This window comes from Pseudobacillus wudalianchiensis, assembly GCF_001685015.1.
Lineage (GTDB): Bacteria > Bacillota > Bacilli > Bacillales > Domibacillaceae > Pseudobacillus > Pseudobacillus wudalianchiensis.
The window spans coordinates 519,043-566,360 of the sequence record NZ_MAYT01000012.1; the positions used below are offsets into that span (position 1 = coordinate 519,043).

At 42.8% G+C, this 47,318-nt stretch carries 46 protein-coding genes, 1 tRNA gene, 1 other RNA gene, 2 riboswitches and 1 other annotated feature (1 of these 51 running past the window's edge); of the genes, 44 read left to right on the forward strand and 4 right to left on the reverse strand.

Annotated elements, in window-relative coordinates:
* From ppaX to A8F95_RS10325, 17 genes are all read left to right on the forward strand, one after another.
* On the forward strand, positions 1 to 286 hold the end of the coding sequence (ppaX, locus tag A8F95_RS10245) for a pyrophosphatase PpaX (RefSeq protein ID WP_065410409.1). The gene continues 371 nt to the left of window position 1, outside the view; the window shows 286 of its 657 coding nt (coding positions 372–657); the start codon falls outside the window, past its left edge; the stop codon is at positions 284 to 286.
* Positions 283 to 780: an acyltransferase gene (locus A8F95_RS10250; RefSeq protein WP_065410410.1), complete on the forward strand. Its 498-nt coding sequence runs from the start codon at positions 283 to 285 to the stop codon at positions 778 to 780. Before ppaX ends, A8F95_RS10250 begins: the two co-directional genes overlap by 4 nt.
* 292 nt (positions 781 to 1,072) lie before the next feature.
* Positions 1,073 to 2,257, forward strand: coding sequence for an ATP phosphoribosyltransferase regulatory subunit (locus A8F95_RS10255; RefSeq protein ID WP_065410411.1), 1,185 nt, complete (start codon positions 1,073 to 1,075; stop codon positions 2,255 to 2,257).
* A gap of 5 nt (positions 2,258 to 2,262) precedes the next feature.
* The gene (gene hisG, locus A8F95_RS10260; RefSeq protein ID WP_065410412.1) at positions 2,263 to 2,892 is read left to right on the forward strand and encodes an ATP phosphoribosyltransferase; all 630 of its coding nucleotides are present in this window, start codon (positions 2,263 to 2,265) and stop codon (positions 2,890 to 2,892) included.
* A 5-nt stretch (positions 2,893 to 2,897) separates the two neighbouring features.
* Complete coding sequence (gene hisD / locus A8F95_RS10265; protein ID WP_065410478.1) at positions 2,898 to 4,166, forward strand: histidinol dehydrogenase; 1,269 nt, start codon at positions 2,898 to 2,900, stop codon at positions 4,164 to 4,166.
* Between the two features lie 55 nt (positions 4,167 to 4,221).
* On the forward strand, positions 4,222 to 4,800 hold the full coding sequence (hisB, locus tag A8F95_RS10270) for an imidazoleglycerol-phosphate dehydratase HisB (protein ID WP_065410479.1): 579 nt from the start codon (positions 4,222 to 4,224) through the stop codon (positions 4,798 to 4,800).
* Positions 4,801 to 5,433, forward strand: a complete 633-nt coding sequence (gene hisH / locus A8F95_RS10275) for an imidazole glycerol phosphate synthase subunit HisH (RefSeq protein ID WP_065410413.1) — start codon at positions 4,801 to 4,803, stop codon at positions 5,431 to 5,433.
* The gene (gene hisA, locus A8F95_RS10280) at positions 5,430 to 6,164 is read left to right on the forward strand and encodes a 1-(5-phosphoribosyl)-5-[(5-phosphoribosylamino)methylideneamino]imidazole-4-carboxamide isomerase (protein WP_065410414.1); all 735 of its coding nucleotides are present in this window, start codon (positions 5,430 to 5,432) and stop codon (positions 6,162 to 6,164) included. The genes hisH and hisA overlap by 4 nt, the downstream gene beginning before the upstream one ends.
* On the forward strand, positions 6,161 to 6,919 hold the full coding sequence (hisF, locus tag A8F95_RS10285) for an imidazole glycerol phosphate synthase subunit HisF (RefSeq protein WP_065410415.1): 759 nt from the start codon (positions 6,161 to 6,163) through the stop codon (positions 6,917 to 6,919). Before hisA ends, hisF begins: the two co-directional genes overlap by 4 nt.
* Positions 6,916 to 7,551 carry a bifunctional phosphoribosyl-AMP cyclohydrolase/phosphoribosyl-ATP diphosphatase HisIE gene (gene hisIE / locus A8F95_RS10290; RefSeq protein ID WP_231603541.1) on the forward strand — a complete coding sequence of 212 codons (636 nt, stop codon included), beginning with the start codon at positions 6,916 to 6,918 and terminating at the stop codon, positions 7,549 to 7,551. The genes hisF and hisIE overlap by 4 nt, the downstream gene beginning before the upstream one ends.
* 234 nt (positions 7,552 to 7,785) lie before the next feature.
* Positions 7,786 to 9,297: a tetratricopeptide repeat protein gene (locus A8F95_RS10295; RefSeq protein WP_065410416.1), complete on the forward strand. Its 1,512-nt coding sequence runs from the start codon at positions 7,786 to 7,788 to the stop codon at positions 9,295 to 9,297.
* Between the two features lie 108 nt (positions 9,298 to 9,405).
* Complete coding sequence (gene trxB, locus A8F95_RS10300; protein ID WP_281181763.1) at positions 9,406 to 10,359, forward strand: thioredoxin-disulfide reductase; 954 nt, start codon at positions 9,406 to 9,408, stop codon at positions 10,357 to 10,359.
* 390 nt (positions 10,360 to 10,749) lie between these two features.
* On the forward strand, positions 10,750 to 11,208 hold the full coding sequence (locus A8F95_RS10305; RefSeq protein WP_049664749.1) for an NUDIX domain-containing protein: 459 nt from the start codon (positions 10,750 to 10,752) through the stop codon (positions 11,206 to 11,208).
* Between the two features lie 61 nt (positions 11,209 to 11,269).
* Positions 11,270 to 12,163 carry an RNase adapter RapZ gene (gene rapZ / locus A8F95_RS10310; protein WP_065410417.1) on the forward strand — a complete coding sequence of 298 codons (894 nt, stop codon included), beginning with the start codon at positions 11,270 to 11,272 and terminating at the stop codon, positions 12,161 to 12,163.
* The gene (locus tag A8F95_RS10315; protein WP_065410418.1) at positions 12,160 to 13,125 is read left to right on the forward strand and encodes a gluconeogenesis factor YvcK family protein; all 966 of its coding nucleotides are present in this window, start codon (positions 12,160 to 12,162) and stop codon (positions 13,123 to 13,125) included. Before rapZ ends, A8F95_RS10315 begins: the two co-directional genes overlap by 4 nt.
* A 19-nt stretch (positions 13,126 to 13,144) precedes the next feature.
* Positions 13,145 to 14,092, forward strand: a complete 948-nt coding sequence (gene whiA, locus A8F95_RS10320) for a DNA-binding protein WhiA (RefSeq protein WP_065410419.1) — start codon at positions 13,145 to 13,147, stop codon at positions 14,090 to 14,092.
* A 17-nt stretch (positions 14,093 to 14,109) separates the two neighbouring features.
* Positions 14,110 to 14,373: an HPr family phosphocarrier protein gene (locus A8F95_RS10325; protein WP_049664744.1), complete on the forward strand. Its 264-nt coding sequence runs from the start codon at positions 14,110 to 14,112 to the stop codon at positions 14,371 to 14,373.
* Between the two features lie 134 nt (positions 14,374 to 14,507).
* On the opposite strand, the gene clpP is transcribed toward A8F95_RS10325, so the two are convergent.
* On the reverse strand, positions 14,508 to 15,104 hold the full coding sequence (gene clpP / locus A8F95_RS10330) for an ATP-dependent Clp endopeptidase proteolytic subunit ClpP (RefSeq protein ID WP_049664742.1): 597 nt from the start codon (positions 15,102 to 15,104) through the stop codon (positions 14,508 to 14,510).
* 249 nt (positions 15,105 to 15,353) lie between these two features.
* Here clpP and A8F95_RS10335 point away from each other — a divergent pair.
* The 10 genes from A8F95_RS10335 to secG all read left to right on the forward strand — a co-directional run bounded on the left by A8F95_RS10335 (position 15,354) and on the right by secG (position 25,131).
* Positions 15,354 to 15,425, forward strand: a tRNA-Arg gene (locus A8F95_RS10335).
* 480 nt (positions 15,426 to 15,905) lie between these two features.
* Positions 15,906 to 17,240, forward strand: a complete 1,335-nt coding sequence (rpoN, locus tag A8F95_RS10340; protein WP_065410481.1) for an RNA polymerase factor sigma-54 — start codon at positions 15,906 to 15,908, stop codon at positions 17,238 to 17,240.
* 18 nt (positions 17,241 to 17,258) lie between these two features.
* On the forward strand, positions 17,259 to 17,495 hold the full coding sequence (locus A8F95_RS10345; RefSeq protein ID WP_065410420.1) for a glutaredoxin family protein: 237 nt from the start codon (positions 17,259 to 17,261) through the stop codon (positions 17,493 to 17,495).
* Between the two features lie 162 nt (positions 17,496 to 17,657).
* Positions 17,658 to 18,689, forward strand: coding sequence for a sugar-binding transcriptional regulator (locus tag A8F95_RS10350; protein ID WP_065410421.1), 1,032 nt, complete (start codon positions 17,658 to 17,660; stop codon positions 18,687 to 18,689).
* Positions 18,690 to 18,754: 65 nt separating this feature from the next.
* Positions 18,755 to 19,762, forward strand: coding sequence for a type I glyceraldehyde-3-phosphate dehydrogenase (gene gap / locus A8F95_RS10355; protein ID WP_065410422.1), 1,008 nt, complete (start codon positions 18,755 to 18,757; stop codon positions 19,760 to 19,762).
* A 165-nt stretch (positions 19,763 to 19,927) separates the two neighbouring features.
* Entirely contained in the window at positions 19,928 to 21,112 is a 1,185-nt protein-coding gene (locus tag A8F95_RS10360; protein ID WP_065410423.1) for a phosphoglycerate kinase, read from the forward strand.
* A 31-nt stretch (positions 21,113 to 21,143) separates the two neighbouring features.
* Positions 21,144 to 21,905, forward strand: coding sequence for a triose-phosphate isomerase (tpiA, locus tag A8F95_RS10365; RefSeq protein ID WP_065410424.1), 762 nt, complete (start codon positions 21,144 to 21,146; stop codon positions 21,903 to 21,905).
* Positions 21,898 to 23,433, forward strand: a complete 1,536-nt coding sequence (gpmI, locus tag A8F95_RS10370; protein ID WP_065410425.1) for a 2,3-bisphosphoglycerate-independent phosphoglycerate mutase — start codon at positions 21,898 to 21,900, stop codon at positions 23,431 to 23,433. The genes tpiA and gpmI overlap by 8 nt, the downstream gene beginning before the upstream one ends.
* Before the next feature lie 27 nt (positions 23,434 to 23,460).
* Positions 23,461 to 24,756: a phosphopyruvate hydratase gene (eno, locus tag A8F95_RS10375; RefSeq protein ID WP_065410426.1), complete on the forward strand. Its 1,296-nt coding sequence runs from the start codon at positions 23,461 to 23,463 to the stop codon at positions 24,754 to 24,756.
* A gap of 141 nt (positions 24,757 to 24,897) precedes the next feature.
* Positions 24,898 to 25,131 carry a preprotein translocase subunit SecG gene (secG, locus tag A8F95_RS10380; protein WP_065410427.1) on the forward strand — a complete coding sequence of 78 codons (234 nt, stop codon included), beginning with the start codon at positions 24,898 to 24,900 and terminating at the stop codon, positions 25,129 to 25,131.
* Positions 25,132 to 25,204: 73 nt separating this feature from the next.
* Here the strand turns inward: secG and A8F95_RS10385 are convergent, their stop codons facing one another.
* A complete protein-coding gene (locus A8F95_RS10385) occupies positions 25,205 to 26,590 on the reverse strand; it encodes an APC family permease (RefSeq protein WP_065410428.1) in 1,386 nt (461 codons plus the stop codon).
* Positions 26,591 to 26,917: 327 nt separating this feature from the next.
* Positions 26,918 to 27,135, forward strand: a binding site (T-box leader).
* Between the two features lie 47 nt (positions 27,136 to 27,182).
* Between A8F95_RS10385 and argS the strand changes: the two genes are divergently transcribed.
* The 9 genes from argS (at position 27,183) to ssrA (ending at position 38,205) form a co-directional block, all read left to right on the forward strand.
* Positions 27,183 to 28,874, forward strand: a complete 1,692-nt coding sequence (argS, locus tag A8F95_RS10390) for an arginine--tRNA ligase (protein WP_065410429.1) — start codon at positions 27,183 to 27,185, stop codon at positions 28,872 to 28,874.
* A gap of 193 nt (positions 28,875 to 29,067) precedes the next feature.
* Positions 29,068 to 30,024 carry an agmatinase gene (gene speB, locus A8F95_RS10395; RefSeq protein ID WP_049664717.1) on the forward strand — a complete coding sequence of 319 codons (957 nt, stop codon included), beginning with the start codon at positions 29,068 to 29,070 and terminating at the stop codon, positions 30,022 to 30,024.
* Positions 30,025 to 30,097: 73 nt separating this feature from the next.
* Positions 30,098 to 31,447 carry an APC family permease gene (locus A8F95_RS10400; RefSeq protein WP_065410430.1) on the forward strand — a complete coding sequence of 450 codons (1,350 nt, stop codon included), beginning with the start codon at positions 30,098 to 30,100 and terminating at the stop codon, positions 31,445 to 31,447.
* Between the two features lie 53 nt (positions 31,448 to 31,500).
* Complete coding sequence (locus A8F95_RS10405; RefSeq protein WP_065410431.1) at positions 31,501 to 33,138, forward strand: amidohydrolase; 1,638 nt, start codon at positions 31,501 to 31,503, stop codon at positions 33,136 to 33,138.
* 133 nt (positions 33,139 to 33,271) lie between these two features.
* Positions 33,272 to 33,850 carry a TetR/AcrR family transcriptional regulator gene (locus A8F95_RS10410; RefSeq protein WP_049664712.1) on the forward strand — a complete coding sequence of 193 codons (579 nt, stop codon included), beginning with the start codon at positions 33,272 to 33,274 and terminating at the stop codon, positions 33,848 to 33,850.
* Positions 33,851 to 34,120: 270 nt separating this feature from the next.
* Entirely contained in the window at positions 34,121 to 34,867 is a 747-nt protein-coding gene (locus A8F95_RS10415; RefSeq protein WP_065410432.1) for an alpha/beta hydrolase, read from the forward strand.
* A 24-nt stretch (positions 34,868 to 34,891) separates the two neighbouring features.
* Entirely contained in the window at positions 34,892 to 37,234 is a 2,343-nt protein-coding gene (gene rnr, locus A8F95_RS10420; RefSeq protein WP_065410433.1) for a ribonuclease R, read from the forward strand.
* A gap of 60 nt (positions 37,235 to 37,294) precedes the next feature.
* Positions 37,295 to 37,762: an SsrA-binding protein SmpB gene (gene smpB / locus A8F95_RS10425; protein WP_049664704.1), complete on the forward strand. Its 468-nt coding sequence runs from the start codon at positions 37,295 to 37,297 to the stop codon at positions 37,760 to 37,762.
* 101 nt (positions 37,763 to 37,863) lie between these two features.
* Positions 37,864 to 38,205, forward strand: a transfer-messenger RNA (tmRNA) gene (gene ssrA / locus A8F95_RS10430).
* A gap of 436 nt (positions 38,206 to 38,641) precedes the next feature.
* Here the strand turns inward: ssrA and A8F95_RS10435 are convergent.
* A complete protein-coding gene (locus A8F95_RS10435) occupies positions 38,642 to 38,929 on the reverse strand; it encodes a hypothetical protein (RefSeq protein ID WP_245671239.1) in 288 nt (95 codons plus the stop codon).
* 268 nt (positions 38,930 to 39,197) lie between these two features.
* The gene (locus A8F95_RS10440) at positions 39,198 to 39,557 is read right to left on the reverse strand and encodes a winged helix-turn-helix transcriptional regulator (RefSeq protein WP_245671241.1); all 360 of its coding nucleotides are present in this window, start codon (positions 39,555 to 39,557) and stop codon (positions 39,198 to 39,200) included.
* Positions 39,558 to 39,674: 117 nt separating this feature from the next.
* On the opposite strand from A8F95_RS10440, the gene A8F95_RS10445 reads away from it, so the two are divergent.
* The 8 genes from A8F95_RS10445 to A8F95_RS10480 form a co-directional block, all read left to right on the forward strand.
* Positions 39,675 to 40,301, forward strand: coding sequence for a nitroreductase family protein (locus A8F95_RS10445; protein WP_065410435.1), 627 nt, complete (start codon positions 39,675 to 39,677; stop codon positions 40,299 to 40,301).
* A 158-nt stretch (positions 40,302 to 40,459) separates the two neighbouring features.
* Positions 40,460 to 40,561, forward strand: a riboswitch (glycine riboswitch).
* 3 nt (positions 40,562 to 40,564) lie between these two features.
* A riboswitch (glycine riboswitch) is annotated at positions 40,565 to 40,653 on the forward strand.
* A gap of 140 nt (positions 40,654 to 40,793) precedes the next feature.
* Entirely contained in the window at positions 40,794 to 42,044 is a 1,251-nt protein-coding gene (gene glyA / locus A8F95_RS10450; RefSeq protein WP_065410436.1) for a serine hydroxymethyltransferase, read from the forward strand.
* A gap of 15 nt (positions 42,045 to 42,059) precedes the next feature.
* Positions 42,060 to 42,578, forward strand: coding sequence for a serine dehydratase beta chain (locus A8F95_RS10455; RefSeq protein ID WP_065410437.1), 519 nt, complete (start codon positions 42,060 to 42,062; stop codon positions 42,576 to 42,578).
* Positions 42,578 to 43,459 carry an L-serine ammonia-lyase, iron-sulfur-dependent, subunit alpha gene (sdaAA, locus tag A8F95_RS10460; protein ID WP_049664691.1) on the forward strand — a complete coding sequence of 294 codons (882 nt, stop codon included), beginning with the start codon at positions 42,578 to 42,580 and terminating at the stop codon, positions 43,457 to 43,459. Before A8F95_RS10455 ends, sdaAA begins: the two co-directional genes overlap by 1 nt.
* A 267-nt stretch (positions 43,460 to 43,726) precedes the next feature.
* Positions 43,727 to 44,119 carry a glycine cleavage system protein GcvH gene (gene gcvH, locus A8F95_RS10465; protein WP_065410438.1) on the forward strand — a complete coding sequence of 131 codons (393 nt, stop codon included), beginning with the start codon at positions 43,727 to 43,729 and terminating at the stop codon, positions 44,117 to 44,119.
* Positions 44,120 to 44,414: 295 nt separating this feature from the next.
* Positions 44,415 to 45,293, forward strand: a complete 879-nt coding sequence (gene lipA, locus A8F95_RS10470; protein ID WP_065410439.1) for a lipoyl synthase — start codon at positions 44,415 to 44,417, stop codon at positions 45,291 to 45,293.
* A gap of 28 nt (positions 45,294 to 45,321) precedes the next feature.
* The gene (gene lpdA, locus A8F95_RS10475; RefSeq protein ID WP_065410440.1) at positions 45,322 to 46,719 is read left to right on the forward strand and encodes a dihydrolipoyl dehydrogenase; all 1,398 of its coding nucleotides are present in this window, start codon (positions 45,322 to 45,324) and stop codon (positions 46,717 to 46,719) included.
* Between the two features lie 183 nt (positions 46,720 to 46,902).
* A partial coding sequence (locus A8F95_RS10480; RefSeq protein WP_281181765.1) for a biotin carboxylase N-terminal domain-containing protein occupies positions 46,903 to 47,318 on the forward strand: 416 nt, incomplete at its 3' end.

Below are 47,318 nucleotides of genomic sequence, written 5' to 3' on the forward strand. Positions count from 1 at the left end.
GTTTTTCGATACAATTGTCGCTCTCGATGACGTGACTCATCCAAAGCCGCACCCTGAACCGTTATTAAAGGCATTACAGGAGGTCGGCTCCAAGCCGGAGGAAGCGATGATGATCGGCGATAACTTCCATGACATCGAAGGCGGGAAAAATGCCGGTACGTTAACCGCTGGTGTAGCTTGGTCTGTGAAAGGAAAAGGTTTCTTGCAATCATTCGATCCAGATTACATGCTTGAGGCGATGCCGGATCTTTTAGACATCCTCAAGATTGGGGTATCCGAAAAGTGAGAAAGACGAAACGGTATAAAACAGAAGGAGCTAATTCGCTCTGGAACATTTATAAAACCGTCTCGTTTTGGAAAACATTTAAAAATACAGCCATTATTGAAATTGGCCGGTTTGTCCCGTTCATGAAAGTAAAAAACAGCTTGTATCGCACATTTCTTGGGATGAAAATTGGTGAGCAAACAGCGCTCGCTTATAAAGTGGTGCCAGACATTATGTTTCCGGAACTGATTTCAATCGGCCGCAATACGATTATTGGCTACAATACGGTAATTCTTGCTCATGAGTATTTAATTGAAGAGTACCGTCTTGGAGAAGTTATAATCGGTGATAACGTAATGATTGGCGCTAACAGTCTGATTCTTCCTGGAGTGACAATTGGCGATGGCGCGGTTATTTCTGCCGCAACGCTCGTTCATCGCGATGTGCCTCCCGGAGCATTCGCCGGCGGCAATCCGATGCAAATCAAAGAAAAAAGAGAACCTGTTAAAATTTAATAATAAACATAAGCTAAAAAACGTTTCGGCAGCCGGAACGTTTTTCTTTCTTTAGGAAACGATAAAACAAACGTTGTCCATTATTCTTGCATAGATGAAAAGGGAATGTACGCTGTTTCAGTGTCCCTTTCTTTTTAAGAAAAGACAGTAGTTTGCCGCAGCGTTCACCCTCTTATTTTTCTTGACTAGAATTGTCAGAAACGTTACACTACTTGTAAATACTTCATCATGTTAGCATATTAGCGAACTAAAGCATGCTGCGTGAAATACACAGATAATCGGGTGATAGATCATGTCGAAGCTGTTAATGTTTGAAAAACCTGTCGGGATGCGGGACACCCTCCCTCACATATATGAAACGAAACGGAAGTTAAAAGAAGCAGCAGAAAGGGAAATGAGAAGCTGGGGATACCGTTTTATTGAAACGCCTGCATTAGAGTACCATGAAACAATTGGAGAAGCCTCGGCTATTCTTGATCGCCAGCTGTTTAAATTGCTTGACCAGCAGGGAAACACACTTGTGCTTCGGCCGGATATGACAACGCCGATTGCACGGGTAGCAGCGTCGAAGTTATTAAAGGAACGTGTTCCGCTGCGTCTGGCTTATTCAGCGAACGTTTATCGGGCGCAACAGCGTGAAGGCGGAAGAGCCGCCGAGTTTGAACAAATTGGAATAGAAATGATCGGTGACCAGACCGTTAGTGCTGATGCAGAGATTATTGCTTTGCTTGCATCGATTTTAAAGAAAACAGGCATCGAACGTTTTCGGATCTCTCTCGGACATATTCGTTTTACAGATGAATTGTTCCGGCAAATTCTCGGCACTGAAGAACGGGCTGAGCATTTACGCCGCTTTTTATATGAAAAAAATTATGTCGGCTATCGTGAACATGTGAAAAGTCTTGCCCTTTCTTCTATCGATCAGCAACGGCTTCTTCGTTTTCTTGATTTATCGGGCGAGCTAAGTTGTCTAGAAGGAGCCGCTAATTTAATTGAAGGTGGAGCAGGCAGCGAAGCGATTGCTGAATTACGTAACTTATATGAAAGACTTCAGGAGTATGGGGTCGCGGAGTATATTAAATTTGATTTACCGCTCGTCAGCCATATGAGCTACTATACAGGACTAGTATTTGAAGTATACGTGGATGGAGCCGGTACACCGGTTGGCAATGGAGGTCGTTATGATCAGCTGCTTGAAAAGTTCGGCCGTCCGGCAAGTGCTACAGGCTTTGGGCTTCGAGTGGACGTGCTGCTTAGCGCTCTCGAACAATTAGCAGAAGAAGAAAAAGTGCATTGCATATTGTTTAGCAACGAAAGGCGGTTAGAAGCTATTCAAGAGGCTAAGAAGCGCCGAGAAGCTGGAGAGGCGGTTCTTCTGCAGGATGTAGCGGGTGTAGAAGATGTGGACCGATTTACGGAATCATGTAAAAGTGTTTCGTTTTTCGTAGGAAAAGCAGCAAGCGGAAGGGAGTTTTAAGAGCGATGTTAACGATTGCGATGCCAAAAGGACGGATCTTTGAAGAAGCAGCTGACCTGCTTCGTAAAGCTGGTTATCAGCTGCCGCCGGATCTTGATGATTCGCGTAGGCTCATTATTGAAGTGCCGGAAGAAAATCTACGCTTTTTTCTAGCCAAACCAATGGACGTTGCTACCTACGTAGAATATGGGGTTGCAGATTTGGGGATTGCAGGGAAAGACGTGCTTCTTGAAGAAGAAAGAGATGTGTATGAACTGATTGATTTGAAAATCAGCCCATGTTACTTGGCGGTTGCCGGATTGCCGAATACGTCTGTGGATGAAGTAGCACCGAAAGTGGCAACGAAATACCCTAACGTCGCTTCCTCGTATTTTCGGGAAAAAGGAGAGCAGGTTGAGATTATTAAGCTGAACGGTTCTATCGAGCTTGCCCCGATGATTGGCCTTGCCGACCGCATCGTCGATATTGTCTCAACAGGCCGGACATTAAAGGAAAATGGCCTTGTTGAATATGAAACAATTGTAGATATTACCTCTCGATTAATTGTCAATCAGGCTAGCTATCGCTTAAAGGATAAGGAAATCGGACAACTTGTCAGCCGGCTGTCAGAGATTATTGCAGAAAAGGCAGTGTGAAAGAGATGAAAATTCAAAGCGTGACACCAGAATTATCATTAAAGCGTTCTGTCGATAGCGGTACAGATGAACAGCGTGCCGCTGTTCAAAAGATTATACAGGCAGTTCGGTCAGACGGCGACGCTGCCCTCTTTACTTATACGAAGCTGTTTGATCAAGCGGAATTAGATAGCATGCGGGTAACACAGGCGGAAATTGAGGAAGCTTATAGCGAGTTTCCAGAGCATATAACCCAGGTGATCAAAGAAGCAGCTGAAAATATTTTTACTTTTCATCAAAAGCAGCTGCGGGAAACATGGACGTACACAGATCAAAATGGGACGATGCTCGGCCAGAAAATGACGCCGCTTGACTCAGCGGGTGTCTATGTGCCAGGGGGGACAGCAGCCTATCCATCGTCTGTCCTGATGAATGTTCTGCCAGCAAAGGTTGCGGGAGTGAAGCGAATCGTGATGGTTTCACCACCGGGTCCTGATGGCCGTCTGCCTGCCGGCGTTCTCGTCGCTGCCGATATTGCCGGGGTAGAAGAAATCTATAAAGTCGGCGGTGCTCAGGCAATAGCAGCCCTTGCTTATGGAACAGAGACGATTCGGCCGGTTGATAAAATTACTGGACCTGGCAATATTTATGTCGCGTTGGCTAAACGAGAAGTGTTTGGAGATGTGGACATTGATATGATTGCCGGTCCAAGTGAGATTGCGGTTCTTGCAGATGAGAGTGCCCGGCCGGTAGAGATTGCCGCCGATTTACTATCACAGGCAGAGCATGATACACGGGCAAGCAGTGTGCTAGTGACTCCTTCGCAAAGATTAGCAGAGGAAACGGCCGCAGAAGTTGAAAGACAGCTTGCCGGTCTTCCGCGGGAAGCGATTGCCCGAAAAGCGATCGAACACTATGGAGCAATTTATGTTACAAGAGATATACAGGAAGCGATTGATGTTGTGAATCAGCTGGCGCCGGAGCATTTAGAAGTCATGACAGAAAATGCGATGAATGTCGTAGAAAGAATTCGCCATGCAGGAGCTATTTTCATCGGCCGCTTTAGTTCCGAACCGATTGGTGATTATTTTGCCGGACCTAACCATGTGTTGCCAACGAATGGAACAGCTCGCTTTTCATCACCGTTAAACGTGGACGATTTTATGAAGAAATCAAGTTTAATCATGTATAGCGAGCAGGCTTTTAATGAGAATGTCGATAAAATTGCCGCATTTGCCCGGCTGGAGGGGCTAGAAGCCCATGCACGGGCGGTAGAAGCAAGAAAAATAAAATAGCATGAAAGAATGTCAAAAATGAGCAGAAGAAGGAGTGGCCCAATTGAGTAACCGGATGACAGAACTAAACCGCAACACGAACGAAACAAAAATCCAGCTTGCTTTTTCTATAGATGGTGAGGGCCAGGCAAATATCCAAACTGGTGTGCCATTTATGGATCATATGCTAGATTTATTCACAAAGCATGGCCAGTTTGATTTAACGGTTAAAGCAGACGGAGATGTAGAGATAGATGATCATCACACGACAGAGGATATTGGGATTTGTCTTGGGCTTGCCTTGAAAGAAGCTCTTGGTGATAAAAAGGGGATCAAGCGTTACGGAAATGCCTTTGTTCCTATGGATGAGACACTTGCCCAAGTCGTAGTCGACTTAAGTAATCGTCCGCATTTTGAGATGCGCGGGGAGTTTCCAGCACAGAAGGTTGGCACGTTTGATACAGAGCTTGTTCATGAGTTTCTGTGGAAGCTTGCTTTGGAAGCAAGAATGAATCTTCATGTCATCATTCACTATGGCAGCAATACACACCATATGATCGAAGCCGTTTTTAAAGCACTTGCTCGAGCGTTAGATGAAGCAACTTTCATTGACCCGCGTGTTAAAGGCGTGCCGTCGACGAAAGGAATGTTGTAAATGATCGGCATCGTTGATTATGGAATGGGCAATTTATTTAGCGTCAGCAAGGCGCTCGAGCGCATAGGCGTTCCTTATATTATTAGCGATTCTGCTGAAGAGCTGAACGAAACGAGAGGTTTGATTTTACCGGGAGTGGGATCGTTCAGAGATGCGATGACATTATTGAAAGAGAAAAAGCTGGATGAATTTCTCCATGCCTATGTAGAGAGCGGCCGTCCGCTTTTAGGTATTTGTCTTGGCATGCAGCTGTTGTTTCAAGAAAGTGAAGAAAATGGACGGACACAAGGACTTGGCTTGTTAAAAGGACGAGTTGTGCGTATTCCTATTGATCAGGATGATAGAGTGAAAGTGCCGCATATGGGTTGGAATCAACTGACTTTCCATCAGGAATCACCTGTGCTTCACGCTGTAGAAGAGGGTTTTGTCTATTTTGTTCATTCTTATTATGTAGATAGGATGGATAAAGAAGCACTGCTTGCTAGTACGGTTTATAGTGTGGAGATTCCGGCTGTTGTCGGAAGGGATAATGTATTCGGCATGCAGTTTCATCCTGAGAAGAGCAGCCGGGTCGGCATGCAGCTATTAACGAATTTTGTAAAAGCAATGGAACAATCGGAGGCGATTTTATGAGTTTTACGATCTACCCGGCCATTGATATGCGCGGCGGCAAATGTGTTCGCTTAAAGCAAGGAGACTACAATCAGGAAACAGTATACGGTGATTCTCCTTTTGACATGGCAAAGTCATTTGTAGAAGAAGGAGCAGAATGGATTCATATGGTTGATCTGGACGGCGCAAAAGACGGCCGGCGGATTAACGATCGGTTCGTCATTGAGGCAGCACAAAAGCTTCAGACAAAAGTGCAAATTGGAGGCGGCATTCGCACCGAGGAAGATATTCGCCACTATTTGGACAATGGGATAGACCGAGTTATTATCGGCAGTCTTGCTGTTTCAGAAACAGAACTCGTTAAGCAGTGGCTTAAGAAGTTTGGCAGCCAAATCGCCATTGGCCTTGATGCGAAAGATGGTTTTGTTGCGACACATGGCTGGATTGAAACGTCTTCTTTAAAAGCGGCAGACTTAGGCAAGGAACTTGCGGAAGCAGGGGCAGAAACCTTTATTTTTACCGATATTGCTACTGATGGAATGCTTGCGGGGCCTAACATCGAAGCAGTAGCCGAGCTAGCCCGCGTAACTGGAAAACGTGTCATCGCTTCTGGCGGCGTCAGCTCGCTTGAAGATTTAAGAAAAATCAAACGTTATGAGCAGGAGGGTGTCAGTGGCGCCATTGTGGGTAAAGCTATTTATACGGGCCAGTTCACTGTTCGTGAGGCGCTGAAGGAGGCGGAAACCGTATGATTACAAAACGGATTGTGCCCTGTCTTGATGTGAAGGATGGCCGCGTTGTAAAAGGTATTCAGTTTGTTGAATTGCGGGATGCCGGAGATCCAGTTGAACTTGCTAAAGTATATGACGAACAAGGAGCAGACGAATTAGTATTTCTTGATATTTCTGCTTCCCATGAAGGACGGAAAACGATGGTGGAAGTAGTTCAAGATGTGGCTTCGCAGCTTGCTATTCCTTTTACCGTTGGAGGCGGTATTAACTCACTTGAGGACATGAAACGTATTTTGCGTGCAGGTGCTGATAAAGTATCCTTAAATACAGCCGCTGTTCTTAATCCGGAGTTAATCACAATTGGTGCCGATTATTTCGGTACGCAGTGTATTGTCATTGCGATCGATGCAAAGTGGGATGAAGCACTTGGTTCATGGCGGGTTTATACACATGGTGGACGCCAGAAAACAGATCGGGAAGTGATCAGCTGGGCACAGGAAGCTGTCGAGCGGGGAGCCGGTGAAATTTTATTGACAAGCATGGATAGGGATGGTGAAAAAAGAGGTTTTGATCTTGCCCTGACAAAGGCAATCAGTGAAGCAGTCTCCGTTCCAGTCATTGCTTCTGGCGGAGCTGGTGAAGCGCAGCACTTTTTCGAGGTATTCACAGAAGGATTGGCAGATGCGGCATTGGCTGCTTCTATTTTCCACTATAAGGAGACCAGTGTCAGTGAAGTGAAGAACTTTTTAAAAGCTCGGGGAGTGAATATGAGATGAGTATAACCGTAGAAGAAATTCGATTTGATGAAAAAGGGCTAGTGCCTGCCGTCGTTCAAGACGCAACTACATATGAAGTACTGACACTTGCTTATATGAACAAAGATTCGCTTCAACGCACGATAGACAGCGGAGAAACTTGGTTTTTCAGCCGTTCACGTCAAGAGCTTTGGCATAAAGGAGAAACGAGCGGAAATACACAGAAGGTCGTGAACATCAAGTATGACTGCGACCAAGATGCGCTCGTCGTACTCGTTAAACCACAGGGGCCTGCTTGTCATCTCGGAACGACAAGCTGCTTTGAGAATTCTTTGTATGGCGAACAAACAGGGATGCTGCCGTACACGATTTTGCATAAATTAGAGGAAGTTATCGCTGACAGAGAGCAGACTCGTCCTGAAGGAGCTTATACGACATACTTGTTTGAAAAAGGGGTCGATAAAATCCTAAAAAAAGTCGGCGAGGAAGCAGCAGAAGTCATTATTGCGGCTAAAAACCGCGACAAAGACGAGCTGCAGTGGGAAGCAGCTGATTTGTTGTATCACTTGCTCGTTCTCCTTCGTGAACAGGAAGTGGAGCTCGCGGACGTTCTTGGTGTGTTAGCCAAGCGCCATGAAGAAAAAGGGAAATAATGAGATAAGCTGTCTTGAAGTTGAGAAAAGAAGACTTTAAGGCGGCTTTTTTCGTGGAAACCGAGCTTGAGTAACGACCAAAGAGCCGATATCGTGGACAACTAGACTGGAGCGACGAACAAAGTCTAGAGTATCTCTGCTGCCCGTGGTTTAAAAAGATCGCTTTTATATTAACGAGCCTTCGATATCTATGATATACTCAATAGGTTAATTAACAATGCTCGGAGGACTTTCATGACAAAACACTCAAAGTTACGGAAGGAAAAGGGAAAGGTTATCTCTTTTTTGCCGACAGGTGAGTATTACTATACAAAAGGGTTAAAAGCGCTGCGAAAGAGAGAATTGCCAAAAGCGAAAAAGTATTTGTCACGGGCTATGGATTTGGAGCCGATGGAGCCCATGATTGCCTGTCAATTAGCAGTGGTAGAGACAGAACTTGGAAATTTTGAACAATCAAATGGCTTGCTGCATTTTGTGTTGGATGATTTAGATCCGCTCATTAGCGAATGCCATTATTTTTTAGCTAATAATTATGCTCATCTCGGTTTATTTAAAGAAGCATTTAAGCATGCAAAAGCCTATTTAGAGCAGGACGAAACAGGTGAGTTCTCTGAAGATGCCGAGGAGCTGTTAGATTTAATCGAACTCGATAGTGAGGAAGATTTCGCTGAATTAGAGGAGCAGGATGAGCTAATCGTTTTGCAGGAAGAGGCCCGCTATTTACTTGAAGGAGGCAGTTTCGAAAAGGCGATTGATCGTCTAGAAGGATTAATTGCCAAGCATCCGGATTTTTGGCCTGCTCATAACAACCTGGCTCTTGCTCATTTTTATCTTGGTGAGATCGAAAAAGCGCATCAAGTGTTGGAGAACGTGCTAGAAAAGAATCCCGGAAATTTGCATGCTTTATGCAACTTAGCCGTGTTTTTCTTTTATGAAAAACAATATGGTCTGCTGAGACAGTTGGTAGATCTACTGCGGAAGACGTATCCGCTGTTGCCAGAACAGCAATTTAAGCTCGGTGTTACATTTGCTTTAATCGGCCAGTATGAAGATGCTTATCGCTGGTTGAAGAAGCTCCATAAAAGTGGTTTTGAAGGCGAGCCGGCTTTTTATTATTGGCTTTCGCATTCAGCTTATTTTTCTGGCCGGCAGGAAGCGGCAGAGAAGGCTTGGAAGCAAATGTTGCGAATAAGCCCGGAGAAAGCAGGTCAAGAGCCGTGGGCGACTAAAAAAACAGAGCATCTGGGCCATGAACATCAGCCATCTTCTATAGTAAAGAGAATGAATAGTGAATATGAAGAAGAGCGTCTTTTCGGTATCTTCTTGCTTTCTGTCACGGATGATCACAAGAAGGTAATGGGACATTCTGATTTTTGTGATATTGAAACACTCGCTTTTCGTGAAAAAATCTATTTAGCTGATGTGCTCGGCATGCCAGTAGATACAAAACTGAAGGAAGAGGCCCGCATCCGGTTAGGCCACGAAACAGCCCTAGCTCTCTACAAAAGATTTCAGCCAATTGGCACGGAGGAAGCCGGCTTATTGATGCTGTGGTTTACAGTTTTTGGTGAATTGGCTGAGGAACAGACGCGTTTAAAAAACAGTGAGGCCTTTGCCGCGGCTACAGAATATATGTGGCATAAGCTCCGCGGTGAAAAGAAATCACAGACAAGCCTGGCGGAAAAATATAACCTTTCTCTTTCAACATTGCAAAAGTACATCAAGTATGTACGTGAACGATTATAGTGAGCAGAAAAATAGACGAAAAGCCCTTAATTGATTAGGATAAAGAGGAGAATAATTGATACGTTTTAGGGTATCTATATAGTACCGAAGGAAAAGGAGTGGCTAGTTTTGACGGCAGAAGATAAAATTTATGATGTCATCATTATCGGCGCAGGACCGGCGGGAATGACAGCCGCTGTTTATACATCACGTGCGAATCTTTCTACGTTAATGATTGAGCGCGGCGTGCCGGGAGGACAAATGGCAAACACAGAGGAAGTGGAGAATTATCCTGGATATGATCACATTCTTGGTCCGGATTTGTCCACGAAAATGTTTGAACATGCGAAAAAGTTCGGCGCTGAATATGCCTATGGCGATATTAAAGAAATTGTGGATGGTAAAGAATACAAAACTATCAAAGCAGGTGCCAAAGACTTTAAAGGCCGTTCGGTTATCATTACAACAGGGGCAGAATGGAAAAAACTTGGCGTTCCTGGTGAAAAAGAACTAACTGGCCGCGGTGTTTCTTATTGTGCGGTTTGTGACGGTGCGTTCTTTAAAGAAAAAGATCTTGTTGTTGTCGGCGGTGGTGATTCAGCTGTTGAAGAAGGAACGTATTTAACGCGCTTTGCCAAAAATGTGACGATTGTTCACCGTCGTGATGAGCTTCGTGCTCAAAAGATTTTGCAAGACCGGGCATTTAAAAACGAAAAAGTTGATTTTATCTGGAATCACACAGTAAAAGAAGTCAATGAGAAGGATGGAAAAGTTGGCAGTGTTACACTTGTCTCTACTGAAAACGGTGAGGAACGGGAATTTCCTGCTGATGGTGTGTTCATCTATGTAGGCATGCTGCCGCTTTCTAAACCGTTCTTAAACCTTGGTATTACGAATGAAGCCGGCTACATTGTGACAAATGAGCAAATGGAAACAAGTATTCCAGGCATCTTTGCAGCAGGTGACGTACGTGAAAAAACACTTCGTCAAATTGTGACGGCAACCGGGGATGGAAGTATTGCAGCTCAAGCTGCTCAACATTTTGTCGAAGAATTAAAAGAAGAATTAGGGGTAGAGGCATAAGTTTAACAGACTGTTAATCGACTCGTAATGAAGCTGAAATAAAAATATGGTACATTAATTCAGTAATCTGATACACCCCCTATATTTAATCATATCCCTTTTGACGAGGTTGTTCCGATGATCGGCACTGACTTCTGCGGCTTACATAGCCGTCTGAATCGCCGCTATGGAATAGCCTCTTTTTTTAGTGTTTCAGTGAGCAGAAAGGTTACGGTATCAATCGTATCCTCGTTTTGTTAGATTATCCTTTATTTTCAGAGATGAAATGCTTTCTTGAAGGAACACAGCATTGAGATCAATGGAGTGAACATAGTATAATAATAAGAATGAAAGAAGAGACGAATAATCTGGTTTCTTTTGAAGTTCAAGCTTACCCGGAGGTGAAAGAATGTGCAACGTGTAACGAACTGTTTGTTGTTGAAAGACGATAAGGTCCTGCTTCTACAAAAGCCTCGCCGCAACTGGTGGGTCGCTCCGGGTGGGAAAATGGAGCCAGGAGAATCGATCCGCGATGCTGTTATCCGTGAATATAGAGAAGAGACGGGCATTTACTTGCGCCGACCGGCTGTAAAAGGTATTTTTACATTTATTATTAAAGACGGCGATGACATTGTTTCTGAGTGGATGATGTTTACATTTTTTGCTCAGGAAAGTGATGGTGTATCGATCAAGGAATGTGAAGAAGGCCAGCTGGAATGGCATCCGGTTGAAAAAATAAAAGAACTGCCAATGGCGGAAGGCGACCGGCACATTTTAGAATACATGGTACATGGCACCGGGGTCATTTATGGAGCTTTTACATATACGCCTGATTTTAAGCTGCTTTCCTACCGGCTTGATCCGAACTAATAGAAGAATGTATGCCAAGAAAGAGCAGACATAACCGCTAGAAGAGAGAGGAGAAATGTGAATGAGCAATAAAGCGGGAAATGAAATGCGACTAGTTATCATTACGGGAATGTCCGGGGCGGGGAAAACAGTAGCTATTCAAAGCTTTGAAGATCTCGGATTTTACTGTGTTGATAATTTGCCGCCAACGCTGCTTCCTAAATTTTTAGAGCTAATGAAAGACTCCGGCAACCAAATGAACAAAGTAGCGGTCGTTATGGATATGCGCGGACGGGAATTTTTTGACCATCTTTTCCAAGCGCTAGATGAAGCCGCTGAGATGTCCTGGGTTGTCCCTAAGTTGTTATTTTTGGATGCTGAGGATTCTGTATTGGTGCGTCGTTACAAAGAAACGCGGCGCTCTCATCCACTGTCACCGACGGGACTTCCGCTAGATGGCATCCAGCAGGAGCGCGCTCTTTTAGAAGACTTAAAAGGCCGGGCTCACATTACTTATAATACCTCTTCCATGAAACCAAAGGAATTACGTGAGAAAATCTTAAGTGAGTTTTCTCTTAATAAGAAATCTGTTTTTACTGTAAATGTGATGTCCTTCGGCTTTAAATATGGTCTGCCGATTGATGCCGATCTTGTTTTTGATGTTCGTTTTTTGCCTAACCCGCACTACATCGATCATTTGCGTCCACATACCGGACTTGAAGAAGATGTATCCAGCTACGTGCTGAAATGGAACGATACTCAAAAGTTCCTTGAAAAAGTCATTGATTTGCTTTCCTTTATGCTGCCCCATTACAAGATGGAAGGCAAGTCGCAGCTTGTCATAGCCATTGGATGCACAGGCGGCCAGCATCGTTCTGTCGCTTTAGCTGAGTATCTTGGTCATTATTTTGCTAATGATTATCAAACTCGGATTACTCATCGGGATATTAATAAAAGAACGGTTCAAAAAATATGAGAACGAAACAAGAAAAGAGAGTCGTCATTATTGGCGGTGGAACCGGGCTGTCCGTTCTTTTACGCGGTTTGAAAAAGCATCCCGTCGATTTAACGGCTATCGTTACGGTAGCGGATGATGGCGGCAGCTCTGGACGGCTGCGTGATGAGTTGAATATTCCTCCTCCAGGAGACATACGCAATGTGCTGGCGGCTCTGTCAGATGTCGAGCCGCTTGTGGAAACGTTATTTCAGCATCGTTTCAGTACGAAGAATGAATTATCAGGGCATTCACTCGGAAACTTGATGATTGCGGCGTTAACATCCATTACCGGGGATTTCGTTCATGCTGTACAGGAAATGAGCAAAGTATTGAATGTACGCGGCAAAGTCTTGCCAGCAGCGAATCAAAGCGTTGTGCTCCACGCAGAAATGGAAGATGGTACGATTGTGTCAGGTGAATCGAAAATTCCGTATTCCGGCAAGCGGATTAAGCGGGTATTTTTAACGCCTGAGAATATTCAGCCTTTGCCTGAAACCATTCGGGCCATTAGAGAGGCCGACTTAATTGTCGTCGGTCCTGGCAGCTTATACACAAGCATTTTACCTAATTTGCTCGTTCCGCAAATTGGAGAAGAAGTTTGCCGTTCAGCTGCAAAGAAAGTCTATATTTGCAATTTAATGACACAGGCTGGTGAAACGCTTGATTTTACAGCGAGTGATCATGTAAAAGCCATTTATGATCATATGTCCTGTGCTTTTATTGATACGATCTTAGTTAACAATGAGCCGATCCCGGAGCACATTCAGGAGAAATACAAAGAAGAAATGGCTAAGCCAGTCTTTTATGATGTGGATTTATTAAAATCGCTCGGATTGAACGTAATTTTCGATGAAATTGCGATTCGAGAAGGCGGTGTCATTCGTCATAACACAAACAAAGTCTCTGAGATACTTTATCAGCTTATTCGGGATAAAAAATAAATGGAAGAAGGTGGCGTAGGTGTCATTTGCTTCTGAAACAAAGAAAGAACTAACGATGCTTGAGGTGAAAGATTGCTGTGCCAAAGCCGAGCTTTCGGCACTCATTCGTATGAATGGCTCTCTTTCTTTCTCCAATCGTCTCCTTGTTGTCAATATTCAGACAGAAAACGCAGCGATTGCCAGGAGAATTTATGTACTATTAAAGAAAAACTATGAGGTAGAAGTAGAATTACTGGTGCGCAAGAAAATGAGATTGAAAAAAAATAATATCTATATCGTGCGTTTGAAAGAAAGGGCACGCGAGATTCTTGAGGATTTAGCGATTATTGAAAATTCATTTTCTTTCGTTCATAATATATCTTCTTCTTTAATTGAAAAAAAATGCTGTCGGCGTTCTTATCTTCGCGGAGCATTTTTAGCAGGTGGATCCGTTAATAATCCAGAAACATCTTCCTACCATTTGGAGATTTTTTCGCTTTATAAAGAGCATAATGATGCCTTGTGCGAACTAATGAACAGCTTTGACTTAAATAGTAAAACACTTGAACGTAAAAAAGGGTTTATCACTTATTTAAAGGAAGCTGAAAAAATTACGGAGTTTCTTAACGTTGTGGGAGCCCATAGCGCCTTGCTTCGCTTCGAGGATGTCCGTATCGTAAGAGATATGCGCAACTCTGTTAATCGTCTTGTCAATTGTGAAACGGCTAACTTAAATAAAACAATTGGTGCGGCTCTGCGCCAAGTAGAAAATATCCGTTTTATTGAGGCATCTGTCGGTTTAGATATATTACCTGATAAATTACGTGAAATTGCAGAATTGCGCGTAGCTCACCAAGATGTTACCTTGAAAGAGCTTTGTGAAATGGTTTCAGGCTCAGCTATTAGTAAATCTGGCATTAATCACCGGCTCCGCAAAATTGATGAAATTGCTGAAAAACTTCGGGCTAGTGAACCAATAAATAAATAATGAAAGAGGAGAGAACCATGATTGAAAAAACAACGGAAGTTCAATTAAAAACAGGACTGCAAGCTCGTCCAGCTGCTTTATTTGTTCAGGAGGCAAATCGTTTTGCTTCAGAAATTCACCTTGAAAAAGAAGGAAAAAAAGTCAATGCCAAGAGTATTATGGGCATTATGAGCTTGGCGATTAATCGCGGCTGTACGGTTACTTTATCAATTGATGGCCGTGATGAAGAAGAAGCGATGAACACACTACTTGAGTTTGTTGAAAAAGAAGGCAACTATTGAAAACGACGGGCGATGTGCAACGTTTTTGCTGTATGGCTGTACAAAGCCCGATATTCCTTACATACTATCTATAAAAGTAAAAGGGCTGCTCCAGAACCAGCGATGTGCTGGCTATAGAACAGCCCTTTTCAATTTTATTTCTCAGGTAGTTCGTTGCGTGTTAAGATTTTGTCAATTAATCCGTATTCAAGTGCGCGCTCAGCCGTCATAAAGTTATCGCGGTCTGTATCTCTTGCGATTACTTCAAGTGGCTGTCCTGTACGATCAGCTAAAATTTGATTTAACTTGTCACGCAAGAAGAGAATGCGCTTCGCAGCAATTTCAATTTCTGTTGCTTGTCCTTGAGCCCCTCCAAGCGGCTGATGGATCATGACCTCACTGTTTGGCAAAGCATAGCGTTTGCCTTTCGCACCAGCTGCGAGCAAGAAAGCCCCCATAGAAGCTGCCATACCGATACAGATTGTCTGTACATCTGGCTTGATAAACTGGATTGTATCGTAGATCGCCATACCAGCTGTAATGCTTCCGCCTGGGCTGTTAATGTAGATGGAGATATCTTTTTCGGGATTTTCCGCTTCAAGGAATAACAATTGTGACACGATGGAATTGGCTACATTGTCATCAATTCCGCTTCCAAGCATAATAATGCGGTCTTTTAACAAGCGTGAGTAAATGTCATAAGCACGCTCTCCGCGATTTGTTTGTTCAATAACTGTAGGGATTAAATTCATTTTCTTTCCTCCTCAAAAATGAAATAGTTAGAAACTCTTATGTAGTAGTATCATACATTGATGGTCAATAAAGGTCAAATAATATGGCTTATATGGAAAATGATTCTTCTTCATAGATTTCTATTATACCCACTTGAATTCCTGCTAAACCCGCAAGAAAAGCAAGCAAGCTCACTTTTGTGAAAAATTTTCAAATAATGATTGCATTTATGCGAGTTTTCCGCTATAATTTTGAAATGTACTGATTAAGCCCTCGTGGTGCAACGGATAGCACGTGAGATTCCGGTTCTTAAGATGTGGGTTCGATTCCTGCCGAGGGCGTATGAAAAACGCTGCTCCATAGTATTTGTAACTTTTAGTTACATGCTATGGGGTTTTTTTATCTTCAGTAAGTATTCAAGGCAGCCCTCAGCAGGGAAAGCAATTTTGAATGCATGCTTCTCCATTATGGCCGATTGAGAGGACAATCAAACAGAAATATTCAAATAGAACGAGGGCAGTGCTTCCTCTATAAATCCGTTATTTCCTTTCTTTGAATTTACTAACCAGTATATAATTTGTATTTTTATTATAGAACTTCCAGGCTGCTAGTTTTCTCTTTATAAAATTTCAAGGTTTTTTCTTTTTGTTGTTCTTAACGAGTTCAGCGGTTAGAAACCGCAATATAATGACGATTTGCCTATAAGCTCTGTTATTATTTTCCTACCCTGCCTAATATAATGAGTGAAAAATTCTAAATTTTCATTCTCAAATTTTGATCCTGTTGTATAATAGAGTAGGAAGGGGGAGAGGAACTTGAGTATGCATTTGAAGCCCGGACTTTGGCAGCAGCAAACGATGAAACTCGCGATGACCCAGGAATTAACACAAGCAATTGCTTTGCTGCAATACTCTGCCCAGGAGTTAACCGAATTTTTAGAAGCAAAGACAATGGAAAATCCATTTATCCAATTGGAAGTATCGGAAATGAAAGCGCTTCAGTCAAAGGAGAAAGCGAGCACCCGCAAAGGGAGAATCGAGAAAAAGGATGATAAAAACTGGGTTGAGCATATAGCTGATCACTCCCAGACACTTACAGATTATTTAAGGATGCAGCTTTCACTCGTCCAGATGAGTGCTGAACAAAGACGAATCCTTGATTTTTTATTATATAATATGGACGAAAACGGCTACATGTCGATAACGGTGGAAGAAACTTCTCAGATGTGCCGCTGTCAAGAAGAAACAGTAGCAGAGGTTCTTCAATTTATTCGTGAATTAGAACCCGCTGGCGTCGGTGCAATCAATTTGCAAGATTGTCTGCTGTTGCAGCTTGAACGAATGGAAGACGTTCCAACGATCGTACCGGATATTATTCAGCATTATTTTGTTGAATTTGCTGAGAAAAATTGGCGTGTCGTCGCTAAAAAGCTAGGTGTGGATGTAAAAGAAATTCAAGAAGCAGCTGATTTTATTCAAAAGCTAAATCCGAAGCCCGGCTCTCGTTTTCATTATGAACAACCGACGTATGTTCGTCCGGATTTGACTGTGATTCTAAAAAACGATTCAATTGAAGTGCACTTGCTTGAAGATGAGATGCCGAAAATCGTTTTTCAAAAAGACTATTTTGATGAACTAGCCAGTCACAAGGATGACCAGCTAAAAGAATTTATGAAAGATAAGCATAAAGATTATCTCTGGTTATTGAAGAGTCTAGAGCAACGCAAAAGAACGATTCAGCGTGTTGGATTAAAGATTGTTGAAAAACAAAAAGACTTTTTCTTCTACGGCCCGAGCCGTCTGCAGCCGCTGACTATGAAGGAGATTGCGGATGAGCTGGAGATTCATGAATCGACGGTCAGCCGGGCGGTACGCGGAAAATATATGCAGACACCTTATGGTACTTATGAGTTAAAGACGTTTTTCCCTGCAGGTCTATCGGGAGGGGGAGGAACAGAAGAGACGGCCTCTGCCGCTCAGGTAAAATCAAAAATTACCGAACTTGTTAATGGAGAAGATAAGAAAAAGCCGCTTTCCGATCAGGAAATTAGCAATCTTCTAAAGGAAGAAGGCTGGAAGGTATCTAGAAGAACGGTGGCTAAGTATCGTGATCAGCTCTTTATTCCTTCTTCTTCTAAAAGAAAAAGATATGATTGAGAATTGAGGAACGAATGAATGAAAGAAGTTTATTTTTATACACGAGCTCAATGCTCCCTTTGTGAAGAGGCAAAGCGCACGTTAGAGCTTGTTCAAGAAGAAGTAGCATTTCATATTCATGAAATCAACATTGATGAAAGTGACGAGTTGACGGAGAAATATGGATTGATGATTCCAGTCGTTGAAATGGATGAAGAAATAATTCAGTTTGGACACGTAGATTATCCAACCATTAAAATGAAATTGGATTCCTAGACTTGTCGAAGTATTCCATTAGGAAAAATTCATATCGATTGCTTTTCATTATTCTCCCTGTTAAAATGATTTTTGTAACAGGGATTTATTTTTTTAGATTAAGTGGGACGCGTTTTTTAAAATAGGGACAAAAAATGACCCTTTGCAAATGAGGGATTTTAGATGCAAACACTGATTGATATCCAAAAGAAAATCGTACCGGATTTGCTTGATGTCTTACAAAAAAGATATGAAATTTTGCAGTCAATTCGCTTGTCTCAACCAATTGGCAGGAGAATTTTAGCTCAGTCGCTGGGATTCACAGAGCGAACTCTTAGATCAGAAGTGGAATTCTTAAAAAAACAACGCTTAATCGACTACAAGACCACTGGCATGATCTTAACAGAAGAAGGGGTCTCTGTTCTTGAAGAATTGCATGAATTGATGGGCATGATAAAGGGTATACATACGATGGAAGAGCGGCTGAAAGAGCAATTTGGTTTGGATGAGGTCACCATCGTTCATGGGGACAGCGATCAGTCTTCCTGGGTAAAGAAAGAACTTGGCAAAGCTTGCGCAAATAGTATAAAACAGCGTCTATTGGCAAAGAATATCATCGCAGTAACAGGAGGAACAACGACGCTGGAAGCAGCAGAGGCGATGACGAAGGATTTTGCTGATGGAAAAGAAGTTGTATTTGTACCAGCAAGAGGAGGGCTCGGTGAAGATCTATTAAACCAGGCAAATTCCATTGTAGCAAAAATGGCAGCGAATACTGGCGGCAAACACCGATTGCTGTATGCCCCTGATCAGATTAGCCGTGAAACCCACGAATCCATTTTGAAAGAACCGACGATTAATGAGGTGCTTCAGCTGATTAAATCCTCTACCCTTGTCCTTCATGGTGTAGGAGAGGCGATTGCAATGGCACAACGCCGCAATACGCCTGAAGAGGAATTCCAGAAAATTAAAGATGGAAAGGCGACGGCAGAGGCGTTCGGCTATTATTTTAATGAAGCAGGGCAGATTGTCCATCGTGTGTCGACGATCGGCTTACAGCTCGATGACCTTGTGTCAGCTCATGACGTCATCGCAGTCGCTGGTGGAGCATCGAAGGGAAAAGCGATCCGCTCTTATTTGCGGGGAGCCCCGAAAATGACAGTACTCATTACGGATGAAGCAGCAGCCGAACAGTTGTTGAGTGAGTCCTGCTAGCTGAACAATTGTTTAAAAGCTGCTAACTATAAAAAACTTTAAAATTTCAAGAAGGAGCGATTTACATGACAGTAAAAGTTGGTATTAATGGATTTGGACGAATCGGACGCGTTGTCTTTCGGGCAGCATTGAAAAATCCTAACATAGAAATTGTAGCGGTCAATGATTTAACGGATGCGGAGATGCTGGCTCATCTTTTAAAATATGATTCCGTGCATGGTACATTGGAAGAGGAGATCAGTGTCGAAGGAGAATATATCCTCGTTGGTGACAAACGGGTAAAAGTAACGGCTGAACGTGATCCAGCCCTTCTTCCTTGGGGAGAACTTGGCGTAGAAGTCGTCGTCGAATCAACTGGCCGTTTCACAAAGCGCGAAGATGCGGCGAAACATTTAGAAGCGGGTGCGAAAAAAGTGGTAATTTCAGCGCCAGCCAAAAATGAAGATATCACCATTGTGATGGGTGTAAACCAAGATCAATACGATCCGGCCAACCATCATGTAATTTCCAATGCTTCTTGTACAACGAACTGTCTAGCTCCATTTGCTAAAGTCTTGAACGATAAATTCGGCATTGTGCGCGGTATGATGACGACCGTTCACTCCTATACAAATGATCAGCAAATTCTAGATTTGCCTCATAAGGATTACCGTCGTGCGCGGGCTGCAGCAGAAAACATTATTCCAACAACGACAGGAGCTGCAAAAGCTGTTTCACTTGTTTTGCCGGAGCTAAAAGGCAAATTAAACGGAATGGCGATGCGTGTACCGACTCCTAACGTATCTGTTGTTGATTTAGTAGCTGAGTTGAATGTGAACACAACAGCAGAAGAAGTGAATGACGTGTTAAAAGCAGCAGCAGAAGGCGAATTAAAAGGTATTCTTGCCTATAGTGAAGAGCCGCTCGTTTCAAGTGATTACAACGGAAATCCAGCATCTTCTACGATTGATGCCTTATCTACAATGGTATTGGAAGATAACATGGTGAAGGTGTTGTCTTGGTACGACAATGAAACAGGTTATTCTAACCGGGTTGTCGATCTCGTTGATTATATTGCACAAAAGGGTTTATAATTTAAATAGTGTGATACTAATAATAAAATGTGTTATATTTTTCGATATCTTTATTGGAAAATGGTAACCCAACATCTATAATGTAAGTGGGATGAAAGGGGAGCGGGGAAAAGATCCCCCTCCTTTTTATTTTACTTTTCTATTGAAGAGGGAGGACCTTTTTAGATGAACAAAAAGACGATGAAAGATTTGGATGTGAAGGGCAAGCGCGTATTTTGCCGTGTGGACTTTAACGTACCGATGAAGGACGGTGTCGTAACAGACGATACACGTATCCGGGCAGCGCTTCCAACCATTCAATATTTGTCTGATCAAGGCGCAAAAGTCATTTTAGCAAGTCATCTTGGCCGTCCGAAAGGTGAGGTAAAAGAAGAATTGCGCTTAACACCTGTGGCAGCCCACTTATCCCAACTTTTCGGCAAAGAAGTGAAAAAAGTGGATGAAGCTTTCGGCGAAGCCGTTCAAAAGGAAATAGCTGAAATGAAAGACGGCGATGTGCTGCTGCTTGAAAATGTTCGTTTCTATCCAGGAGAAGAAAAAAACGACGAAGAACTAGCAAAACAATTTGCTGCGCTTGCTGACCTTTATGTCAATGATGCGTTTGGCGCTGCTCATCGTGCTCATGCCTCTACAGAAGGGATTGCTCATCATTTGCCATCGGCAGCCGGCTTTTTGATGGAAAAAGAGCTAGATGTGCTTGGAAAAGCCCTGTCGAATCCAGAGCGTCCATTTACAGCTATTATCGGCGGCGCTAAAGTAAAAGATAAAATTGATGTCATTGATCACTTGCTTGATAAAGTGGACAATTTAATTATCGGCGGCGGGCTTGCTTTCACGTTCATTAAAGCAAAAGGCTATGAAATCGGAAAGTCACTGCTCGAAGAAGATAAAATTGAATTGGCCAAGCAATTTATGAAGAAAGCAGAAGACAAAGGTGTTGCATTTCTCATGCCGATCGATGCTGTCGTTGCCGATAAGTTTTCTGAAGATGCCGAAGCGAAGATCGTCGACATCGAAGACATTCCGGCTGATTGGATGGCGCTCGATATTGGTCCAAAAACGAGCAGTCTCTATCAAGCAGCTATCAACTCATCTAAGCTTGTGATCTGGAATGGACCGATGGGTGTGTTCGAAATGGACAAGTTCGCTGAAGGAACGAAGGCAGTCGCCGAAGCTCTTGCTGAAGCGGAAGATACATATTCAGTCATTGGCGGTGGAGATTCTGCAGCAGCAGTTGAAAAGTTCAATCTGGCTGATAAGATGAGCCATATCTCAACAGGCGGCGGTGCTTCTCTTGAATTTATGGAAGGGAAGCAGCTTCCGGGCATTGTCGCCTTAGATGATAAGTAAAATCCATGAAAAATAGAAAGGATGAAGCTTTATGCGCAAACCGATTATTGCAGGCAACTGGAAAATGCACAAAACAGCAGAGGAAGCAAAAAGCTTTGCTCTAGAAGTAAAAAATCGTGTGCCAGATGCTCTCATCGTGGATAGTGTTATTTGTGCTCCTGCTTTGTTTTTACAAGAGCTTGTACAGACGGTGCAGGATTCTGACGTTCACATTGGAGCGCAGACGATGCATTTTGAAGAAAGCGGGGCGTTTACCGGAGAAATCAGTCCGAAAGCTCTGGCGGATCTTGGCGTCAAGTATGTCATTATTGGCCACTCTGAGCGCCGTGAAATGTTCAATGAAACGGATGAAACGGTGAATAAAAAAGTACTGGCTGCTTTTAAAGCTGGAATGACGCCAATCGTATGCTGCGGTGAAACGCTTGAACAACGTGAAAGTGGCGACACGAATCGTTTTGTTGCAAGCCAGGTTGAAAAAGCGTTGGCCGGCCTTACGGCAGAACAAGCAGGGGAAACGGTTATTGCCTATGAACCAATTTGGGCTATTGGAACAGGAAAATCTTCGACAGCAGAAGATGCGAATGAAGTGTGTGCTCACATTCGTCAAACAGTAGCAAAGCAATTCTCGCAAGAAGCAGCAGACAGCCTGCGTATCCAGTACGGAGGCAGCGTGAAGCCGAATAATATTAGTGAATTTATCGCTCAATCTGATATTGACGGAGCGCTTGTAGGAGGAGCCAGCTTGGAACCAGCTTCATTCCTTCAGTTATTGGAGGCCGTTAATCATGGCTAAATCACCTGCTGCATTGATTATTTTGGATGGCTTTGCCTGCCGGGGTGAAACGAAAGGAAATGCAGTAGCCCAGGCAAAAAAGCCAAACTTTGACCGCTATTGGGAGCAGTTTCCCCACTCGACGTTAACAGCGAGCGGTGAAGCAGTAGGTCTGCCAGAGGGTCAAATGGGAAACTCTGAGGTAGGGCATTTAAACATTGGTGCCGGCCGCATTGTTTATCAGAACTTAACCCGTATTAACATTTCGCTTCGTGAAAAAGAGTTTTTCAAAAATGAGGCCTTTTTAAAAGCGATTCAACATGCGAAGCAGAATGGATCCGCTCTTCACTTGTTTGGCTTGCTGTCCGATGGCGGGGTTCATAGCCATATTGAGCATTTATTTGCTTTATTGAAGCTCGCAGCACAAGAGGGGCTGGAGAAGGTATATGTTCATGCCTTCTTAGATGGCCGCGACGTCGGTCCGCAAACAGCGAAAGGCTATATTGAAGAAACGCTCGAAAAAATGAAGGAATACGGTGTTGGCCAATTTGCTACTATTTCTGGCCGCTATTATGCGATGGACCGTGACAAGCGCTGGGATCGGGTAGAAAAAACATACCGTGCAATGGTATACAACGAAGCACCGTTCTTTAAAGACCCGCTAGAAGTGGTGGAGGAGTCCTATGCAAACGGCATTTACGATGAATTTGTCGTTCCGGCTGTCATAACGAATGAAGCAAATCATCCGGTGGCGAAAGTGCAGGACAACGACGCCATCATCTTTTTTAATTTCCGTCCTGATCGGGCGATTCAACTATCAAATGTATTTACAAATGAAGAATTTGAAGGATTCGACCGTGGTGAGCTGCTGCCGAAAAACCTTTATTTCGTTTGCATGACCCCTTATAGTGTGACCGTTAAAGGCGATATTGCTTTTGATAGTGTAGATTTAACAAATACCATTGGGGAAGTATTGTCTGCACATGGCTTAAATCAGCTGCGTATTGCCGAAACGGAGAAATATCCCCACGTTACTTTCTTTATGAGCGGCGGCAGAGAAAAAGAGTTTTCTGGAGAGAAACGGATTTTAATTAATTCTCCGAAAGTCGCTACCTACGACTTACAGCCGGAAATGAGCGCTTATGAAGTAACGGAAGCGTTGTTAGATGAAATTCAAAATGACCGTCAGGATGCAATTATTTTAAACTTTGCCAACCCGGACATGGTGGGGCACTCGGGGCTGTTACAGCCAACGATTAAAGCGGTGGAAACAGTCGATGAGTGTTTGGGCCGCATTGTAGATCTAATCATTTCTAAAGGCGGAGCGGCCATTATTACTGCGGACCACGGAAATGCTGATGAAGTCGTTACGTTAGAAGGAGAGCCGATGACAGCTCATACGACGAATCCGGTGCCGGTTATTGTCACAAAGAAAGAGGTTGAACTGCGCGAAGGCGGTATTCTTGGTGACTTAGCGCCAACGATGCTTGATCTGTTAAAAATAGAGAAGCCAGCAGAAATGACTGGAACATCTTTAATAAAAAAATAAAGGTTTTATCAAAAGGAGAGAATTTTTATGCCAATTATTACTGATATCTATGCACGCGAAGTATTAGATTCCCGTGGAAATCCAACAGTGGAAGTAGAAGTTTACACACAATCCGGCGCTTTCGGAAGAGCGCTCGTGCCATCTGGTGCTTCTACTGGAGAATATGAAGCAGTTGAATTGCGCGATGGTGACAAAAGCCGTTACCTTGGCAAAGGTGTATTAAAAGCAGTTGAAAATGTAAATGAAGTCATTGCGCCAGAACTTGTCGGCAGCTTTGAAGTACTGGATCAAATCGGCATTGACCGTGCCATGATTGAATTAGACGGAACAGATAACAAAGGCAAACTCGGTGCCAATGCTATTCTAGGTGTATCTATGGCTGTTGCGCATGCTGCTGCTGATTTCCTTGGCGTTCATTTATATGAATACCTTGGCGGTGTCAATGCAAAACAATTGCCAGTACCGATGATGAACATCTTAAATGGCGGTGAGCACGCTGATAACAACGTTGATATTCAAGAATTTATGGTTATGCCAGTGGGAGCGGAAAGCTTCAGAGAAGCTCTGCGCATGGGAGCAGAGATCTTCCATAGCTTAAAAGCCGTTCTAAAAGAAAAAGGCTTAAATACAGCAGTAGGTGACGAAGGCGGATTTGCTCCGAACTTGAAATCAAACGAAGAAGCTCTGCAAACGATCATTGAAGCGATTGAAAAAGCAGGCTACACGCCTGGTGAACAAGTGAAGTTAGCGATGGATGCTGCTTCTTCTGAGTTTTATAACAAAGAAGACGGCAAGTACCATTTGAGCGGAGAAGGGGTCGTAAAAACTTCTGCAGAAATGGTCGATTGGTATGAAGAAATGGTTTCTAAATATCCAATCATTTCAATTGAAGATGGATTAGATGAAAATGACTGGGAAGGCCACAAAATGCTGACTGAACGCATCGGCAGCAAAGTGCAGCTTGTTGGTGATGACTTGTTCGTAACGAACACAGCAAAACTTTCTCAAGGAATCGAGCAAGGCGTCGGCAATGCCATCCTTATTAAAGTGAACCAAATTGGTACATTAACGGAAACATTTGATGCAATCGAAATGGCGAAACGCGCTGGTTACACAGCTGTGATTTCTCACCGCTCTGGTGAAACAGAAGACGCAACCATCGCTGATATTGCCGTTGCAACAAATGCAGGACAAATTAAAACAGGCGCACCATCTAGAACAGACCGCGTCGCTAAATACAACCAACTTCTTCGTATCGAAGACCAGCTTGGGGAGCTTGCTCAATATCTTGGCAGCAAAACATTCTATAACTTAAAGAAATAAGTATAAGGGGGTCAGTCTCCCACTGCTTTAAAGCGGTGGAAGACTGACCCCTTCTTGATTTCCTTTTGCTAATTTGTTCACTTTTTAGTTATTTTATGTTAGAGTTAGGTTATTCGTATGTTCGTTTATGGAGGTAGAACGATGCACACTTTGTTATTGACTCTTCTTGTGATTGTGTCTATTGCGTTAATTATTGTGGTGCTGCTGCAGTCAGGAAAAAGCGCCGGGTTGTCTGGAGCTATTTCAGGTGGAGCAGAACAGCTTTTTGGTAAACAGAAAGCTCGTGGAATCGACTTAGTATTACACCGTGTGACGGTTGTATTAGCTATTTTATTTTTTGCTCTAACTATTGCCGTATCTTATTTTGGTCTATAATGTAAAGAGAGCTGTCCCGGAAATCGGTTTTACCGTTTTTTAGGACAGCCCTTTTTTATTTTAAAATACTATTTTATTTATCATTTCCCGCTTTTGGAGCAATGACCTCTTCTGCAATCTCAGTTTGTTCATCAGCAAACTGAGGCGGTTGTTGCCGGAACCCTTTAGTTATATACAACAAGTAGGAAAAGCCGATGAGGGCCCAGACGATCCCTAATGTTAGAGAATGAATATCCAAGTTCACCCACAGCACACCAACAATCGCTGCTCCGATGAGCGGCATGACCAAATAGTTAATAAACCCTTTGACCGTTTTATGCTGTTTCTTATGAATAACAAAGTAGCTAATAACAGATAAGTTAACGAATGTGAAGGCGATTAAGGCGCCAAAATTAATCAGTGAGGTGGCCGTAACAAGATCAAGAAAGATCGCTGATAAAGAAACGATTGCTGCAATCATAATATTAAACATCGGCGTACGCCATGTAGGGTGAACATACCCGAACCATTTTTTCGGAAAAACATTATCTCTTCCCATAACATACAAAAGCCGTGACACGCTCGCTGTAGAGGCGAGTCCAGAGGCGAGTGTATTGACGAACGTAATGCCAAGAAAGATTGATTGAAATAAAGCGCCCCCGACGTATAAAGCGATTTCAGGGAGAGCCGCTTCTGGGTCGTTAAATCTTGAGTTGTCCGGGAAAAATACTTGAATAAAGTAAGAAGTAAAAATGAAAATAATGCCTCCCCAAAGCGCTGTAAAGAAAATTGCTTTTGGAATCGTTTTTCCTGCATCAGGGGTTTCTTCTGAGAGAGTGGTGACTGCGTCAAACCCTAGAAAAGAAAAGCAGAGAATGGTTGCTCCGGCAATGAGAGCTCCTACTTCCATGCTGTCGTTAAAGAAAGGCTGAGAAGTTAATAGTTGTCCAGTTCCTGTGCCGCTGTTAAGACCCTTGATCACAAGAAACACAAATACGGCCATAATGGCAATTTGTATGAGAACAAAGAGTGTATTGAAATTAGCAAGGATATTAATGCCGCGCAAGTTGATTAGCGTGACTAGTCCGACAAAACCGACTACCCATATCCACGAAGGCACCGCTGGAAATAAAGCATTCAAATAAAGTTTAGTCAGTAAAGCGTTGACCATTGGCAAAAATAAATAATCCAGCAGTGAAGACCAACCGACCAAAAACCCGAGATGAGGACTAATGGCTTTTTGAGTATACGTATAGGCTGAACCGGCTGAAGGAAAGACTTTAACAAGCTTTCCATAGCTGGCTGCTGTGAACAGCATCCCTGCCAAAGCAATAAAGTAAGCGGCAGGCACGTGGCCGCCTGTGATATCTGAAACAATCCCAAATGTGTCGAACACGACCATTGGAGCCATATAGGCCAAACCGATCATAACAACTTGCCACAACTTTAAGGACTTTTTAAGACGAATGTTTTCATTCAAGGTTTCTCCCCCTTTTACAAATTTATTTTGAAATCTCCAAACATTCTTACAATTTTCATGCCAACTAGAAGAGAATCATGAAAACGGATTCAAAGTAATCAAAGAAAACGTAAGCTTTTAAATATACATTATAAATTATTTCCAATTTTTTGTGAAAAAGTTTTATCGCGATTTTTATTCTGTTGTGCATAAATTATTGTGAAATGAATAGATAAAATGGATAGCTAAGTATTTTTTGTGCATTTAGCAGGCTTCAGACTCTGGCATAGATCTTGCAATTGTGTAAAAAATAAGAGCGGAAAATGATGAAAATCTAATTTATACACGTAAAAGTCGATGACGAAGAGAGTAATCATAACGAGGGGACACAGCGAATCAGGGTTGGTGGAAGCCTGATCGAGATCGATTGATGAACCGCACTTCTGAGACGCCTGCCTGAAAAGATCATGATAGGGCAAGCCGGGGATTTCCCGTTATTAAAAATAAGCCGGTTCTGTTATGGAACAAAGAGAGTGGTACCGCGGGATACAAACCCCGTCTCTTCTTAATGAGGAGACGGGGTTTTTTATTTTATTAAAAGGAGAGAACGACGATGATGTACAGTAAAGAATTTGCAAAAGTTCTGTATGAGGCATTAGAGGAGAGGGTGACGATGGATCATTTGGAGCCATTCATTGAAAAGCCAAAGCATCTAGAACGTGGAGATCTGGCGTTTCCGTGCTTTTCATTGGCAAAAACTGAGCGGAAGTCCCCGCAATTGATTGCACAAGAGGTCAGCCAAAAAATAAATTCCCCGCTTTTTGAGAAAGTGGAAGCAGCCGGGGGCTATCTTAATGTGTTTTTGAATAAACAAGAAGTAACCGCCCAAGTGCTTGAAGAGATTTTACAAAAAAAACAAAACTTCGGCGCTTCAAACAGCGGAAAGAGAAGGACAGTAGCGATTGACATGTCTTCTCCCAATATTGCCAAGCCGTTCTCTATGGGGCATCTTCGTTCAACTGTGATCGGCCAGTCACTCGCACTTTTATTGGCTCAATGCGGCTATAAACCCGTGAAAATTAACCATCTCGGTGATTGGGGAACTCAATTTGGCAAATTGATTACAGCGTATAAACACTGGGGAAATGAAGAGAAAGTAAAAGCGAATCCCATTAAGGAACTGCTCGCTTTGTACGTGAAATTTCACGAAGAAGCAGAAAAGAACGTCCGCCTGGAAGCTGAAGGACGTGAATGGTTTAAGCGGCTTGAAGATGGTGATGAGGAAGCAGCTAAGCTATGGAAGTGGTTTAGAGCAGAATCCTTAAAGGACTTTTCACGAATTTATAAGCTGCTAAATATTGATTTCGATTCGTATGCGGGAGAGGCATTTTACAATGACAAAATGGACCATGTTGTTGACTTGCTTGAGAGCAGAGGACTGCTTACGGAGTCAGAGCAGGCTCAAGTCGTTTCATTGGAAGAAGAAGATCTTCCTCCTTGCTTAATTAAAAAGTCAGACGGGGCTACTTTGTATGCAACGAGAGATTTAGCAGCGGCTCTTTACCGTAAAGAAACGTACAACTTTGAAAAGGCTCTTTATGTCGTAGGAGGGGAGCAAAGCCTGCATTTTAAACAATTAAAAGCGGTATTAAAAAAACTGGGCTTTGACTGGGCAGACGATCTGGTTCATGTTTCGTTCGGTATGATGCGTAAAGACGGCAAGAAAATGTCAACAAGAAAAGGACAGGTTGTTTTACTTGAAGAAGTGCTTCAGGAGTCCATTGCGCTTGCCAAAGAGAATATCGAGCTGAAAAATCCTAACCTGCCGAATAAAGAGGAAGTCGCGAGACAGGTTGGTGTCGGAGCCATTGTTTTTAATGACTTGAAAAATTACCGGATGAATGACATTGATTTTTCACTGGAAGATATTTTACGGTTCGAAGGAGAAACCGGGCCATACGTACAATATACGCATGCAAGAGCCTGTTCTATTTTGCGGAAGGCCGCTTGGGATGGTGAAAAAGAAATGCCTATTCAACTGTCCGGCGAACAAGAGTGGGAAGTGATCGGTCTGCTGATGGCATTTCCGGAAACGATTAAAAAAGCGGCAGCGGCCTTTGATCCTTCACGAGTTGCAAAGCATATTATTGATTTGGCACAGGCTTTTAACAAATATTATGCAGAGGTAAAGGTGCTTCAAGAGGATGAGCAGAAGGAATCCCGTCTTGCTTTCGTTTCGGCCGTCACACAAGTTTTAAGGAAAGGCTTATCCTTGCTTGGAATTGAAGCGCCGGATGAAATGTAAAAAATTATTGTGTAAAAAAGAGTTACAATCAAAGCGGAAAACGAATCCATACGCTTTCCGCTTTAAAGCATAGGTGTACTCATTTAATTTTATTTTAAAGGTTTAAAATAGTTTGACTTTTTAGGAAGCTGGTTTTATAGTGAAACTAACTACCGGTAGTTAGTAGCATTTCATACAATAGGAGCTGATAAAAATGAAATATCCACTTTCACCCGATGTAAAGCCTGAATTTTGTACGACTGGCACGTTTATGCGTTTGCCTTCCTCAAAAGAAAATGCAAAGCTGGCGATCGTAGGCATGCCCTTTGATACAGCCGCTTCTTTTCGTGTAGGGGCACGCTTTGCACCTCAAGCTATTCGTCAGGCCTCAATGACACTTTTTCCTTATCATCCGATTCATCAGGTATACCCATTTGATGAGTGCAACGCCATTGATATAGGAGATGTGCCAGTTATTCCTCATAATATTCATCGCAGCTATGAATTAATCGAAAACGCGATGGTCGATTTGATGAAGCAAGGAATCATTCCTATTGGTTTAGGAGGAGACCATTCTGTTACGCTGGCTAACCTTCGTGCTGCAGCTAAAATACATGGGCCTGTCGCGTTGATCCACTTTGACTCCCATACAGATACATGGGATACATACTATGAGGAGAAGTATTGGCATGGCTCTCCGTTTATCCGGGCGCATGAAGAAGGCCTGCTGCAGCCGGATAAGGTGTTTCAAATTGGCATCCGGGGAACATTAAATCACCCGGGTGATATGCAAGCGAGTTATGATTTAGGGTATCAGGTGATCACGACTCCTGAGCTTTATGAACGCGGATTTGAAAGTGTGCTGAAGCAAATGAAAGAAGTTATTGGCGATACACCGTGCTTTTTAACATTTGATATTGACTTTGTTGATCCTTCCTGTGCTCCTGGAACTGGAACATTGGAGGTAGGCGGTTTCAATAGTCTTGAGACCTTAAAAATGGTTCGCTCCCTCACAGGGTTTAATTATATCGGATTTGATTTGGTAGAGGTGCTGCCTACTTATGATCCGACGCAGATTACGTCTTTATTGGCGGCAACACTCGTCCATGAATTTGCCAGTTTGACAGCATTAAAAATTAAAGATCAAGAGAAAGAAAATGTTCTGGGATAAGTGTTCTGTTCAGAAATGAACTTGAAAAGCAGATAGCTCTTTAAATTGTATTCATAGGGGGGAAGGCTTCACCATGAATGGGTCTCCGGCATTAAAACGATCGCTCACTTTACGACACGTAATTTTATTCGGCATTGCTTTTATGGCTCCAATCACCGTATTTACAACATACGGTATTGCCATTGAAAGCACGCACGGAATGATACCAGTTGCTTATATGATTGCTTTGATGGTCATGCTGTTTACCGCTTATAGTTACGGAAAGATGGTTCAGGAGTTTCCGATAACAGGATCAGCTTATACATTTGTGCAAAAAGGGATTAGTCCATCACTTGGTTTTCTTGTGGGATGGGTGATTTTGCTGGATTACCTATTCAGTCCTATGATCAGTGCCTTGCTTTTTGGGATTTTTGTGAATGCTTACTTGCCGGCAATTCCTATCGGCGTATGCATTCTTTCTTTCATCGTAATTGTAACCGCTATCAATATTTTTGGGATTAAGATTGCGGCTAATGTGAATGCGCTTCTTGTCTTTTTTCAAATTCTCTTTATCGTGGTTTTCTGTATTTTGTGCTTTAAAGGACTATTGGAAGAAAAAGGAACTGGAGAACTGTTCACGTCTGCTCCGTTTTTTGACCCGGATGTTAAGTTCTCAAATTTATTAGCGGTTGTCCCTCTGTTATGTTTTAGCTTTCTAGGATTTGACGCCATAACAACTTTATCAGAAGAAACGAAAGATCCAAAAAGAGTAATGCCCAAGGCTATTTATGGGATTGTCTTGATAGGTGGAGTGTTGTTCGTCGCTTCTACTTATTTTGCCCAGTCCATCTTCCCAAACTTTAGTGCATTTAAGGATCCTGAGTCAGCTGCTGTGGAGATTTTCATGTATGCCGGAGGGAATTTTTTAAACGCATTCTTTCTTTCTGTAACTGTAACAGCAGCTATTGCTTCAGCGGTCGCATCCGGCGGCAGCGGAGCGCGAATTTTATATGCAATGGGAAGGGAAAATATCCTTCCAAACAAGATATTCGGCCATCTTTCAGCCAAGTTCCAGACACCTGTCTATAATATATTGATTATTGCTGTTATCGCGATGAGCGCTCTGTTTTTAAGTATAGAGACAGCTACTTCCTTTATTAACTTCGGTGCCTTATTTGCTTTTACATTCGTGAATCTTTCGGTTTTTGTCCATTATTTTATCAGAAAAAAACAACGTTCAATAAAAGGGCTATTGTTATACATGCTCATCCCGTTAATGGGGGCTGCTACAACGGCTTTATTTTGGACGAAGCTAGACATTCATTCCATGACTCTGGGGAGTATTTGGCTGCTCATTGGGTTCGGGTATCTCCTGCATCTAACCAAAATGTTCAAGCAGCGTCCGCCTGAATTGCATTTTGAGGAAACAGAATACGAAATGTAAATGGTTGAATAAGTAATTATTAGATTTATAACTTAAAAAGAAGAGGAGACGTTATGGTGAATAAGCAAAAGAAAGCAGATATTGTTCTTATTAGCAATGCTGTGTTTACAGGACTTGAAAGCAACCCGGAGCCAAAAGCGATCGCCATTGTTAATAATAAAATTGCAGCAGTAGGCTCCAAGGAAGAGCTCCAGTCATTGATCGGAGAAGAAACTAAAGTTCTTGATTATGGAGACAAATTAATTATGCCTGGTTTTCATGATTTTCATTTGCATGCGATGATGGGCAGTCTTGCATTGGAATGTGTCAATCTTTTTGAGGCACGCTCAGAAGAAGAAGCGGTCGAAATGGTGCAGCAATACGCAGAACAGCATCCAGATGAACCTTGGGTTATTGGCTTTATGTGGGATTCGAGCTACTGGGAGGATAAGGGGCTGCCGAGCCGCTTTTCTCTTGACCGTGTATTCCCGGACCGGCCGGTTGTGTTGTTTCATGCGGAAGGGCATTATTCATGGGTAAACAGTAAAGCATTAGAGATGGCTAATATTGATAAGGATACGAAAAATCCATCTTATGGGACCATTGAAAAAGATGATAACGGGGAACCGACAGGCATATTAATTGAGGAAGCTTCTTCATTGGTAACAGAGTATGCTTACGATCTTCCGAAAGGTAAGAAAGCTAGTTTATTTAGAAATTTTCTAAAAGAAGCAGCGAGTTACGGAGTTACGTCCGTCAATAATTTATATGGAACAGAAACATTAAGCAAGCTAGATGATTTTGAACTTTTTCAGGAATTTGAAGAGAATGCCCAATTAACAGTGCGCATGCATCTTTTTCCGCAGCTTGACGGCGATATTGACTATGCCAAACAACTGCGGGAAAAATATCAATCAGCTAAATTAAGAGTTGCTGGATTAAAACAGTTCATTGACGGTGTCGTGACGAGCCGGACTGCTTATATGCTTCAGCCTTATGCGGACCAGCCGGACACTTGCGGACATGCAGCCTTCCCTTCAGACCAATTAAAAGATTGGGTAGTTGCAGCCGATAAAGAGGAATTTAGTATTCGTTTTCACGCTATCGGGGATGAAGCTATCCGTTTAGCTTTGGATGTCTTTGAAGAAGCTCAAAAAATTAATGGAGCAAGAGATTCCCGCCATGCAATTGAACATATAGAAGTGATTAATAGAGACGATGTTTCCCGCTTTGCTTCATTAGGAGTAATTGCTTCTATGCAGCCGGATCACATGGCTCTATCCGAGAGAGGAGTTTATACAGAACGAATCGGCAAAGAACGGGAAAAAGATGTCTTTATTATTAATACACTGCAAAAATCAGGAGCACAGCTTGCGTTAGGGACAGACTTTCCGATTGATTCTTTAAATCCGATGCTGCAAATATACCGGGCAGTCTCCAGAATTGACAGCGGCGGAAAAGATGTATGGAGCCCTGATGAGCGAATTACTGTATCTGAGGCTCTGCGTGCCTATACGTATGGTTCAGCCTTTGGTACATTTAGAGATCATGAGCTAGGAACGCTCGAAGCCGGAAAATTAGCCGATATTGCGGTTTTGGATAGAAATATCTTTGATGTGCCCGTTGAGGAAATTCTTGATACGAAAGTGGAAATGACGATAAGTGACGGAAAAATTATTTATTCTAAACAAGAACAGCCGTCTTTCAGTTAACAAAGAGTCCTGTTTTTAGTTCTATTGACTAAGGACAGGGCTTTTTGTGTAAGTTTATAAGGAAACACTTAGACTAAACAGCGAGAATCGTTTATCATTTTCTTAATGAAAGAAAAGGATTCGGAGGCTGCTAATGACAAAAGATAAGATTATCGCTATAGCGATTGCGTTATTTGCTAAAAATGGATATGAGGGAACGACCTTAGCAGAGATTGCAAAGGGAGTCGGGATTCAAAAGCCGTCTATCTACAACCATTATAAAAGCAAAGAAGAAATATTTTTGACGATTTATAAGAAGATTTTATGGAATCATATCGAGGATGTAAGGCGGCTGATGGAGAGTATAAAGGACGCTTCTTCTGAAGAGCAATTGAAGCAAATTATGCTATTAACAGCTCAAGATTACATAGATGACGAGGAAAAAACCACTTTTCTAAGAAGAGCCGTAGTCTTTCCGCCAGAGTCACTTAAAGAGCTTGTCAATGAAGAGTTTTTGTTATCGGAGGAAGCCTTGTCTGCTATTTTGCGCTCGATTTTTACACGGGGAATAGAGAAGAAAGAAATACGTGAAGAGAACATAGAAGATTTAATCATTGCTTATTACTGTTTGCTTGATGGAATCTTTATTGAATTGTCTTTCTATGGAACAGAAAAAATGGCTCCGAGACTTCAAAATATATGGAAGATTTTTTGGGCAGGCGTGAGCAGTTAAAAGTCTTTCTATTTAATATGAATTGGAACCGTGCTATGAAGGATAAGTATAACGAACAGCGGTCTTTTCCTATTATTTAATTAAGGAAAGGGCCGCTCAATTTTTTACAGGGAAATCGTGCAGTTAGTCTCTTATCTTTTATTGGAGCGGCGAAATCTTTTTATTAAAAGGAATTGGGCTCTCTTGCTGGTTTCTGAGGACATTATTTCGTAAAATGATAATGAATGTCTGTGGAACGGTTCATACTAGAGAAAAGGGGTTTTTTTAATTATGAGATTACGTTTGCCGAAACCATTTACGTTTGAAGCTGGGAAGCGGGCGGTGCTTTTGCTTCATGGGTTCACGGGGAACTCTTCCGACGTGCGAATGCTTGGGCGATTTTTGCAGAAAAAGGGCTACACATCACATGCACCGCATTATAAAGGCCATGGAGTACCGCCGGAGGAGCTGGTCCATACCGGCCCGCAAGACTGGTGGCAAGATGTAATGGACGGCTACGAGCACTTGAAAAGTTTAGGACACACTGAAATTGCGGTAGCTGGCTTATCGCTCGGCGGGGTATTTTCGTTAAAGCTAGGCTATACTGTTCCTGTCAAAGGAATTGTGACGATGTGTGCGCCGATGTATATCAAAAGTGAACAAGTAATGTATCAAGGTGTGATCGATTACGCTCGCCAATTTAAGAAGTTTGAAGGAAAATCGGAAGAGGTAATTGAACAAGAAATAGAAGCATTTAAAAAAACACCGATGAATACGTTGAAAGCACTGCAAAATCTCATATCTGATGTACGCAATAATATCGATATGATCTATGCTCCGGCTTTTATCGTTCAAGCCCGTCATGACGAGATGATCAATCCAGAGAGTGCTAACATTATTTACAACGAGATTGAATCAACGATGAAGGAAATAAAATGGTATGAAGAGTCCGGTCACGTAATTACCATTGATAAAGAAAAAGAGCAGCTTCATGAAGATATTTATGCTTTTTTAGAAAGGCTGGACTGGAACGATTAAGATGAAATGTGAGGAGGGAATATAATGGATCAGCAAAATGAACTCGTTGATCGGCTGTTAACGTATATGAAAGAAGAGTCTTACAAGCCGCTCACAGTGAAAGAGCTGGAAGAAATGATGCAGATTGAAGATTCTGCTGATTTTAAGGACTTTGTAAAAGCCCTTGTTTATATGGAAGAAAAGGGGCTAGTCGTTCGGACGAGAGCCAATCGTTATGGCCTGCCGGAGAAAATGAACTTAATCCGCGGCAAGATTTCCGGTCATTCAAAAGGATTTGCCTTTTTAATACCAGAAGAGCCGGGGATGGATGATGTCTTTATTCCGCCCCATGAAACGAACGGGGCTTTAAATGGAGACATTGCTCTTGTACGGATTACATCGGAAACGAGCGGATCACGTCGGGAAGGGACCGTTGTTCGCATTCTCGAACGCGGAAAAACAGAGATTGTCGGTACATACACGGACAGCAAGCATTTTGGATTTGTTATTCCGGATGACAAAAAGTTTGCGAGCGACATTTTTATCCCGAAGGAGGCTGCTCATGGCGCTGTTGAGGGCCATAAAGTCGTCGTGAAAATTACTTCTTATCCTGATGGCCGCAAGAGTGCTGAAGGAGAAGTCATCAACATTCTTGGCCATAAAAATGATCCGGGCGTTGATATTATTTCGATCATTTACAAGCATGGTCTGCCGCAAGAATTTCCTGAAGAGGTAATGGCGCAGGCACATGCTGTACCGGAAACAATTAGTGAAAAGGATATAGAAGGCCGCCGGGATTTGCGTGATCAAACGATTGTAACGATTGACGGGGCCGATGCGAAAGATTTAGATGATGCTGTTACCGTGACCAAGCTTGATAATGGCAATTATAAGCTTGGCGTTCACATTGCGGATGTCAGTTATTATGTGACAGAAGGTTCACCTATTGATGAAGAAGCATATGAGCGGGGAACAAGTGTCTACTTAGTTGACCGCGTCATTCCAATGATTCCGCATCGTCTTTCCAACGGCATTTGTTCATTGAATCCGAAAGTGGACCGATTGACGCTCTCGTGTGAAATGGAGATTAACCCATCAGGGGAAGTGGTCAAACATGAGATCTTCCAAAGTGTTATTAAGACGACAGAGCGAATGACGTACAACGATGTGAATCAAATTCTCGTTGACAAAGACGAAGAACTACGGGCTAAATACGAACCGCTCGTGCCGTTGTTTGAGAATATGGAAGAGCTGGCGGCTATTTTACGCAGAAAGCGGGAAAAACGCGGCGCTATTGACTTTGATTTTAAAGAATCAAAAGTCATTGTCGATGAAGACAGCAAACCAATCGATGTCGTGTTGCGTGAACGCTCCGTTGCCGAACGGTTAATTGAAGAGTTCATGCTGGCAGCGAATGAAACAGTAGCTGAACATTTCCATTGGATGGACGTTCCATTCATTTATCGAATCCATGAAGATCCAAAAGAAGATAAATTACAGCGTTTCTTTGAGTTTATTACGAATTTTGGGCTTGTTGTAAAAGGTACATCAAACGCTGTGCATCCACGGGCTTTACAAGAGGTGCTGGAAGCGATTCAAGGGAAGCCGGAAGAGGTAGTCATCTCAACAGTTATGCTTCGTTCTATGCAGCAGGCGAAATACTTTGATGAGAGCTTAGGCCACTTTGGATTATCAACGGATTATTATACTCATTTCACTTCGCCAATTCGCCGTTATCCGGATTTAATTGTACACCGTTTGATCCGTACGTATTTAATTGAAAGGCATGTCGACTCAGCAACACAAGCAAAGTGGGAGGCGCGCCTGCCAGAAATTGCTGAGCACACATCAAATATGGAACGCCGGGCTGTAGAAGCAGAGCGTGACACAGATGAACTGAAAAAAGCAGAATTTATGCTAGATAAGATTGGGGAAGAATTTGACGGCATCATCAGTTCTGTTACAAACTTCGGTATGTTCGTTGAACTGGAAAATACAATTGAAGGTTTAGTTCATGTTTCTTATATGACAGATGATTATTACCGTTATGATGAGCGCCAGTTTGCTATGATTGGCGAGCGAACGGGCAATGTGTTCCGCATCGGTGACCAAATCACTGTTCGGGTGAGAGATGTCAATAAGGACGAACAATCGATTGACTTTGAAATCGTTGGCATGAAAAATATAAGAAAGCGTCCAGCTGCGGAGGCCAAAACGATTAATGTAAAATCAAAAAGCCAAAAAGCGAGCGGCCCGCAAGGAAACAGTGAAGAAGGAGCGGGCGGTGAGTGGACGAATCAGTCGCCGAACAAAAAGAAAAAACGCGGCAAGTATTATGAAGGCGTACCGAAAAAGCAAGCGAAGAAAAGACGCCGGAATAAAGGATAATAGGTACCCGGCGGCTTTTTTAGCCGCCGGGTCGGACTGAATAATGGAAGGTGAAGAAGGATGCCAAAGGGAGAAGGAAAAGTAGTCGCGCAAAACAAAAAGGCGCATCATGATTTTTTTATCGAAGAAACATTTGAAGCGGGGATTGTACTGCAAGGAACTGAAATTAAATCAATTCGCGCCGGACGGGTAAATTTGAAAGATGCGTTTGCCCGCATACAAAAAGGGGAAGTATTTGTATATAACATGCATATCAGCCCTTATGAACAAGGGAACCGTTATAACCATGATCCGCTTAGAACGAGAAAGCTGCTGCTGCACCGCAAGCAGATTGATAAGCTGATCGGGGAAACGAAGGAAGCTGGCTATTCTATTGTGCCGCTAAAAATGTACTTAAAAGACGGCTATGCGAAACTGTTAATTGGTCTGGCTAAAGGGAAGAAAAAATTCGATAAGCGGGAAGATTTGAAGAAGAAAGAAGCGAAGCGCGACGTGGAGCGTGCATTTAGAGAACGGCAAAAAGGGTGAAAAGCGAACAGCTGTTGCTTTTTTTGCTTATTATGTTATAATAAGAACTGTAGCTGAGCTTCGGACATAGAGTCCAATTCCTATTTTTATAATGGGGACGTTACGGATTCGACAGGGATAGTTCGAGCTTGGGCTGCGAGCCGAGGGGATCGTCCTCGCAAAAACGTCAAAGCCAATAATAACTGGCAAACAAAACAACAACCTCGCTTTAGCTGCCTAATAACAGCTTGAAGCGGTTCCTCCCTCCATCGCCCATGTGGTAGGGTAAGGGACTCACTCTTAGTGGGCTACGCCGTAGTTCTCCGCCTGGGGACAAAGGAAGAGATGAATCAGGCTAGCTGTCAAGACGCCCGTCGATAGGCAGAAGGAACAGCGAAACTCGAATATATCGACTACGCTCGTAGATGTTCAAGTGCCGTTATCTTTGGACGTGGGTTCGATTAGTAAATAGTCGCCTTGTATGGTAACATACAAGTGAAAATTCGGCTTTATCGGTGAAACCTAAGTCATCGAATGGTGATAAGGCAATGCCGAGCGGTATGTGGAGTAATCCAACAGCCGTGTATCGACTTATAGGCTGCCACTTAGCGGGCAGTACTAGGATGCGGAAAGCTGCCTGGAGATCCGGGTAAATCTATTTTTCGCATAAGACGCCGAAGGACCTGTCTTACTACGTAGGTTCAAGATATAGTCAGTGCCATGACGAAAGCATGGAAAAGCACGTCCCACCGTCTCCACCATACATAATTTGGTGGATATTACCTAGTTAATTAAAAGACTTGCCAAATGTGGCAAGTCTTTTTGTGTTCGTGAACAAGAAGGAGGTCTTTAACCGTTTTTATATGTTAAAAAATGCTTCCTCAAATAATAATTTTGCTTTTAACATAGCTGTTGTATACTTTCCATTTCGAGGAGTGACTCTGTCGTAGTGTTCCAATATCCATATGGCTCGATTTCTTTTTTATCTATTCTGAGATAGAGGGAAATTTCTTTTAAAATCATCAACACACTCTCTTTGTTCTTTATGGACAATGTATAAGAGTCCTTGTGAAGTCCAGGCTTATAATTCTTCTTGTTACTAATGGCTCCACCAGTTAGTGTTTGAATGTATAGAAGAAGCTCTTTATCCGACGAAGAAATGGTAATGCAAGGCGCCGATGTTCTCATTGATGCATTCTAGTTAGTGTGATAGAGCCTTCCTCATCTATAATCCCTGCTAAATAGCCCGCTTCCCAATCTTTCATGTCCTCTCCCCCTAAATTATTGTTATTCATGAAAATGGAAGCTTTATGAAAGAAAAAACTCGTCAAGTTGTGATGCTCATCAACTTGTATAGAAGCTTCAAAAAATAGAATTGTTATTTCTATGAGTCTATTTTTCTAAGAAAGGATAATAAAAATTAAGTTTTATTTAGATAATAATCCAAGTATAGAATTTAGATGCGAGAAGCTTTACTAACCCAGCGCATAACAGCTGTAATGACATCTTCTAGTTCTCTTCCGATTGGGGTTAAGGAATAGATGACTTTTCTTGGGGAGGATTCGAATGCTTTCTTTACGACTAATCCTTCGTTTTCCAGCTCGCGCAGCCGTTCTGTGAGGAGCCGGTCAGAGATGCCTGGGATTTCATTTAGTAATTCGTGATATCTTTTATCGCCCTTCAGCAAAGTATAAATAATGATTCCCATCCAACGCTTGCCGATGAATTCAATCGTGTGGTGAAAGTTATCGCAAATCGTCGCTTTGTCTGTATGCTTCTTCTGAGAACAATTCCATTCATTTTGTTCGCTCATCATGATAACCTCAATGTTTTTTATATTAATTTTAGCATAGAGTATTTGACAACCCAAGCTTACTAGTAGTAAGCTTATTTTTGAACTTACTATTAGTAAGTTTAATTGGGAGGGAAAAGTATGATAACAACGATGCAAAGCTTATCAGAGGTCATTCGCAATCGTCACTCTGTTAGAAAATATGATCCACATTATAAAATTCCGAGACAGGAAATAGAGGAAATGCTGCAGGAAGCCATGTTAGCTCCATCATCTAGTAATCTTCAACCTTGGCGCTTTATCGTCATTGATGATGAAGAAACGAAAAAGGAACTGAAGGCTATTGCTTATAATCAGGAGCAAGTTGAGACATCTTCAGCGGTTATTGCCGTTTTAGGTGACATTGAAATGTACAAGAATGTCGAAAAAGTATACCGTAGCAGCTATGAGGCAGGTTTCATCGACGAAGAGAGCATGAACAAGCTGATTCAAAATACGAATAATAGTTATCCGAATGCGCCTGTTGAAGCAAGAGCTAATATTGCTTCATTTGACACAGGCCTCGTCTCGATGCAGCTTATGCTGATTGCCAAAGCGAATGGTTACGATACGGTGACTATGGGTGGATTTGATAAGCAAAAATTTGCTGAGCGGTTTGATGTGCCAGAAAGATATATTCCAATTGTTTTAATCGCTCTTGGCAAGGCCGCTGCGCCAGCTCATAAAACGACCCGGCTGCCACTTGAAGAAATGGTTCGTTTTATCTGATTAAATAACATCCCCTATTACTAGGGACATAAAGGAGCATTCTGCGATTTTGCAGGCTGCTCCTTTGTTCGTTTTATTAAGGATAAAAAAATAACAAATTAATCAAAAAACAGTTGACAATTACAACTATTTTTAATATTCTAAACGAAACATAGCGGATGACGATTGTGGGAGAGTGCGAGTAATGAGCCACCGAAGGAGCAAGTTCCAAAAAAGACCCTTGGAACTAATCTCTCAGGTAGAAGAACCACAATGGGACGCACCTCTGGAGAGCGCGTTTAAATACGCCACCAAAGGGGAAGACTCGATCCGATCGCTGGATGGAGTTAAACTCTCAGGTAAAAGGACAGAGAAGGGAACATTACCCTTTTCTGTCCTTTTTTGTGTGCAGAAAAGGTGACGAGATAGAGCACTTTTCTAAAAGAGAAAAGTGAAAAGGCTTGGTTATTCAGCAGAGAGCGAACGAAATGTAAACGAATAGGAGGCGTAGAGATGAGTTTGCAAAACAATGATTTGACTATTTTTGAAGCGATTGAGCATGAGAGACGTCGCCAGCATGAAACGCTGGAGTTGATTGCATCAGAGAACTTTGTCAGCCCGGATGTTTTAGAAGCAATGGGAAGCGTCATGACAAATAAATATGCTGAGGGCTATCCGGGGAAACGTTATTATGGCGGCTGTGAATTTGTTGATGTGGCAGAGCGGACAGCGATTGAACGGTTAACGACACTGTTCGGTGCCAAGTATGCTAATGTTCAGCCTCATTCAGGGGCACAGGCGAACCTTGCTGTTTTTTATGCATTGCTTCAGCCTGGCGACAAAATTATGGGGATGAATCTTTCGCACGGCGGGCATTTAACTCACGGAAGTCCTGTAAGCATCTCTGGCAAGTGGTTTGAGGTAGTTTCTTACGGAGTCAAGGAAGATACACAATTAATTGATTATGACGAAGTAGAGGCGATGGCTCGTAAAGAAAAGCCAAAATTAATTATTGCCGGTGCAAGCGCTTACCCAAGAACGATTGATTTTGCTAGGTTCAAAGAAATTGCCGATCAAGTGGGTGCAAAGTTCATGGTGGACATGGCACACATCGCGGGACTTGTAGCAGCCGGTCTTCACCCTTCTCCGGTTCCTTATGCAGATGTGGTGACAAGCACCACTCATAAAACATTAAGAGGACCACGCGGCGGCATTATTTTAACGAACGACGAAGAAATCATCAAAGCGATTAATAAAGCGGTATTCCCTGGTATTCAAGGTGGCCCGTTGATGCATATCATTGCCGCAAAAGCGGTTGCTTTTAACGAAGCTCTACAGCCAGCCTTTAAAGATTACGCCAAACAAGTGATCAAAAACAGCCAAAAACTTGGGGAAGTATTAAAGAAAGAAGGAGCAGCTCTTGTTTCTGGGGGAACGGATAATCATTTGATTTTGCTAGATGTGCGTCCATGGGGGTTAACTGGAAAAGAAGCGGAGCGTCTGCTTGAAGAAGCAGGAATCACAGTGAATAAGAATACCATTCCTTACGATCCGGAAAGTCCTTTTGTGACGAGCGGAGTCCGGATGGGAACTGCTGCTTTAACAACGCGTGGAATGAAAGAAGAACAAATGGAACAGATTGCCCAAGTGATTGCTGCTGTACTGAAAAGTAAAGGAGAGCCGGCAGTAGTGGCAGAGGCTAAAGAAAAAACTGCGTCTATCTGCGGAGCTTATCCGTTATTCCAACAGCCGATCAACGTATAAGAAAGGAGCATCATAATGGAATTTCAGAGTTGCTTTGATATTATCGGACCTATTATGGTTGGACCATCAAGTTCCCATACTGCTGGTGTTGTGTCGATTGGTAAATTCATTTATGAACTGTTGGATGGTTGTCCTGAAGAGGCGGACATTATTTTCTACGACTCTTTTGCTGAAACGTATCAAGGGCATGGGACAGATAAAGCACTTCTTGGCGGGTTACTCGGCATGGGTACGGATGACCCAGGAATTCGGCATGCATTGCAGCTTGCACATAAATCGGGTCTTGACTATACGATTGAACCTCAAGGGTCTTGCCTATTCTTTGATCATCCCAATACAACGATGGTAACCGCAAAACGAGGGGATCATCTTGTAAAAGTAGGCGGAGCTTCGCTAGGAGGCGGTTTATCCAAAATCTTTATGATTAATGGACGAATGGTGGATATCCGCCTGAGCACAAGCGATGATTTTTCAGCCTTGGCTAAAAACTACCAAGTGTACCGATTAAGAGAAGAAATTGCGAGGAATGCCTGATGGAAATTTTATCAATGAGAGAACTTCTGGAATTCTGTGAAAAGGAACAGAAAACGATCGGTGAAACCATGCTGATGCTGGAAGAAAAGAAGTCAGGAAGAGATCAACAAACGATTCTTCGTATGATGGAAGAACGATTGATCAAGATGAAGGAAGCTGTTGATATTGGAACAAAGGATTCCTCTCCTGCACCAAGCGGCATTTCAGGGGGAGATGCCGTTAAGATGGGAGAGTACGTGAAGTCTGGAAAACCGCTTACAGGCAGCTATATTAGCCAGGCTATGACATTTTCACTCGCTACTTCAGAGAGCAATGCCCGAATGGGTGTCATTGTAGCCACTCCAACTGCTGGGGCAGCAGGCATTTTGCCTGGTGTGCTGTTCTCCCTGCATCAAAATGATGGAACGCCTTTTAAAGATTTGGTTATGGGATTATTCACGGCTAGCATGCTTGGATATGTAATTGCCAATCGCTCATTCATTTCAGGTGCTGCTGGCGGTTGTCAGGCGGAGGTTGGCTCGGCGGCTGCGATGGCTGCCGGCACCATTACGGAATTAAAGGGAGGAAGCCCGCAGCAAGCGGTACATGCAACCGCTATAGCGATGAAATCTCTTTTAGGGTTAGTTTGTGATCCTGTGGCGGGTCTTGTCGAAGTGCCTTGCGTTAAACGAAATGCAATTGGCACATCCATCGCCTTTTCTGCTGCCGATCTGGCTCTGGCCGGGGTAGAAAGCCGGATTCCATGTGATGAAGTGATTGAGGCGATGTATAAAGTGGGGAAAGACATGCCAAGAACACTTCGAGAAACAGCTCTTGGGGGACTTGCCGTAACGGAAACGGGACTCAAGGTTAAAGAACGGCTGTTTTGCAGTAAAAAATAATGAAAAGTTCGTAAAGCAATACAGACATCGTGTAGAGGGAACGACACTTTGGTCTGGATCTAACATCACGATAAAAGGGGAAGCGTGAGTTTGACCGCTACGTATTTTCAGGGGGAAGAAAGGATGGGGTATAGCTTTGGGTAGTTGTCCCCATCCATACACAAAAAAGACGTCGCGATAGAGGTGCGGTCTTACCCAAAAGGGGTTTATTAAGTTTTTATATAAATAAAAGAAAAAGCGTTTGTAGAGAAAGGGAGAAAAGAAACAATGACAAAAGCGACTGCAGATTTACTATATAGCCAAGAACACGAATGGGTATTTCAACTAAGTGGCAACCGCGTAAGAATCGGTATTTCTGATTATGCACAAAAACAGTTGGGCGATATCGTATTCGTAGAAAATCCAGAAGTGGATGGCGAAGTAACAGCAAATGAATCGATGGGAACAATTGAATCGGTCAAGGCGGTATCAGAGTTATTCTCTCCGGTATCTGGCACGGTTGTGACAGTGAATGAGCTATTAGAGGATGAACCTGCGTTAATTAACGAGCAGCCATACGAAGACGGCTGGTTAATTGAAGTAGAAATGTCTAATCCAGAAGAGCTTAAAGAACTTTTAAGCGAAAATGGCTACCAAGAATTTATTCGTGAAGAAGAGTAAGCAGAGCATGAACGCTATTCCCTCTTTTATGTAAAACAAGAGAAGGGGAAGTTTTTTCGTTAGGAGTTAACAATCAAGCACACAGTTTTCCGTTCTATCTTTCGCACAATCAGTAGCTAGGACAGCTCAACACTGCATGACATACAAGAGAAAGAGACGGAAGACCTTCCATTATGTATGAACGTAAGGCGAAACCACTGTGAATGAAGGGCGTGAAAAAGTTACTTTCTAACCTACTCATTCTAGTGGTTTTAATTAAGTCAAAATTAAGTCAAGCGTGGTAGGAGTGGATGATATGGCGAATGAGTATGTCCGCAAACCGGAATGGCTCAAAATTAAATTAAATACAAACGAGGACTATACAGGACTAAAAAAAATGATGCGTGAAAAAAAGCTGCACACGGTTTGTGAAGAAGCAAAATGTCCTAATATCCACGAATGCTGGGCTGTGCGTAAAACGGCAACCTTTATGATTTTAGGAAGTGTCTGCACGCGTGCCTGCCGTTTCTGTGCTGTGCAGACTGGCCTTCCAACGGAACTAGATTGGAACGAGCCGAAGCGTGTAGCAGAATCAGTCGAGCAAATGGGGTTAAAGCATGTGGTCATTACGGCTGTAGCTCGTGATGATTTAAAGGATGGCGGTGCAGGCGTTTTTGCCGAAACGGTAAGAGCCGTAAGAGAACGCAACCCGTTTTGCAGCATTGAAGTATTGCCTTCTGATATGAATGGAAAATATGAAAACTTAAAGCTGTTAATGGATGCCAAACCAGATATTTTAAATCACAATATTGAAACGGTAAGAAGGTTAACGCCGAGAGTCCGTGCGCGGGCAACTTATGAGCGTTCTCTTGAACTTTTAAGAAGAGCAAAAGAACTAAATCCGCTTACGCCGACGAAATCCAGCATTATGATTGGGCTCGGAGAAACAAAGGAAGAAATTATTGAAACGATGGATGACCTATTGGCTAACAACGTAGATATCGTAACCATTGGGCAGTATTTACAACCAACAAAACGACATTTAAAGGTGCAGAAATATTGGAGTCCAGAAGAATTCAATGAATTAAAGGAGATTGCTTTAGCGAAAGGATTCAGTCATTGCGAGGCAGGCCCTCTCGTTCGTTCTTCCTATCATGCAGATGAACAGGTTCGTGCTGCTGTATCGAACCGATAAAGTGAGTAAATAAAAAGGGGAGAACAAAATGGGAGTATATGATCTTGCGATCATTGGTGGCGGAACGGGTGGATACGTTGCAGCCATTCGAGCTTCACAGTTAGGTTTAAAAACGGCAGTGGTAGAAAAGGGAGAGCTTGGTGGGACGTGCCTTCATGCAGGCTGTATCCCGAGTAAGGCATTATTGAGAAGTGCAGAAATATACAAAAATGCAAAAAATGGCGAGGAGTTTGGGGTCATTGCTCCTGAAGTACGTTTAGACTTCTCTAAGGTCCAGGCTCGAAAAGAGTCAATTACGGCCCGTTTGCTTAAAGGTATCCAGCATTTAATGAAAAAAGGGAAAATCGATGTATATGAAGGAAAGGGTCACATCGTCCAACCAAAGGCTGTTTCAGTTGAGTTGAGAAGTGGAGAAGAGAACATATTGCTAAACGCAGAAAATATAGTGATTGCAACAGGGTCTCGTCCAAGAACGCTCCCTGGTTTAGAAGCGGATGGACAATATGTGATGACATCCGACGAGGCGCTGCAAATGGAAGAGCTGCCAAGTTCTATTATCGTTGTCGGCGGCGGCGTTATTGGCATTGAATGGGCGTCTATGCTCGTTGACTTTGGTTTAGACGTAACCGTCATTGAATATGCAGACCGCATCTTGCCGACAGAAGATAAAGATATTTCAAAAGAAGTCCAGCGTCTTATGAAGAAAAAAGGTGTCAAAATTATTACAAGCGCAAAGGTATTGCCAGAAACATTAGAAAAAGGCGATGGAGTTTCGATTAGAGCAGAGCATAAAGGAAGCGAAAAATCATTTTCTGCTGATAAGTTGTTAATGTCGGTTGGAAGACAACCGAATGTTGAAGGAGTAGGCCTAGAAAATACCTCCGTCTCATTAGAGAGAGGGTTTATTAAAACCAATGAGTATTATCAGACGGATGAACCAGGCATGTATGCGATTGGCGATGTGATTGGCGGGTTACAACTTGCTCATGTTGCTTCGCATGAAGGAATGATTGCCATTGAGCATATCGCAGATCAAAATCCGTCCCCGCTTAATCCGGCGCTCGTATCAAAATGTGTATATAGCAGTCCTGAAGTTGCCAGTGTAGGATTAACAGAAGAAGAGGCACAGGAAAAAGGATATCAAGTAAAAACCGGAAAATTTTCATTCCGAGCGATCGGAAAAGCGCTTGTTTTTGGAGAAACCGACGGCTTCGTTAAACTGATCGTTGAGGAAGGATCTAATAAACTCCTAGGAGCGCATATGGTTGGACCGCATGTGACAGATATGATTACGGAAGCGGGTCTTGCTCAAGTATTGAACGCAACGTCTATGGATATTGCGCATACGATACATCCTCATCCAACCTTAACAGAAGCAATCGGCGAAGCTGCATTAGCGGTAGAGGGAAAGGAAATCCACGCTTAAAAGAGAAACTTGAGGAGGAGCAAGACTGTTTGAGCCGCGTTTCCAGAGACACTGAATAACAGGGGCATAGGCAACGTATATCGGCAGTCTGAGTCATGATTTCTTATCTCTAAAGTAAGCCTTTATAAAGACGGCTAAGGGGTACTCACTCCTTGTAGATCACTTCTTAGGAGGCATGTGAAAATGAGGAAAATCAATAAGATACTCGTAGCGAATAGAGGAGAAATTGCCATTCGCGTATTTCGTGCCTGTACGGAGCTCCATATCCGGACAGTAGCGATTTACTCCAAGGAAGATTCAGGATCTTATCACCGCTACAAAGCGGACGAAGCCTATCTTGTGGGGAAAGGCAGGAAGCCGATTGACGCTTATCTGGATATTGAAAACATTATCGAGATTGCTAAACAGGCAGAAGTTGATGCGATTCACCCAGGGTATGGTTTTTTATCAGAAAATATCGAATTTGCTAAGCGCTGTGAGGAAGAAGGCATTATTTTTATCGGTCCTACTTCTCAGCATTTAGATATGTTTGGAGATAAAGTCAAAGCGAGAATCCAGGCGCAGCGGGCGGACATTCCAGTCATCCCAGGGACAGACGG

Excerpts from the sequence above, each read along its gene's own strand:
- A8F95_RS10255 (WP_065410411.1), top strand. The coding sequence starts at position 1,073 with ATGTCGAAGCTGTTAATGTTTGAAAAACCTGTCGGGATGCGGGACACC.
- hisG (WP_065410412.1), top strand. The coding sequence starts at position 2,263 with ATGTTAACGATTGCGATGCCAAAAGGACGGATCTTTGAAGAAGCAGCT.
- hisD (WP_065410478.1), top strand. The coding sequence starts at position 2,898 with ATGAAAATTCAAAGCGTGACACCAGAATTATCATTAAAGCGTTCTGTC.
- hisB (WP_065410479.1), top strand. The coding sequence starts at position 4,222 with ATGACAGAACTAAACCGCAACACGAACGAAACAAAAATCCAGCTTGCT.
- hisH (WP_065410413.1), top strand. The coding sequence starts at position 4,801 with ATGATCGGCATCGTTGATTATGGAATGGGCAATTTATTTAGCGTCAGC.
- hisA (WP_065410414.1), top strand. The coding sequence starts at position 5,430 with ATGAGTTTTACGATCTACCCGGCCATTGATATGCGCGGCGGCAAATGT.
- hisF (WP_065410415.1), top strand. The coding sequence starts at position 6,161 with ATGATTACAAAACGGATTGTGCCCTGTCTTGATGTGAAGGATGGCCGC.
- hisIE (WP_231603541.1), top strand. The coding sequence starts at position 6,916 with ATGAGTATAACCGTAGAAGAAATTCGATTTGATGAAAAAGGGCTAGTG.
- A8F95_RS10295 (WP_065410416.1), top strand. The coding sequence starts at position 7,786 with ATGACAAAACACTCAAAGTTACGGAAGGAAAAGGGAAAGGTTATCTCT.
- rapZ (WP_065410417.1), top strand. The coding sequence starts at position 11,270 with ATGAGCAATAAAGCGGGAAATGAAATGCGACTAGTTATCATTACGGGA.
- A8F95_RS10315 (WP_065410418.1), top strand. The coding sequence starts at position 12,160 with ATGAGAACGAAACAAGAAAAGAGAGTCGTCATTATTGGCGGTGGAACC.
- A8F95_RS10325 (WP_049664744.1), top strand. The coding sequence starts at position 14,110 with ATGATTGAAAAAACAACGGAAGTTCAATTAAAAACAGGACTGCAAGCT.
- clpP (WP_049664742.1), bottom strand. The coding sequence starts at position 15,104 with ATGAATTTAATCCCTACAGTTATTGAACAAACAAATCGCGGAGAGCGT.
- rpoN (WP_065410481.1), top strand. The coding sequence starts at position 15,906 with ATGCATTTGAAGCCCGGACTTTGGCAGCAGCAAACGATGAAACTCGCG.
- A8F95_RS10345 (WP_065410420.1), top strand. The coding sequence starts at position 17,259 with ATGAAAGAAGTTTATTTTTATACACGAGCTCAATGCTCCCTTTGTGAA.
- A8F95_RS10350 (WP_065410421.1), top strand. The coding sequence starts at position 17,658 with ATGCAAACACTGATTGATATCCAAAAGAAAATCGTACCGGATTTGCTT.
- gap (WP_065410422.1), top strand. The coding sequence starts at position 18,755 with ATGACAGTAAAAGTTGGTATTAATGGATTTGGACGAATCGGACGCGTT.
- A8F95_RS10360 (WP_065410423.1), top strand. The coding sequence starts at position 19,928 with ATGAACAAAAAGACGATGAAAGATTTGGATGTGAAGGGCAAGCGCGTA.
- tpiA (WP_065410424.1), top strand. The coding sequence starts at position 21,144 with ATGCGCAAACCGATTATTGCAGGCAACTGGAAAATGCACAAAACAGCA.
- gpmI (WP_065410425.1), top strand. The coding sequence starts at position 21,898 with ATGGCTAAATCACCTGCTGCATTGATTATTTTGGATGGCTTTGCCTGC.
- eno (WP_065410426.1), top strand. The coding sequence starts at position 23,461 with ATGCCAATTATTACTGATATCTATGCACGCGAAGTATTAGATTCCCGT.
- secG (WP_065410427.1), top strand. The coding sequence starts at position 24,898 with ATGCACACTTTGTTATTGACTCTTCTTGTGATTGTGTCTATTGCGTTA.
- argS (WP_065410429.1), top strand. The coding sequence starts at position 27,183 with ATGATGTACAGTAAAGAATTTGCAAAAGTTCTGTATGAGGCATTAGAG.
- speB (WP_049664717.1), top strand. The coding sequence starts at position 29,068 with ATGAAATATCCACTTTCACCCGATGTAAAGCCTGAATTTTGTACGACT.
- A8F95_RS10400 (WP_065410430.1), top strand. The coding sequence starts at position 30,098 with ATGAATGGGTCTCCGGCATTAAAACGATCGCTCACTTTACGACACGTA.
- A8F95_RS10405 (WP_065410431.1), top strand. The coding sequence starts at position 31,501 with ATGGTGAATAAGCAAAAGAAAGCAGATATTGTTCTTATTAGCAATGCT.
- A8F95_RS10410 (WP_049664712.1), top strand. The coding sequence starts at position 33,272 with ATGACAAAAGATAAGATTATCGCTATAGCGATTGCGTTATTTGCTAAA.
- A8F95_RS10415 (WP_065410432.1), top strand. The coding sequence starts at position 34,121 with ATGAGATTACGTTTGCCGAAACCATTTACGTTTGAAGCTGGGAAGCGG.
- rnr (WP_065410433.1), top strand. The coding sequence starts at position 34,892 with ATGGATCAGCAAAATGAACTCGTTGATCGGCTGTTAACGTATATGAAA.
- smpB (WP_049664704.1), top strand. The coding sequence starts at position 37,295 with ATGCCAAAGGGAGAAGGAAAAGTAGTCGCGCAAAACAAAAAGGCGCAT.
- A8F95_RS10435 (WP_245671239.1), bottom strand. The coding sequence starts at position 38,929 with ATGAGAACATCGGCGCCTTGCATTACCATTTCTTCGTCGGATAAAGAG.
- A8F95_RS10440 (WP_245671241.1), bottom strand. The coding sequence starts at position 39,557 with ATGATGAGCGAACAAAATGAATGGAATTGTTCTCAGAAGAAGCATACA.
- A8F95_RS10445 (WP_065410435.1), top strand. The coding sequence starts at position 39,675 with ATGATAACAACGATGCAAAGCTTATCAGAGGTCATTCGCAATCGTCAC.
- glyA (WP_065410436.1), top strand. The coding sequence starts at position 40,794 with ATGAGTTTGCAAAACAATGATTTGACTATTTTTGAAGCGATTGAGCAT.
- A8F95_RS10455 (WP_065410437.1), top strand. The coding sequence starts at position 42,060 with ATGGAATTTCAGAGTTGCTTTGATATTATCGGACCTATTATGGTTGGA.
- sdaAA (WP_049664691.1), top strand. The coding sequence starts at position 42,578 with ATGGAAATTTTATCAATGAGAGAACTTCTGGAATTCTGTGAAAAGGAA.
- gcvH (WP_065410438.1), top strand. The coding sequence starts at position 43,727 with ATGACAAAAGCGACTGCAGATTTACTATATAGCCAAGAACACGAATGG.
- lipA (WP_065410439.1), top strand. The coding sequence starts at position 44,415 with ATGGCGAATGAGTATGTCCGCAAACCGGAATGGCTCAAAATTAAATTA.
- lpdA (WP_065410440.1), top strand. The coding sequence starts at position 45,322 with ATGGGAGTATATGATCTTGCGATCATTGGTGGCGGAACGGGTGGATAC.